General features: G+C 67.5%; 44 protein-coding genes (1 of these 44 only partly in view). 19 read left to right on the plus strand and 25 right to left on the minus strand.

All coding sequences use genetic code 11. The features are described 5' to 3' along the window. Both AC5P5S_RS09640 and AC5P5S_RS09645 read left to right on the plus strand, forming a co-directional pair. Nucleotides 1–769: the 3' portion of a LysR substrate-binding domain-containing protein gene (locus tag AC5P5S_RS09640; protein WP_005408722.1), read on the plus strand. Its footprint begins 176 nt before the window's first position; 769 of the gene's 945 nt are visible here — the last part of the coding sequence; its start codon lies off the left edge, out of view; it ends in the stop codon at nucleotides 767–769. Between the two features lie 68 nt (nucleotides 770–837). Beyond that, on the plus strand, nucleotides 838–1,131 hold the full coding sequence (locus AC5P5S_RS09645; RefSeq protein WP_005408721.1) for a hypothetical protein: 294 nt from the start codon (nucleotides 838–840) through the stop codon (nucleotides 1,129–1,131). A 31-nt stretch (nucleotides 1,132–1,162) separates the two neighbouring features. Here the strand turns inward: AC5P5S_RS09645 and AC5P5S_RS09650 are convergent, their stop codons facing one another. Further along, nucleotides 1,163–1,951 (minus strand): DUF4349 domain-containing protein, encoded by a 789-nt coding sequence (locus AC5P5S_RS09650; protein ID WP_060380984.1) that lies wholly within the window; start codon nucleotides 1,949–1,951, stop codon nucleotides 1,163–1,165. 23 nt (nucleotides 1,952–1,974) lie between these two features. After that, entirely contained in the window at nucleotides 1,975–2,331 is a 357-nt protein-coding gene (locus AC5P5S_RS09655; protein WP_012479600.1) for a GFA family protein, read from the minus strand. 112 nt (nucleotides 2,332–2,443) lie between these two features. On the opposite strand from AC5P5S_RS09655, the gene AC5P5S_RS09660 reads away from it, so the two are divergent. Next, nucleotides 2,444–4,252, plus strand: a complete 1,809-nt coding sequence (locus tag AC5P5S_RS09660; RefSeq protein WP_049397495.1) for a DUF885 domain-containing protein — start codon at nucleotides 2,444–2,446, stop codon at nucleotides 4,250–4,252. 145 nt (nucleotides 4,253–4,397) lie between these two features. After that, nucleotides 4,398–5,393 (plus strand): polysaccharide lyase, encoded by a 996-nt coding sequence (locus AC5P5S_RS09665; RefSeq protein WP_005408717.1) that lies wholly within the window; start codon nucleotides 4,398–4,400, stop codon nucleotides 5,391–5,393. A 9-nt stretch (nucleotides 5,394–5,402) separates the two neighbouring features. Here AC5P5S_RS09665 and agp read toward each other — a convergent pair whose 3' ends face one another. The 3 genes from agp to AC5P5S_RS09680 all read right to left on the minus strand — a co-directional run bounded on the left by agp (nucleotide 5,403) and on the right by AC5P5S_RS09680 (nucleotide 10,291). Further along, nucleotides 5,403–6,626: a bifunctional glucose-1-phosphatase/inositol phosphatase gene (gene agp / locus AC5P5S_RS09670; protein WP_043034841.1), complete on the minus strand. Its 1,224-nt coding sequence runs from the start codon at nucleotides 6,624–6,626 to the stop codon at nucleotides 5,403–5,405. A 67-nt stretch (nucleotides 6,627–6,693) separates the two neighbouring features. Then, nucleotides 6,694–8,526, minus strand: coding sequence for a multidrug efflux ABC transporter SmrA (smrA, locus tag AC5P5S_RS09675; RefSeq protein ID WP_012479597.1), 1,833 nt, complete (start codon nucleotides 8,524–8,526; stop codon nucleotides 6,694–6,696). Between the two features lie 205 nt (nucleotides 8,527–8,731). Then, a complete protein-coding gene (locus AC5P5S_RS09680; RefSeq protein WP_231336786.1) occupies nucleotides 8,732–10,291 on the minus strand; it encodes a serine hydrolase in 1,560 nt (519 codons plus the stop codon). Nucleotides 10,292–10,401: 110 nt separating this feature from the next. Between AC5P5S_RS09680 and AC5P5S_RS09685 the strand changes: the two genes are divergently transcribed. From AC5P5S_RS09685 to AC5P5S_RS09695, 3 genes are read left to right on the plus strand one after another with little or no spacing between them, the layout of a single operon-like run. Beyond that, nucleotides 10,402–10,845 (plus strand): VOC family protein, encoded by a 444-nt coding sequence (locus AC5P5S_RS09685; RefSeq protein WP_005408713.1) that lies wholly within the window; start codon nucleotides 10,402–10,404, stop codon nucleotides 10,843–10,845. Beyond that, the gene (locus AC5P5S_RS09690) at nucleotides 10,842–11,660 is read left to right on the plus strand and encodes a DUF72 domain-containing protein (RefSeq protein WP_062607480.1); all 819 of its coding nucleotides are present in this window, start codon (nucleotides 10,842–10,844) and stop codon (nucleotides 11,658–11,660) included. The genes AC5P5S_RS09685 and AC5P5S_RS09690 overlap by 4 nt, the downstream gene beginning before the upstream one ends. Before the next feature lie 34 nt (nucleotides 11,661–11,694). Next, entirely contained in the window at nucleotides 11,695–12,642 is a 948-nt protein-coding gene (locus tag AC5P5S_RS09695) for a DMT family transporter (protein WP_012479593.1), read from the plus strand. Between the two features lie 45 nt (nucleotides 12,643–12,687). Here AC5P5S_RS09695 and AC5P5S_RS09700 read toward each other — a convergent pair whose 3' ends face one another. The 6 genes from AC5P5S_RS09700 to AC5P5S_RS09725 form a co-directional block, all read right to left on the minus strand. Next, nucleotides 12,688–13,848 (minus strand): AAA family ATPase, encoded by a 1,161-nt coding sequence (locus AC5P5S_RS09700; RefSeq protein ID WP_495276311.1) that lies wholly within the window; start codon nucleotides 13,846–13,848, stop codon nucleotides 12,688–12,690. Between the two features lie 163 nt (nucleotides 13,849–14,011). Continuing rightward, complete coding sequence (locus tag AC5P5S_RS09705) at nucleotides 14,012–15,082, minus strand: sensor domain-containing diguanylate cyclase (protein ID WP_012479591.1); 1,071 nt, start codon at nucleotides 15,080–15,082, stop codon at nucleotides 14,012–14,014. Between the two features lie 144 nt (nucleotides 15,083–15,226). Then, the gene (locus AC5P5S_RS09710; protein WP_005408708.1) at nucleotides 15,227–15,949 is read right to left on the minus strand and encodes a pseudouridine synthase; all 723 of its coding nucleotides are present in this window, start codon (nucleotides 15,947–15,949) and stop codon (nucleotides 15,227–15,229) included. Between the two features lie 34 nt (nucleotides 15,950–15,983). Beyond that, entirely contained in the window at nucleotides 15,984–17,648 is a 1,665-nt protein-coding gene (locus AC5P5S_RS09715) for a sensor domain-containing diguanylate cyclase (protein WP_012479590.1), read from the minus strand. A gap of 109 nt (nucleotides 17,649–17,757) precedes the next feature. Continuing rightward, nucleotides 17,758–20,181, minus strand: coding sequence for a putative bifunctional diguanylate cyclase/phosphodiesterase (locus AC5P5S_RS09720; protein ID WP_005412713.1), 2,424 nt, complete (start codon nucleotides 20,179–20,181; stop codon nucleotides 17,758–17,760). A gap of 218 nt (nucleotides 20,182–20,399) precedes the next feature. Next, nucleotides 20,400–22,364: a DEAD/DEAH box helicase gene (locus AC5P5S_RS09725; RefSeq protein ID WP_012479589.1), complete on the minus strand. Its 1,965-nt coding sequence runs from the start codon at nucleotides 22,362–22,364 to the stop codon at nucleotides 20,400–20,402. A gap of 267 nt (nucleotides 22,365–22,631) precedes the next feature. Here AC5P5S_RS09725 and AC5P5S_RS09730 point away from each other — a divergent pair, with 267 nt between their 5' ends. After that, nucleotides 22,632–22,853 carry an RNA-binding S4 domain-containing protein gene (locus AC5P5S_RS09730; protein WP_012479588.1) on the plus strand — a complete coding sequence of 74 codons (222 nt, stop codon included), beginning with the start codon at nucleotides 22,632–22,634 and terminating at the stop codon, nucleotides 22,851–22,853. An 11-nt stretch (nucleotides 22,854–22,864) separates the two neighbouring features. Here AC5P5S_RS09730 and ubiM read toward each other — a convergent pair whose 3' ends face one another. The 4 genes from ubiM to AC5P5S_RS09750 all read right to left on the minus strand — a co-directional run bounded on the left by ubiM (nucleotide 22,865) and on the right by AC5P5S_RS09750 (nucleotide 26,291). Beyond that, on the minus strand, nucleotides 22,865–24,043 hold the full coding sequence (gene ubiM, locus AC5P5S_RS09735; RefSeq protein ID WP_012479587.1) for a 5-demethoxyubiquinol-8 5-hydroxylase UbiM: 1,179 nt from the start codon (nucleotides 24,041–24,043) through the stop codon (nucleotides 22,865–22,867). Between the two features lie 79 nt (nucleotides 24,044–24,122). Next, the gene (locus AC5P5S_RS09740) at nucleotides 24,123–24,512 is read right to left on the minus strand and encodes an MAPEG family protein (protein WP_005412709.1); all 390 of its coding nucleotides are present in this window, start codon (nucleotides 24,510–24,512) and stop codon (nucleotides 24,123–24,125) included. A gap of 11 nt (nucleotides 24,513–24,523) precedes the next feature. Continuing rightward, nucleotides 24,524–25,069: a DUF4019 domain-containing protein gene (locus AC5P5S_RS09745; protein WP_005408699.1), complete on the minus strand. Its 546-nt coding sequence runs from the start codon at nucleotides 25,067–25,069 to the stop codon at nucleotides 24,524–24,526. Nucleotides 25,070–25,127: 58 nt separating this feature from the next. Then, entirely contained in the window at nucleotides 25,128–26,291 is a 1,164-nt protein-coding gene (locus AC5P5S_RS09750) for a COG3904 family protein (RefSeq protein WP_049454703.1), read from the minus strand. 502 nt (nucleotides 26,292–26,793) lie between these two features. On the opposite strand from AC5P5S_RS09750, the gene AC5P5S_RS09755 reads away from it, so the two are divergent. The 3 genes from AC5P5S_RS09755 to AC5P5S_RS09765 all read left to right on the plus strand — a co-directional run bounded on the left by AC5P5S_RS09755 (nucleotide 26,794) and on the right by AC5P5S_RS09765 (nucleotide 30,433). Then, nucleotides 26,794–28,272, plus strand: coding sequence for a DNA-3-methyladenine glycosylase 2 family protein (locus tag AC5P5S_RS09755; RefSeq protein WP_062607478.1), 1,479 nt, complete (start codon nucleotides 26,794–26,796; stop codon nucleotides 28,270–28,272). After that, a complete protein-coding gene (locus AC5P5S_RS09760; protein ID WP_005408696.1) occupies nucleotides 28,269–28,760 on the plus strand; it encodes a methylated-DNA--[protein]-cysteine S-methyltransferase in 492 nt (163 codons plus the stop codon). Before AC5P5S_RS09755 ends, AC5P5S_RS09760 begins: the two co-directional genes overlap by 4 nt. A gap of 422 nt (nucleotides 28,761–29,182) precedes the next feature. Next, nucleotides 29,183–30,433 carry an alkaline phosphatase family protein gene (locus AC5P5S_RS09765; protein ID WP_062607475.1) on the plus strand — a complete coding sequence of 417 codons (1,251 nt, stop codon included), beginning with the start codon at nucleotides 29,183–29,185 and terminating at the stop codon, nucleotides 30,431–30,433. 102 nt (nucleotides 30,434–30,535) lie between these two features. On the opposite strand, the gene AC5P5S_RS09770 is transcribed toward AC5P5S_RS09765, so the two are convergent. Together AC5P5S_RS09770 and AC5P5S_RS09775 are read right to left on the minus strand one after the other, a co-directional pair. Then, on the minus strand, nucleotides 30,536–30,715 hold the full coding sequence (locus tag AC5P5S_RS09770) for a 30S ribosomal protein THX (protein WP_004150462.1): 180 nt from the start codon (nucleotides 30,713–30,715) through the stop codon (nucleotides 30,536–30,538). Between the two features lie 110 nt (nucleotides 30,716–30,825). After that, a complete protein-coding gene (locus tag AC5P5S_RS09775; protein ID WP_008264835.1) occupies nucleotides 30,826–31,239 on the minus strand; it encodes a MerC domain-containing protein in 414 nt (137 codons plus the stop codon). A 135-nt stretch (nucleotides 31,240–31,374) separates the two neighbouring features. Here AC5P5S_RS09775 and AC5P5S_RS09780 point away from each other — a divergent pair, with 135 nt between their 5' ends. From AC5P5S_RS09780 to AC5P5S_RS09795, 4 genes are all read left to right on the plus strand, one after another. Then, a complete protein-coding gene (locus tag AC5P5S_RS09780; protein WP_012479581.1) occupies nucleotides 31,375–33,582 on the plus strand; it encodes a TonB-dependent receptor in 2,208 nt (735 codons plus the stop codon). Nucleotides 33,583–33,782: 200 nt separating this feature from the next. Further along, complete coding sequence (locus tag AC5P5S_RS09785; RefSeq protein WP_062607472.1) at nucleotides 33,783–34,349, plus strand: TetR/AcrR family transcriptional regulator; 567 nt, start codon at nucleotides 33,783–33,785, stop codon at nucleotides 34,347–34,349. Continuing rightward, complete coding sequence (locus tag AC5P5S_RS09790) at nucleotides 34,349–36,022, plus strand: MFS transporter (protein ID WP_062607471.1); 1,674 nt, start codon at nucleotides 34,349–34,351, stop codon at nucleotides 36,020–36,022. The genes AC5P5S_RS09785 and AC5P5S_RS09790 overlap by 1 nt, the downstream gene beginning before the upstream one ends. Nucleotides 36,023–36,032: 10 nt before the next feature. After that, on the plus strand, nucleotides 36,033–37,187 hold the full coding sequence (locus AC5P5S_RS09795) for an HlyD family secretion protein (RefSeq protein ID WP_062607469.1): 1,155 nt from the start codon (nucleotides 36,033–36,035) through the stop codon (nucleotides 37,185–37,187). 111 nt (nucleotides 37,188–37,298) lie between these two features. On the opposite strand, the gene AC5P5S_RS09800 is transcribed toward AC5P5S_RS09795, so the two are convergent. From AC5P5S_RS09800 to creB, 7 genes are all read right to left on the minus strand, one after another. Beyond that, on the minus strand, nucleotides 37,299–37,790 hold the full coding sequence (locus tag AC5P5S_RS09800; protein WP_004150412.1) for a Fur family transcriptional regulator: 492 nt from the start codon (nucleotides 37,788–37,790) through the stop codon (nucleotides 37,299–37,301). 34 nt (nucleotides 37,791–37,824) lie between these two features. After that, nucleotides 37,825–39,228: a glutamate--tRNA ligase gene (gene gltX, locus AC5P5S_RS09805; protein ID WP_024958160.1), complete on the minus strand. Its 1,404-nt coding sequence runs from the start codon at nucleotides 39,226–39,228 to the stop codon at nucleotides 37,825–37,827. 153 nt (nucleotides 39,229–39,381) lie between these two features. After that, a complete protein-coding gene (locus tag AC5P5S_RS09810) occupies nucleotides 39,382–40,959 on the minus strand; it encodes a M20/M25/M40 family metallo-hydrolase (RefSeq protein ID WP_005412699.1) in 1,578 nt (525 codons plus the stop codon). Nucleotides 40,960–41,128: 169 nt separating this feature from the next. Continuing rightward, complete coding sequence (locus AC5P5S_RS09815; protein WP_012479575.1) at nucleotides 41,129–41,539, minus strand: hypothetical protein; 411 nt, start codon at nucleotides 41,537–41,539, stop codon at nucleotides 41,129–41,131. Nucleotides 41,540–41,549: 10 nt separating this feature from the next. After that, the gene (gene creD / locus AC5P5S_RS09820; RefSeq protein ID WP_049397509.1) at nucleotides 41,550–42,869 is read right to left on the minus strand and encodes a cell envelope integrity protein CreD; all 1,320 of its coding nucleotides are present in this window, start codon (nucleotides 42,867–42,869) and stop codon (nucleotides 41,550–41,552) included. A gap of 81 nt (nucleotides 42,870–42,950) precedes the next feature. Beyond that, on the minus strand, nucleotides 42,951–44,411 hold the full coding sequence (creC, locus tag AC5P5S_RS09825; RefSeq protein ID WP_062607467.1) for a two-component system sensor histidine kinase CreC: 1,461 nt from the start codon (nucleotides 44,409–44,411) through the stop codon (nucleotides 42,951–42,953). Nucleotides 44,412–44,414: 3 nt separating this feature from the next. Next, a complete protein-coding gene (gene creB, locus AC5P5S_RS09830) occupies nucleotides 44,415–45,140 on the minus strand; it encodes a two-component system response regulator CreB (RefSeq protein WP_231336785.1) in 726 nt (241 codons plus the stop codon). Between the two features lie 35 nt (nucleotides 45,141–45,175). On the opposite strand from creB, the gene AC5P5S_RS09835 reads away from it, so the two are divergent. From AC5P5S_RS09835 to AC5P5S_RS09850, 4 genes are all read left to right on the plus strand, one after another. Continuing rightward, complete coding sequence (locus tag AC5P5S_RS09835; protein WP_111197042.1) at nucleotides 45,176–46,033, plus strand: 23S rRNA (adenine(2030)-N(6))-methyltransferase RlmJ; 858 nt, start codon at nucleotides 45,176–45,178, stop codon at nucleotides 46,031–46,033. A gap of 95 nt (nucleotides 46,034–46,128) precedes the next feature. After that, a complete protein-coding gene (locus AC5P5S_RS09840; RefSeq protein WP_004150340.1) occupies nucleotides 46,129–46,674 on the plus strand; it encodes a GNAT family N-acetyltransferase in 546 nt (181 codons plus the stop codon). Nucleotides 46,675–46,823: 149 nt separating this feature from the next. Further along, nucleotides 46,824–50,288, plus strand: a complete 3,465-nt coding sequence (gene mfd / locus AC5P5S_RS09845; protein WP_005412695.1) for a transcription-repair coupling factor — start codon at nucleotides 46,824–46,826, stop codon at nucleotides 50,286–50,288. 44 nt (nucleotides 50,289–50,332) lie between these two features. Then, the gene (locus tag AC5P5S_RS09850; protein ID WP_062607463.1) at nucleotides 50,333–50,950 is read left to right on the plus strand and encodes an HD-GYP domain-containing protein; all 618 of its coding nucleotides are present in this window, start codon (nucleotides 50,333–50,335) and stop codon (nucleotides 50,948–50,950) included. Nucleotides 50,951–50,992: 42 nt separating this feature from the next. On the opposite strand, the gene AC5P5S_RS09855 is transcribed toward AC5P5S_RS09850, so the two are convergent. Then, nucleotides 50,993–51,119: integrase core domain-containing protein (locus AC5P5S_RS09855; protein WP_146257439.1), on the minus strand; the 127-nt coding region annotated here is incomplete at its 5' end.

Here is a 51,119-nt window from a genome sequence, read left to right on the forward strand (position 1 = left end):
AGTGCGCCTGACTGCCGAGGGCAGGCAACTGGCCGACGCCGCCAGCGCCGCCTTCACCGATGTCGCGGCCGTCGCCCATCACCTGCAGCCGGATGCCGACAGCGTGCCGCTGCGGATCACCACGCTGCGCTCGCTGTCCTACTGCTGGCTGCTGCCACGGCTGCCGCGCTTCACCCAGGCCTACCCGCACATCCGCATCGAACTGCATACCGGCAGCGGGCTGGATCGCTATGACGACAACGGCCCGGAAGTGGGCATCCGCTACGGCCTGGGCCAATGGCCCGGCCTGCGTGCGCAGCACCTGATGGATGACTACCTGTTCCCGGTCGCCTCACCGGCACTGGCCGGCGTCGAAACGCTGGTCGATCCGGCGCGCATCGCCGACCTGCCGCTGCTCACCGACCTGTCGCCGCAGGGCTGGCGCGACTGGTTCCGCCACGCCGGCGTGCGCACGCCGTCGCCGCTGCCACCCATGCACACCTTCGCCGACAGCACCGATGCGATGCGTGCAGCGGTGTATGGCATGGGCGCGGTGCTGGCGCGAACCCACATCGCCCAGCCCTATCTGCAGCGCTACGAGGTGGTGCGCCTGCCCGGCCCGGCGCTGAAGGCGCGCTATGCGTATCACGTAGTGCATGCCGAAGGACAACCGCCCAGCCCGGCCGCACGCCTGTTCATCGACTGGCTGCTGGAGCAGGCGCAGGACGAACGCACACCGATTCCCGCATTGCCGGACAGCCTGCTCGGGCGCCCGGCCACACGCGCCTGACTGCACCCTCACCCGTTCTTTGCCCGGCGCTGGCTAGGCTGCAGGCAACTCCACAACGTACCTACGCCATGGCCATGCTGCGACTGCGCATCACCGGAACTGAAGACGACGCCCGTGCCATCAGCGACCTGCTGCTCGGCCTGGAGGGCATCGAGCATGTCGAGGAAACCGACGATCTGATGCCGCACATGGACGACGACGATTCCAGCTCGGCCGGGCTGTCCGACGACATCGGCCCGGGCATCCATGAGCTGGAAGTGGAAGTCGGCAATGAAAGCACCGCGCAGAAGGTGCGCGACGCAGTGCAGGAACTGGCGCTGGAGCTGGATGTGTTCGTCGAGTACGAGACCGACGAGGGCTGATGCCGGCGGGCTGCCGGCATCAGCCTCCACCTCAGAGGCTGGGCGGCAGCTTGCGACGGCGGCGGCGCCACCATGCACGCACACCCCAGGCCGCGATCAAGGCCAGCACCGCCACCGGCAGCAGCGCGGCGACGGCGCGGATCAGGAACGCAACGCTGGTGCTGAGGATGCTGCCCGACTCGCTCAGCGCCTCGCCGATCTCGCTGCGGCTGCGCTGGCCGGACGTGGTATCGAAATGGATCGTCACCAGCTGGGTATCGATGCGCCGGCGCTGCTGCGCGGCATCCTTGCTGGCCTGCTCGACACCCGCCTCGATCTCGGACAGCCGCGTGGTGATCGCCATCAGGTCCTCGATCTTCAGGTCCTTGCGGTCCTGGTAGGCCAGCAGCCGCGCGTGTTCCTTCTCCAGCCGCGCCTTGGTCAGCGCGGTGTCGGCCACGGCCTGCGCGAGGTCCTCGGCACGCGTGTTGCGCGACTGCAGCGTGCCGCCCTCACCGGCCAACGCGATCAACGGCTCGGTGCCCTTCGGTGCAATCCGCACCTTGACCTCGCCGCTGGGCTGCTCGCCGCTGCGCTGGTCTACCTGCAGCACCGCGCAGTCACCGAACTTCGCGCTCTGGCAGGCCTGTGCCACATGCTGGATGCGCGGTGCGATCTGCGCCGCTTCCAGTTGCACCTGCACGTCGTGTTCGTAGGCGAGGAATGCGCCTTCCGGTGAAGCGATGGCAGCCTCGGCCGCCGTGGCGCCCGCATCCGCCGCCATGTCGCCCTGCTTGGCGCAGGCGCCCAGCGCCAGCAGCAGCACCGGCATTGCTGCCATGCACGTCCACGCGCGCACCGGCCTCACAGTGCGGCCCCGTCGTAGGAGGTCACCGCCAGCGTGGCCAGATCCACTGCAGGCACGCAGCGCACGTTCACCGCCACCATCGGCATACCGCTGCGCGGATCCACCGCCTCGCTGTAGGGGGCAATGCCGCATTCGCGGCAATGGTGATGGTCGATGTGGGCCTTGTTGAAGTGGTAGGTGGCCACGTCCGCCGGATCGGTGCTCAGCTGGAACGCTTCGCGCGGGGCGAACCACAGCAGGCTGCCACGGCGGCGGCACATCGAGCAGTTGCAGTCGATGACGTCGCTGATCGGCGCCCCGGCCTGTACGGTGAATGCGATCCTGCCGCAATGGCAGCTTCCCTGGTATTCCATGTTCTGCGCTCCTTTGGAGGGTCCTTGTCTGCGCCCATGGTAATCCTATGGCACGGGGACAAAGCAGCCACGCGGCCCTATGCTCAGGGTTCGACCCCGTACAGGAACGCCGATGCGCCCGCATCTTCTTGCCCTCGCCCTGGTCGCCGCGCTGGCCGGTTGCCAGCCGGCCGACGCCCCGACCAACGCTTCCACCCCGGCCACCAGCCAGCAGGCCGGTGACGCGGCGGTCGATGCCGCCTTCGCCGACCTGTCCAAGCGCGCCCTGGACACCTGGATGCAGCTGTCGCCGGTCAGCGCTACCCAGATCGGTGACCACCGCTACGACAGCGAGCTGGACGACCTCAGTGCCGCCGGCCAGCAGAAGACCCTGGCAGCCTACAAGGCGCTGCTGGGCGAGCTGGACAAGATCGAGGTGGCCAAGCTGGGCCGCGAGAACCAGGTGGACGCAGCGATCCTGCGCAACCAGCTGCAGTCGGAAATCTGGAACGCCGAAGTGCTGCAGTCCGGCAAGTGGGACCCGCAGCTGTACAACGGCATCGCCGGCAGCGCGATCTACGGCCTGATGGCGCGCGAGTTCGCGCCGCTGCCGGAGCGCCTGAAGTCGGCCACCGCGCGCATGGAAAAGCTGCCGGCGATCTTCGCCCAGGCCCGCGAGAACCTGGATCCGGCGCGCGTGCCGAAGATCCATGCCGAGACGGTGGCCAAGCAGAACAAGGGCATCCTCAGCATCGTCGATACCTTCATCACCCCGCACATCGGTGAACTGCCGCAGGCCGACCAGCAGCGCCTGCAGGCCGCCATCGACGGCCTGAAGAAGGCGGTGGACGAGCAGCAGACCTGGCTGGACAAGACCCTGGTGCCGAATGCCAAGGGCGACTTCCGCATCGGTGCGGAAAAGTACGACCAGAAGCTGAAGTTCGCGCTGAGCTCCTCGCTGTCGCGCCAGGAGATCGGTGAGCGTGCACGCGCCGAACTCAAGCGCGTGCGCGAAGACATGTACGGCATCGCGCAGACCGTGCTGAAGGACAAGCCGGGTGCGCCGGAGATGCCGGCCCAGCCGACCGACGAGCAGCAGCAGAAGGCCATTGAAGCTGCGCTGGAGCTGGCCTACGCCGACAAGCCGGCACGCGACAAGGTCGTCGACGATGCCAAGGCCGCACTGGAGCAGTCCACCGCGTTCGTGCGCGAGCACGATCTGATGACGCTGCCCGACGCGCCGGTGGACATCATCCTGATGCCGGAATTCCAGCGTGGCGTGGCCGTGGCCTACTGTGATTCACCGGGTCCGCTGGACAAGAACCTGAAGACCTTCTACGCCGTGTCGCCGATTCCGGACGACTGGAACGACAAGCAGGTCGACTCGTTCCTGCGTGAGTACAACTCGCGCATGATCCACCTGCTGAGCATCCACGAAGGCACCCCGGGCCACTACCTGGAAGGCTGGCATTCGGCCAAGTTCCCCTCCACCCTGCGTGCGGTGCTGCGTTCAGGCCTGTTCGCCGAAGGCTGGGCGGTCTACACCGAGCGCATGATGCAGGAGCAGGGTTACCTCAACAACGACCCGCTGTTCCACCTGGTGCAGCTGAAGTTCTACCTGCGCACGATCTCCAACGCGATCCTCGACCAGGGCGTGCACGTGGACAACTGGGATCGCGAGAAGGCAATGCACCTGATGACCCACGACGCGTTCCAGCAGGAAAGCGAAGCGGCGGGCAAGTGGGTGCGTGCACAGCTGACCTCGGCACAGCTACCGACCTACTTCGTCGGTGCGCAGGAACACTTCGACACCCGCAAGGCGGTGCAGGAGAAGCTGGGCGACAAGTTCAACCTGAAGGCGTACCACGACCAGATGCTGTCCTACGGCGCACCCCCGGTGCGTTTCGCACGCCAGCTGATGCTGGACCAGCCGATCGAGTGATCGGGGTGGTGTAAGTTGAAGCGGAGCGGCCCGGGGAAACCCGGGCCGATCTGTATGTGGGGGATCGCCAAGCCATCTCCGCATCACATGCCGGCAACATGGCCAGGCGCATCGTTCGCCGGATTCCCCCTTCCGCCGGTTTCCAATGTCTCTCCCCTTGCGCCTCGCCCTGCTGCCCACGCTGCTGGCCAGTGCGAGTGCCTTCGCCGCCTGCCCCGCGCCGCCGCCCGGCCAGCCGGACATCCGCGCGATTGGCTACTACACCGACAAGGTCGGCTCGGTGATCGACCCGGCACTGCAGCAGCAGAACAAGGACGCCACTGCACCGCTGGACCGCTATGCCGCCGACGTGGCGCGCATGAGCGATGACTACCTGCGCAACGGTGACCCGGCAGCGGCACAGTGCACGCTGAGCTGGTTGGGTGCGTGGGCCGACGACGGCGCCATGCTCGGGCAGATGATCCGGGTCAATAACGATCAGTCGTTCTACATGCGGCAGTGGATGCTCGATGCGGTAGCCATGGCCTACCTGAAAGTGCATGACCAGGCCAACCCGCAGCAGCGTGCGCGTATCGATCCGTGGCTGCAGAAGCTGGCACGGGCCAATCTGGCGTACTGGGACAATCCGAAACGGCGCCGCAACAACCACTACTACTGGGGCGGGCTGGGCGTGCTGGCCACCGGCCTGACCACCGACGACGATGCCCTGTGGCAGGCCGGCCACGCCGCGTTCCAGAAGGGCATCGATGACATCCAGGACGATGGCAGCCTGCCGCTGGAGATGGCCCGCGGACAACGGGCCCTGCACTACCACGACTACGCATTGGCGCCACTGGTGATGATGGCCGAGCTGGCGCGTCTGCGCGGCCAGGACTGGTATGCCAGCAGGAACCACGCGATCGACCGCCTGGCGCGGCGGGTCATCGAAGGCAGCAGGGACCCTGCATGGTTCAACCAGCACACCGGCGTTGCCCAGTTGCCCCTGCAGGCCAGCGGCTGGGTCGAGTTCTACCGCCTGCGCTCACCTGACGGCGGCGTGTTCGACGCCGCGCATGCGCGCGGACCGTTCCACTCGCCACGGCTGGGCGGCGACCTTACGCTGATGGCCACGCATGGCATCGTGCGCACGCCGCTGCGTTAGCAGCGCGCCTCAGCGGGCTTTCGGATGCAGCAGGCGCTGGAACTCGGCGACGGTGCACCCCTGAGCCGCGCACCCCGGCACACGCAGCACGACGCGGCCCGGCGGCTGCGCGTTGGCCAGCGGCAGCGCATCGCGCAGCTGCGCGGTGGTCGGGTAGACGTAGGCCAGGCGGATCCGTTCCACCCCGCTGTGGCGATCACGCCAGCGTTCGAACTGCAGCAGGCCACCGATCGGTGTCTTCTCGTACTGCCCCGGCAGGCTGTAGTCGCTGATTCCCAACGCCGCCAGCACCGAGCCGATGTTGGAATCGTGACCGACCAGCAGGGTCACCTTCGGCGACGCCGGGTCGTCGAACAACGCATTCACTCTTGTCAGCAGCGGAGCGGCCACATCCCGCGCCACCTCGGGCGTTCCGAACAGGATGTCCTGGTAGCGGTTGCGGATCTGCGCCAACGCCTGCCACTGCGCCTCGGTGGTCAACCGGCCCCAGCCTTCGCGGGGGATGCCACTGCCCTGGTAGTGCTCCATCAACAAGGCATCGACCAGCCCGCTGGCCAGCGCCAGTGATCCGGACGCGCGGGGCTCCTTGCCCGGTTCCGTACTGAAGGTGGTATCGGCCAGTGCCAGATGGCAGTCGCTGTGCCCCTTGCATGCCGCCGACTGCGGATAGCGGGTGATCTCTTCCACCACGGACAGAGCCGGTGCCAGGTTCGCTGCGGCCAGCGCTCGCTGCATTGATTCCAGCGCGCGCGTGCGGAAGGTCGTGTCACCGTTGTGGATCACCGGATCGAACAACGGATCCATCGAGCCCAGCGGCATGCGCTGTTCGACCGAAACATGGCAGCCCGGGAAAGCACCGGCAACGAAGAACTGCGCGGTGGCCTGGGTGCGCTGCAGGCTGTTGGCGTACGCGTGGAAGTCATCCTCGTGCGGGCAACCCGACAGCGGCAACAACTGCGCCTGGCGCAGCCACTGGGCGATGTAGCGGCCCATGTAGACCTCCAGCACGCCTCCCTTGGTAGTCAGCTCGCCCGGTGCCACCTCCCAGCGCGGCCAAGTCTCAGGCGTCGCATTGGCCAGCGCGCCGGAGGCCACCACCGGCGCGCGCAGGTTGTGACGGCTGAGCAGGACGACCTGCTCGAGCTGGTCGCCGTCCATGGGTGCCGGCGCAGCCGTGGCAACCGTGGCAACCAGGCTGAGTGCCAGCAACAGGGAGCGCAGGGGGCGGATCATGCAGGTCTCCGGAAACACGCTGGGGTCAGAGCCCTTTCCTGCGGAAAGGGATCCGACCCCGAAGCGATCATTGATCGGCAGCAACAAATCCACCGGTCTGCCGCGCCCACAACCGTGCGTACAGGCCACCGGCCGCAATCAGCTCGGCATGGGTGCCGGTCTCCACGATGCGTCCCTGGTCCATCACCACCAGCCGGTCCATGCGCGCGATGGTCGACAGCCGGTGCGCGATCGCGATCACCGTCTTGCCGCCCATCAGCTCATCCAGGCTGTCCTGGATCGCCGCTTCCACTTCCGAGTCCAGTGCCGAGGTTGCTTCGTCCAGCACCAGGATCGGTGCGTCCTTCAGCAGCACGCGGGCAATGGCGATGCGCTGGCGCTGGCCACCGGACAGCTTCACGCCGCGCTCGCCGACATGTGCGTCGTAGCCGCGACGCCCCTGACCGTCCACCAGCGTGTCGATGAAGGCTTCGGCACGCGCCTTGGCCACGGCAGCGCGCAACTGCTCATCGGTCGCGTCTGGACGGCCGTACAGCAGGTTGTCGCGGATCGAGCGGTGCAGCAGCGAGGTGTCCTGGGTGACCACACCGATCTGCTGGCGCAGGCTTTCCTGGGTGACGTAGGCAATGTCCTGGCCGTCGATCAGGATGCGGCCGCTTTCCAGGTCGTACAGGCGCAGCAGCACATTGACCAGGGTCGACTTGCCGGCACCCGAAGGACCGACCAGGCCGATCTTCTCGCCCGGCTTCACCACCAGGTCCAGGCCTGCGATCACGCCACCCTTCTTGCCGTAGTGGAAGTGGATGTCCTGGAAATGCACGCCGCCACGGGTCACCTGCAACGGCACTGCATCCTCGCGGTCCTGCACGGTCAGCGGCTGGGCGATGGTCGTGATGCCATCCTGCACCGTGCCGATGTCCTCGAAGATGCCGTTGATGGTCCACATGATCCAGCCGGACATGTTGTGGATGCGGATCACCAGGCCGGTCGCCAGCGTGATCGCACCGACGGTGATGTGGCCGCCATTCCACAGCCACAGCGCCAGCCCACAGGTACCGGCGATCAGGAAACCGTTGACGATGGCGATGGTCAGGTCCATGCCGGTGGTCACCCGGGTCTGCGCGCGGTGCTTGACCGCCAGTTCCTGGATCGACTCGGCCACGTAGGCCTGCTCGCGCCCGCCATGGGCGAACAGCTTCAGCGTGGGAATGTTGGTGTAGCCATCGACGATGCGGCCCATCGCCTTGGAACGCGCTTCGGACGCAATCCAGGCCCGTTCCTTCGCGCGCGGCACGAAGTAGACCATGATCACCGCATAGGCCAGCAGCCACAGGATCAGCGGCACCATCAGCCGCCAGTCGGCCTGCGCGAACAGGTACAGCGCGGTGCCGGTATAGACCACGATGTACCAGAGCGAATCGACCATCTGCACCGCCGACTCGCGCAGCGAGGTACCGGTCTGCATCACCCGGTTGGCGACGCTGCCGGCGAAGTCGTTCTGGAAGAAGCTCAGGCTCTGCCGCACCACATAGTTGTGCATCAACCAGCGCGAGCGGTTGCTCAGGCCGGGCACGATGGCCTGGTTGACCAGCAGGTTGTGCAGGCCGACCAGGATCGGACGCGCGATGACCGTGATGAACAGCATCCAGCCCAGGTCGTTGGCATGGCGCTTGAAGAAGTCGGCACCGGGCTGCTCGGCGACCATGTCGACGATGCGGCCCAGGTAATCGAACATCGCCACTTCCACCAGCGCCAGCAGCAGGCCGGCGATGAGCGTGGCCAGCAGCACCGGCCACACCGGGCGCAGGTAGTGCAGGTAGAACGGCAGCACCTTGCGCGGAGGCATCCGCCCGTCCACGGGCGGGAACACCGGAATCAGGGATTCAAACCAACGGAACATCGCATTCCCTCGCCATCTTTAGCTGGCGGAGTATCCCATGCCGCATGTGTACGCCGGCCGACGATCGCTGCGGCTGCGGCTGCGGTCGTGCCGGCCGCTGGCCGGCACCCTTGCGACGCATCCGGGGATCATGAGGTCGCCGGCCAGCGGCCGGCACTACCCATCGGATTCGTCAAACGTCAGCGCCGGGCCACGCTCGGCGGCGTCATTTCACTGGGGTGAACAGCAGGTCCTGGAAATCGAAACTGAAATCGGTCAGGTCGGAAATCGGCTGCATGCGCACCTCGCGCACCTTGCCATCCGGGTCCAGGCTGAAGTTCACGAACGCGTCGGCGTTGAGCGAACGGTCGTCCCAGCGCACGATGAAGGTGTCGTGCTGCCAGTGCTCCAGGCGTCCGCTCAGCTGCGCGGTCTTGGCAAAGCGCAGGCGCAGTCCCTTGCCCTCGGCACTGACCTGCATGTCGCCATACCAGCGGTCGCGGAACGTGCCTGTGTAGCCGGCCAGCGCCAGCGACGGCCTGCTGCCCTTGTCGCGCGCGCTCTGGTGCTTGGCCCACGCCTCGTCGGCCTTGTCCTGTCCCTTGGCCACGGCCTTGGCATAGGCGTCCACCCAGTCATGCTTTTCACCGCCCAGGTAGGCATCGAGCACACTCAGGGTGATCGCATTGAACGCCGCGCCCACTTCCTGATTGGTCAGCACCACCACGCCCAGTTTCTCGCCCGGTACCAGGGTCAGCCGCGAAACCATGCCCGGCCAGCCACCGGTGTGCCAGACCAGCTTCCGCCCGTGGTAGTCGCTCAGGCTCCAGCCTTCGCCATAGCCGGCGAAGTTGGCCCGCGCCGGTGCCAGCTCCGGCACGCTCGGCGCCGGGATCGACTGCGGCGTGATCATCCGCCACATCTGCTGCTGGCTCTTCTCGGTGAACAACGGCGTGCCGTCGGCCAGTTTGCCTTCGGCCAGCTGCACCTGCATCCAGCGCGCCATGTCGTGCGCGCTGGAATAGATGCCGCCGGCGCCGGCATTGTTCGACCAGGTCAGCGGCGCGACGGTGCGCAGGTCCTTGAAATCGTACTTGGCGTGGCCGACCGCGGCCTTGTCGCCCGGCTTCAGGTGATCGGCGTTGTAGCGCGTGCCGGCCATGCCCACCTTGTCGAAGATGCTGGTCTGCAGGAACTGCTGGTAACTCATGCCGGAAACATGCTCGATCACCTGCTGGGCGACCGCGTACAGGATGTTGTCGTACGCATAGCCCTCGCGGAATCCACCCTTCAGCGGCACCTTGCCCAGCCGTTCCACCACTTCGGCATTGCTGTAGGAGGTGGTCGGCCAGAACAACAGGTCACCGGCGCCCAGGCTCAGTCCGCTGCGATGCGACAGCAGGTCGCGGATCGTCATCTGGCCGGTCACGAACGGATCGGACATGCGGAACGACGGCAGGTGGTCGATCACCTTGTCGTCCATCTTCAGCTTGCCGTCCTCGGCCAGCAGGTTCAGCGAGGTGGCGGTGAACGCCTTGGTGTTGGACGCAATGGCAAACAGCGTATCGGCCTGCACCGGTTCCGGCTTGCCCTGCTCGCGCACGCCCCAGCCGCGCTCCAGCACCACCTCGCCATCCTTGACCACCGCCACCGCAATACCGGGCACGTCGAACTGCGCGCGCACGCGCTCGACGGTTGCATCCAGCTCCTGCAGCTGCGCCGGGGTGGCAGCGCTCGCCATGGTCGTGCACGCCAGCAGCACGGCTCCTCCAATCCAGGGTTTCATCCAGCACGATCTCCGAACAGGGGTGGCGGCCATGTGCAGGCCGTCACCGGGGTTTCGCGGGATGGTAACGTTCTGCGTTGCACCCTGCCCTGTGCCATAGGAGGGGTGTCATGGGCGAGAACGGCCAACCGAGCAGCGGCTCCACCATCATTCCGTGCCTGCGCTACCGCGATGCGCAGGCTGCCATCGACTGGCTGCAGCGCGCCTTCGGCTTCCATGCCCAGGCCGTCTACGCCGATGGCGATACGGTGTTCCATGCGCAGCTGACCTTCGGCACCGGCATGATCATGCTGGGCTCGGCCAGCAACCAGAGCGCGTGGAGCGAGCATGCGGCGATGCCTGATGAGGTCGGCGGCCGCCAGACGCAGAGTGCCTGCGTGATCGTCACCGATGCCGACGCGCACTACGCCCGGGCCAAGGCCGCCGGTGCCCGAATCGTCATCGACATCGCCGACCAGGACTACGGCGGCCGTGGCTATGCCTGCGCCGACCCGGAAGGCTACCTGTGGTGGTTCGGCAGCTACGACCCGTGGCGCGCGGACCACGGCCAGTGACCGCCGGAGCGATCCGCTGCGGCATCGGTGGCTGGGTGTTTCCCGAATGGCGCGGCGGCGTTTTCTACCCCGTAGGCCTGCCGCAGCGTGAAGAACTGGCCCACGCCAGCCGTGCCCTGCGTTGCATCGAAATCAACGGCACCTTCTACCGCACGCCCACCGCCGCGCAGTGCGCGCAGTGGGCCGCACAAACGCCGGAAGGCTTCCGGTTTTCGATGAAGGCGCCACGCTACCTGGTGCAGCGCCGCGACCTGTCCAGCACGGTCGAGGCGGCCGCGCCCTTCCTGCAGGCGGCGACCGCGCTCGGTGACCGGCTGGGCCCGCTGCTGTGGCAGTTCGATCCACGGCATCCGGCCGACGCCGAAGCACTGGAACGGCTGATGGCACAGCTGCCGAAGCATCTGGACGGGGTGCCGCTGCAGCATGCGCTGGAGGTCCGCAACGCCGAGGCACATGGCCCGGCACTGGTCGACGCCGCCCGCCGCCACGGCGTGGCGCTGGTGATCGAGGACAGCGACGAGGCGCCATTGCACGGCGATGTCAGTGCCGGCTTCGTCTATGCGCGGATCAAGCGCAGCCAGGCCCGCTTGAACGAGGGCCTGCCGGCGCCCGTGCAACAGCGCTGGGCCGAACGCGCACGCCGCTGGTCACGCGGCGAACCGGTGGATGACCTGCCCTGCCTGGCCGCGCCAGCGCCGGAAACCCCGCGCGAGGTCTACCTGCTGTGCATCGGCGCGGGCAAGGCACGCAACCCGGCGGCGGCGATGGCACTGCAGCGGCGGGTTGACCAGGGCAGCGATCCCACACGCGGGTAGCGCTGCGACGTTCGCCTTGCCTCACAATAGGCGGATGAGCACACCCGACACCCGCAAAGCGCTGTGGCAGATCCACTTCTGTGTCCTGCTGTGGGGCGTCACCGCCATCCTCGGCAAGCTGATCACCCTGCCCGCATTGCCGCTGGTGTGGTGGCGCATGCTGCTGGTGACGGCGATGCTGGCCCTGCTGCCGCGGGTCTGGCGCGGGCTGCGCACCCTGCCCCTGCGGCTGGTGGCCGGTTACGCCGGCATCGGTGCGCTGGTCGCCCTGCACTGGCTGACCTTCTACGGCGCGGTGAAACTGGCCAATGCCTCGGTGGCCGCCACCTGCATTGCACTGGCCCCGGTGTTCACCTCGATCATCGAACCCTGGGTCGCCAAGCGGCCGTTCCAGCTACGTGAACTGGCGTTCGGCCTGGCGGTGCTGCCGGGTGTTGCGCTGGTGGTCGGTGGCGTGCCCGATGGCATGCGCCTGGGTGTCTTGATCGGCGCGATATCGGCGCTGCTGGTGGCGGTGTTCGGCTCGCTCAACAAGCGCATGGTCAGCCACGCCGATCCGCTCACGGTCACCGCCCTGGAGCTGGGTGCCGGCACCCTCACCCTGACCCTGCTGGCACCGCTGATGCCCTACCTGCTGCCAGCACTGGCCAGCCCGCTGTGGGTGGTCCCGAATCTGCACGACGGCATCCTGCTGCTGGTGCTGGCCGGGTTCTGCACGCTGCTGCCGTTCGCCCTGGCCCTGGTCGCGCTGCGCCACCTGAGCGCCTATACGGTGCAGTTGGTGACCAACCTGGAGCCGGTCTATGCGGTGGTGCTGGCGGTGGTGCTGCTGCGCGAGCAGCACGAGGTCACCCCGTGGTTCTACCTGGGCGTGGCGATCATTGTCGGCGCGGTGTTCCTGCATCCGCTGCTGAACCGCCGCAAGCCGGTGCAGCACCCGGAAATCCTTGGCACGGCCGAAGCACGCAACATCGCCGATTGAGTGCATCCGCGCATGGCGTAGATCTGCCGGATCCGGATCGATGTGTCAACGCTGCGGCCAATGCCAGGCCGGCGCATCCAGCAGGCCCTGCCCGCTCAGCAGCGTGCGGCCCTGTTCCTTGTGCAGATGCAGCGAGTGGCAGCCCGGCGCCTGCTCCAACGCCGCGATCAGCCGGCTGGCGTGTGACACCACCCACACCTGGCTGCGCGCACTGGCGGCGATGATCAGCCGCGCCAGCGCCGGCAGCAGGTCCGGATGCAGGCTGGTCTCCGGCTCGTTCAGCACCAGCAGCGGCGGTGGTCGCGGCGTGTGCAGTGCCGCGGCCAGCAGCAGGAATCGCAGGGTACCGTCAGACAATTCGGCCATCGACAACGGCCGCAGCAGCCCGGGCTGGTGGAATCGCAGGGCCAGTCGACCGTCCAGCTCTTCGAAGCCGACCGTGGCGCCGGGGAAGGCATCATCGACACTGCGTGCCAACGCAACCGGATCTCCGATCTCGAGAATGGTCACCCAGGCCGCCGCCAGATCCCGTCCGTCGTGATGCAGCACCGGCGTGCGCGTTGCCATCGCCGGTTGTCGCGCCGGGGCATCGGCGTCGCTGCGGAAATGATCGTAGAAGCGCCAGCGACGGATGTACTCACGCAGGGCGATGGTTTCCGGCATGCGCTGCGGATCGCCGACCTGGGTGAACAGGCTGTCGAACAGCGACAACCGGTCATCCACGAGATCCCAGCCGTGCGCATGGCGTTGCCGCACCATTGCCCCACGGCGATCGACCAGCAGGTTGGCGCTGCGCAGGAACGGCCCGGCCCAGATCGCCTCCGCCTTGATCTGCGGATCCAGCGCAAACGCGGAACGGCTGGGTGGCGGGTAGCCCAGGTCGATGGCATAGCCGAACTCGTCGGTGGTGAATCCCAGCTTCAGCCCCACTGACGCCTGCCGGGGTCCGCCCTGCAGCGGGATCTCGCCGGCCGCAACCCGGCGATCGATGGATTCGGGGCCGGCCCACAGCGCCGAACCAAGCCCGCCTTCGCGGGCCAGCACCGCCGCGACGCCGCCCTGGGCGGTTTCCGCCAGCAGGCGCAGCGCGCGGTACAGGCTGGATTTGCCACTGCCGTTGTCACCGGTGACCACGTTCAACGGCTGCAGCGGCAGTACCAGCCGGTGCAGCGAGCGATAGTGGGCGATGGCCAGGGTCTGCAGCATGGCTGGTGTCCGTGGAAACAGGGACGTCATGCTGGCCGGTTCTGATCGCAGGAGCTGCGACGCCAAGTGAAACGGGAAGAGCATCCACGCATGGCGTGGATCTACTGGAGCGGCATCGAATCATCCACGCGTCGCATGCGTTCAGCGCGCGAACCGCCGTGTTTCAGCCCGCCAGCTCCACCCGGTTGCGACCGTTGCCCTTGGCCCGGTACAGCGCCTTGTCGGCGCGCGCCAGCATCTCATCCACGCTTTCACCGGGCTGGTGCTGGGCCACACCAATGCTGATCGTGACCGGGAATCCCAGCGGCAGATCCGCCACGGCCAGGCGCAGGAACTCGCATTGCAGTTCGGCCGTGCGCAGATCAGTGCCCGGCATCACCGCCACGAACTCCTCCCCGCCATAGCGCGCGGCCATGCCACGGCCGGCAAAATGCGAACGCAGCAGCACACCCAGCTCAGCCAGTACCCGGTCGCCGGTGGCGTGGCCCTGGAAGTCATTGATGTGCTTGAAATGATCGATGTCCAGCAGGGCCACGCAGGCTACTCCCGGCTGCCCATCGATCTCCGCCACCGCCTCTTCCAGTGCCGCTGCCATCGCGCGGCGGTTGGGCAGGCCGGTCAGCGCATCGGTTCGGCTCTGTTCGGCCAGGTCGGCATTCTGCGCCAGCAGCACGTCCTGGTACTCCGACAGCAGGCGCTCGTAGTCATCGCGTTCCAGCATGTGCTTCTGGATGTCGAGCGCGAAACGACGCAGCTCCATCACCAGCATCACCTGCCGTGACAGCGCGGCCAGCGCCTCGGCCTTGTCGCTGGGCAGGTGCTGCGGCTGTGCATCGAACACGCACAGCGTACCCAGCGGCAGGCCATCGGAACTGATCAGCGGCGCACCGGCGTAGAAGCGGATGTGCGGGTCGCCGGTCACCACCGGGTTGTCGTGGAAGCGGATGTCCTGCAACGCATCCTCGACCACCATGATTTGGTGCGGCTGCAGGATGGCGTGGCCACACATCGATTCGCTGCGCAGGTTTTCCGCCGCGTCGATGCCCTGGATCGACTTGAACCATTGCCGTTCGACGTCAATCAGGGTCACCGCCGCCATCGAGGTACCGCAGACCGCCTTGGCGATCGCCACCAGGTCGTCGAATGACTTCTCGCGCTGCGAATCAAGGATCCGGTAGCGGTACAGCGCCTGGAGCCGAAGGGCTTCGTTGGCAGGCTTGTCGGGCTTGATCATGCAGCGTCACGTTCCGGCAGGTCACTGCAAAGTCTAGCTGATGCCGGCGCGTAAACCGCACAACGGGTAGTGCCGGCCGCTGGCCGGCATCCCGCGCTCTCTCGATGCCTGGAGCAGCCGGCCAGCGGCCGGCACTACCGCGCGTTACCAGTCCAGCTGCTTCGGCAGCAGGCCCTGCAGTTCCTGCTCGGTCAGGTTGCGCCACTGGCCCGGCTTCAGCGCGCCGATCTTGATGTTGTCGATGCGCACGCGGCGCAGCTGGGTCACGCGATAGCCGAATTCGGCGGCCATCAGGCGGATCTGCCGGTTCAGGCCCTGCTGCAGGGTGATACGGAAGCCGAACTTGGCGATGCGCGAGGTCTTGCACGGCAGCGTCATCTGGTCGTGGATGCGCACGCCGCGCGCCATGCCGCGCAGGAACTCATCGGTGACCGGCTTGTTCACCGCCACCAGATATTCCTTCTGGTGGCCGTTTTCGGCGCGCAGGATCTGGTTGACGATGTCGCCGTTGCTGGTCATCAGGATCAACCCCTCGGATTCCTTGTCCAGGCGGCCGATCGGGAAGATGCGCTGTTCGTGGCCGACGAAGTCGACGATGTTGCCCTTGACCGAAGTTTCGGTCGTGCAGGTGACGCCTACCGGCTTGTTCAGTGCGATGTAGACGTGGCGGCGGGCGCCGGGCTTGCGTGCCACGCGGGCGCGCAGCGGCTGGCCGTCGACCAGCACCTGGTCTTCCTCGCCCACCACCGCGCCGGTACCGGCCGGATGGCCGTTGACGGTAACGCGGCGCGCGGCGATCAGGCGATCGGCCTCGCGGCGGGAGCAGAAGCCGGTGTCGGCGATATGTTTGTTGAGTCGGGTGGTCATCGGCCCATTATCCGGCATCGCCGCCCGCTGCGCTTCATGCCAGGGCGGGCGGATCGAGCTCCTCGCCGTCGAAGACCCGGTTGCGGCCCGCCCGCTTTGCCACGTACATGGCATGGTCGGCGCGCCGCAGCAGCCCGGCCAGATCGTCTTCGCCCGGTCGCCACTGCGCCAGGCCGATGCTGGCGGTCACCTCCAGCCCCGGCACCTGCAGGGCCTGGCCAGCCTCGGTGATGCGCTGGCGCAGGCGGTCCAGCCGTGCCGACGCCGCCTCGCGCGGCATGCCGGGCATCAGCAGCAGGAACTCTTCGCCGCCCATCCGCACCACTTCGTCCTGGCTGCGCACCGCCGCGCGCAGGGCACGCGCCACCGCCACCAGCACCTGGTCGCCCACTGCGTGGCCGTGGCGGTCGTTGATGTCCTTGAACAGGTCGATGTCGAGGAAGCCGATCACCAACGGGCCGCGCTCACGGTCCACCCGTTCCAGATGGCGGGCCAGCTGCTGCAGTCCGGCGCGACGGTTGGGAAGCCCGGTCAGGCCATCGGTCTCGGCCAGCTGGCGAAGTTCATCACGCTGCTGGCGCAGCCGGCCCAGCCGCTGGTTCAACGCATACGCGGCCATCATCAACAGCCAGGTCACCGCCAGCTGCAGCGCCTCCACCCGGTATTCCAGCAGCCACGCCGCACCACAGGCATCGGCGATGATCAGTACCAGCATCGGTGCCAGCGCGGCCAGACCCGCCTGTGCCCAACGGTCGCCGCGCCAGCGTGCCCAGACGCCGACCATCAGTGCCAGGCCACATCCAGACAGATAGGACACCTGCAAGCCCTTCGCGACCCAGGCCAGATGCTCCCAGCGCAGCCACGGCACCAGCACGGCCAGCGCCATCAGGGTCCACAACACCGCCAGCTGGGCCGGGCGCGATCGAGGCAGCACGCGGTCGCCTCCGTTCAGCCGCCACAGCGCCGGCAGCACCAGTGCCTGGGTCGCAGCGGTCAGCGCCAGCAGCCACCAGGCGCCGTGCTCGCCCACCGGCAGCCAGGGTTCCGGATAACCGCTGAGCCCGCCGAGGATGGCCTGCCACAGCACCATCACGGTGGTGCCGGCGATGTAGACCAGGAAACTGCGGTCCCGGGTGGTCAGGAAGGCCATCAACGCCGACAGCGCCAGCGCGATCGCCACCGCGATGCAGGCCGCGCGCACCAGCAGGCGGGCGGTGTCGTTCTGCTGCACCGGGCTGGGCGCGCCCAGCCGCAGGGTCGGCACCCAACGTGCCTTCAGCGGTGTCTGCCAGGAGACCAGGAACGGCTCATGGCTGCCGGCCGGCGGCACGGCCACCAGGCCGATGCCAGCCCGGAAACGTGAATCGCGGGTGCGCGCATCGTGCATGTTGCCGCAGATCTCGCGGTCGCCATGCTGGACGCGCACTTCACCGGCAAAGACGTTGAACACGTCCAGCGCCTGCGGTTGGCCTGACCAGCCCTGCGGCGGAGCCGGTACCAGCACCTGCTGGCGGGCGCCGGACAGCATCTGCGGCGTGCATGCGCGGTGCGGCGTCGGCTCGTCGGTAGCGCCGCCGACCAGGAGATAATCATGGCCCGACACGGCCTCTGCAGCCTGAAGCGGCCACGGCAACGCCAACCACACCATCAGGACGGCCAGCACCGATCCTGTTCCATACCGCCACTGCCTGCCGCCCACGCCACGTCCTGTTCCTGCTTACGTCCGCGCCCACTGCGCGCCGCCCCTGGCGCGCATTATCGCAGCCGGGCACGCCACGCATGTGTAGACCAAAGTCGGCGCCCGCGGTTCAGCCAGCCGCCGGCGGCCCCTTCACCGCGACCAGCCGTACCGGGCGCAGATCGACCAGGGTCAGCCGCTCCAGCGGCTGCGGCCGTTCGATGGCATAGCCCTGCAGCCCCTGCACGCCAAGCCGGGTCAGCGCACCGGCAACCTCGGCGGTCTCCACCCACTCGGCCACCACTTCCATCTGCAGCTCGCGCCCGAGCTCGCTGATCGCGCGCACCGTGGCGTGGCTGACCGGGTCGGTATCCATGTCGCGCACGAAGGCGCCGTCGATCTTCAGGATGTCCGCCGGCAACTGGCGCAGGTAGCCGAAGGAAGACAGGCCGGAGCCGAAGTCATCCAGCGCCATCCGGCACCCCCGTGCCTTCACCGCATCGATGAAGGCGCGGGCCTGGCTGAGGTTGCTGATCGCCGCGGTCTCGGTGATCTCGAAGCACAACTTGGAGGCCAGCGCGCGGTTGCGCTCGAGCAGGTCGCAGACGAAGGCGAGGAATCCCGGCTCGGCGATCGACTGCGCGGACACGTTGACGTTGCACAGGCCCAGCTGTCGCACGTGCGCCGGGCACACCTGCAGGTGGCGGAACAGCAGCCCGAGCACGTGCCGGTCCAGCGCCACTGCCATGCCATAGCGCTCCACCGCCGGCATGAACTGGCCGGGCAGATGCAGGCTGCCATCGGTACCACGCATGCGCACCAGCACCTCGTAGTGCAGGTAGGACGGATCGCCCACGCGGGCGATGCGCTGTGCATACAGCAGCATGCGATTCTCGGCCATCGCCAGGCTGACGCCCTGCAGGCGCTCGGCCTCCTGCCGCCGCTCCTCCAGCGCCATGCGGTTCTCATTGAAGCAGTGCACGCGGTTGCGCCCGGCCTGCTTGGCGGCATAGCAGGCGCTGTCGGCGGCACTCATCAACCAGTTCACGTCCGGCGCATCTGCACTGACCTCGACCACGCCGATGCTGCAGCTCAGCTGCGGGCTGCCCTCGCTGATCGGAAACGTGGCCTGGCCCAGGTTGCGGATCACCCGCTGCAGCACCCGCTTGGCTTCGTCCTGCCCGGCATGGGCGAGGAACACGGCGAACTCGTCGGCGCCCAGGCGGCCGACCCAGTCACCGTCACGCACGGCCGCCACCAGATAGTCGGCGAAACTGCGCAGCATCTGGTCACCGGCGGCATGGCCGAAGCTGTCGTTGACCAGCTTGAAGTGGTCCAGGTTGATGTAGCACAGCGCATGCGTACCGCCATCACTGCGTACCTGCAGCAGCGCACGCTCCAGCAGCCGCTCGATCTCGCGGCGGTTGATCAGGCCGGTCAGCGGATCGTGGCTGGCGTGATGCTCGATCTCACGTGCCAATGCATGGTTCTGGCTGACATCCTCGATGATCGCAAACACCGACAGGCCGCCTCCCGCGCTGCGCACGCCGGTGCCACTCCAGCGCCCCCACACCAGGCTGCCATCGCGGCGGCAGAAGCGCAGTTCACTCGGCCGCAGCTGCCGGTCCCAGTCGATGCGGCCGACGCCATCGATGACCAGTTCGCCTTCCATCAACAGATCGCCGAGCGACATCTGCAGCAGCACGTCGCGTCGGTAGTCGAGGATGTCGGCCATCGCCTGGTTGGCTTCGATCACCTTGCCGTCGGTGTCGAGCTTGAGCATGCCGACATTGGCCTGGTAGAAGGCCGCACGGAAGCGGCTTTCATGCTCGGTCAGGTCCTTGCCGACGCGGCGCGCGAGGGCCACCGCCATCAGGCTGATCGCCAGCACCGACAACCCGCCGACCACAAGCGTGGCGATCCGTACCATCGTGGCCATGCGCAGCAACGCTTGCGAAAATGCCTGCGCCTGCACCTGCAGCCGCCGGTCCAGATCACGCAGTTGTTGCAGGTACCGATCGCGGTCCGCCGCTGGCAGCACGCCTTGGGCGTGCCCCGACTGCAGCTCGGCAACCAGCCGCTGCACGGCCAACAGATCATCGTCGGTCTGTCGCCACAGCGTGGTTGCTTCCCGGAATGCACCGATGTCGCGTGCATAGCGGAACGAGAACACCAGGCGCGGGATATCGGCGCGCGCGTTGCCACCCTGCAGGAAGCCCTGCCTGGCCTTTTCCTCGTCCGGTACCGCCTGTTCCAGCGCCAGCCGGGCCTGCAGATCGCCCAATGGAATCCGCAGCGCCTGGCGCGCGTCATCCAGGTCCTGGGCATGGCCACGCGCCAGGTAGCGGCTCAGCGCAGCGGTTGCATCCTGCTGCCCTCGTGACCAGTACCCCTGGCCGGCAATCCAGGCCGTCGAGGCTGCCTGCAGTTCCTGGATCAACGCGGACAACGCGACCAACCCGATCGCCATGCCCGTCAACAACGCAAAGCGCAATCCCAGCCCACGGGTCATCGGCACCCGCCGGCTCTGCTGGTCCGTGCCACTTCTACCCATCCCGGATCCCCCCGAATGTGCTGCGGTGACAACCTGCCTTGGAACCGGCCCAGCCTATGACCGGCAATGTGTGGGCCATGCGAAAAAGGGGACGGAGGGGATTAAGTCGTTTTCGGCATAAGCGCATGGCCTGCCATTTACGACTTAATCCCCTCCGTCCCCTTTTCCTGTACGCCAGCCCGGGGGCTGGCGTTGTTATGGACGGCTGCGGGTGCGGCTTAGAAGCTGCGCGGGCCGCGCGGCTTGAAGCCGTCACGACGCGGCGGCCGGCTGTCGCGGTCACCGCCGCGGTCGCCACCATGGCCACCATGGCCACCCGGACCACCCGGGCCACCACGACGCGGACCACCCGGGCCGCCCGGGCCGCCCGGGCCACGCTTGTCGAAGCGCGGCTTGAACGGACGCGGGGCCGGGTTGGTGTCTTCACCCGGAGCCAGCGCACGCATCTGCAGCTGCTGGCCGGACACCCACACCTTCTGCAGGTGCGACAGCACGTCCGGCGGCATCTGTGCCGGCAGGTCCAGCAGCGAGAAGTCGTCGTGGATGTCGATGCGGCCGATGAAGCGGCTTTCCAGGCCCGCTTCGTTGGCGATGGCGCCGACGATGTTGGCCGGCTTCACGCCATGCTGGTGGCCCACCGAAATGCGGTAGGTCTCCATACCCTGCTCCGGTGCTCCACGCGGCGGAACCTCACGGCGCGGACGCTGCTCGAAACCACCTTCGGCGTCGTCGCGACGCGGGCCACGCTCGAAGCGCGGACCACGCTCGTTGCGGTCGAAGCGATCGCCACGCTCCGGACGGTCGCCACGGTCGAAACGCTCGCGCGGGGCGCGCTCTTCACGCGGGGCACGCACCGGCGGCTGCAGCAGGAACGGGGTGTCACCCTGCAGCATCTTGGCCAGCGCGGCGGCGATCTCGATGGCCGGCACGTTCTGCTCGTTCTCGAAGCGCTCCAGCAGCTGGCGGTAGAAGTCCAGGCCGCCGGCACCGAGGGTTTCGGTGATGCGCGTGGTGAACTTGTTGATGCGGTTGTCGTTGACCGCTTCCACGCTCGGCAGCTGCATCTCTTCGATCGGCTGGCGGGTGGCGCGCTCGATCTGGCGCAGCATGCCCTTCTCGCGCGGGGTGGCGAACAGGATCGCCTCGCCGCTGCGGCCGGCACGGCCGGTACGGCCGATGCGGTGCACGTAGCTTTCGGTGTCGTACGGAATGTCGTAGTTCAGCACGTGGCTGATGCGCTCCACGTCCAGGCCGCGCGCAGCCACGTCGGTGGCAACCAGGATGTCCAGCTTGCCTTCCTTCAGCATGGCGATGGTGCGCTCACGCTGGGCCTGCTGCATGTCGCCGTTGATGGCGGCAGCGGCCAGGCCACGGGCCTGCAGCTTGCTGGCCAGTTCTTCGGTGCCGGCCTTGGTGCGCGCGAAGATGATCATCGCGTCGAACGGCTCGACTTCCAGGATGCGGGTCAGCGCATCCAGCTTGTGCATGCCGCTCACCCACCAGTAACGCTGGCGGATGTTGGCCGAGGTGGTGGTCTTGGCCGCGATGGTCACTTCCACCGGGTCCTGCAGGTAGGTCTGCGCGATGCGGCGGATCTGCGGCGGCATGGTGGCCGAGAACAGGGCCACCTGGCGCTGCTCCGGCAGCTTCTTCAGCACCGCTTCGACGTCGTCGATGAAGCCCATGCGCAGCATTTCATCGGCTTCGTCCAGCACCAGGGTCTTCAGCTCGGACAGGTCCAGAGTGCTGCGGTCGAGGTGGTCGATCACGCGACCGGGGGTACCGACCACGATATGCACGCCACGGCGCAGCGCCGACAGCTGCTGCCCGTAAGGCTGGCCGCCGTACACCGGCAGCACGCGGAAGCCCGGGATCTTGGACGAGTAGGACTGGAACGCCTCGGCGACCTGGATGGCCAGTTCGCGGGTCGGCGCCAGAATCAGGGCCTGCGGCTTGATCTGCTGCAGGTCGATGTTGGACAGTACCGGCAGCGCGAACGCGGCGGTCTTGCCGGTACCGGTCTGGGCCTGGCCCAGCACGTCGCGGCCTTCCAGCATCGCCGGGATGGTGGCGGCCTGGATCGGCGACGGGGTTTCGTAGCCGATGGCGGTGACCGCCTGCATCACGGGCTCGGACAGGCCGAGCTGCGCGAACTGCAGCGGCGCTTGGGAATCTTGGGACATGGGGAACTCCGAAGGCACTGCCGTCTTCCTGGCAGTGCGATAAAAAAGGGATGGTCCGCGCTTTGGGCGCCCTTCTTATCGCGTGCCCTGGCGCTGCTCGGTCGGAGGAGATTTCACTCGCTCAGAGCGGGATGATACCGCATTGATGCTGAACGAGGCGTACAGCTTTCCGTGCGCGTGCCGTCATGCCCCGTGCTGGCGCACAATACGCGCCCTCTTCCCGGCCCGGCCGCTGGCCTGCGCCCCTCTTCCCAGGAACCCCGCTCCATGCAGATTCTCGAATTCGACCTCGACGGTGACTACGTCGAACTCAAGCAGCTGCTCAAGCTGGCCGACCTGGTCACCAGTGGCGGCGAGGCCAAGATGGTCATCAGTGACGGCCAGGTGCGGGTCGATGGCGAAGTCGAACTGCGCAAGGCCTGCAAGATCCGCGCAGGCCAGGTGGTCGAGTTCGCCGACAGCCAGATCCGGGTGCTGGCCGCCGGCTGATGTGAGGCTGTTCAGGCTACGCGCTGGGTCAGGTGCGAGGCAATCAGCTGCCTGAACGGTGCCACGCCCTGCGCCAGGCGCAGGCCGGCCGCCCGCAGCAGTCGCGCCGGGCGGCGATCGTCGGTGTACAGGCTGGCGATCGCATTGGTGGCCTCGTACAGCGGCCGCGACGCCAGCCGGTGACCCCGTTGGTAGCTGGCCAGCATGCCGGCGGCGGCAATGTCGGCACCGCGACGCTGCTGCGCGACGATGCCCTGCGCCAGCCGCTGTGCGCTGGCCAGGCCCAGGTTGAAGCCATGCGCGGTGACCGGGTGCATGCCGACGGCGGCATCGCCGATCAGCGCCGAACGCTCGCCAACAAAACGGTGCGCGTACACACCTACCAGCGGATACGCCTGCGGCGTGGCCACCGGCTGCATCCGACCCAGCCGATGTTCGAAGCAAGCACTGATGGCCTCGCCGAAGGCCACCTCGTCCATCGCCAGCAGCGCGTCGATCTGCCGCGGCGGCAGCGTGATCACCGCCGAGGCCTGGCCCTCGTTGAGCGGCAGCAGCGCCATCGTGCGGCCGTAGCCGAACCATTCCCAGGCAGTGTGGCGATGGTCGCGCTCGACCTGCATGCGGCACACCAGCATCGACTTGCCGAAGTCGCGCATCTGCGCACCGATGCCGAGCATGCGGCGGGTGGCGGAGAAGCGGCTGTCAGCGGCCGCCAGCAGCCGCGCATGCAGTTGGCTGCCGTCATCGAGTTTGACCACATGGCCCTGTGCATCGGCTTGCACGCCTTGCACCTTGCGCCCGTCGAACAGTTCCACGCCGTCCTGGCCCTGCACCGCATCCCATGCGGCACGGCGGATCAGATGGTTGGGTACCAGCCAGCCCAGCGGTTGGCCGTCGACCTGGGTGCTGGCGAAGGTCAGCGCGAACGGCGAGCCGCCGTTCATCACCTTGGCATCGCGCAGTTCAGCGACTTCGGCCTGCGGCAGGCGCTGCCACAGCCCCAGCTGCTCCATGCTCTGCCGCGAGGCATGGGTCAACGCGATCTCCCTGCCATCGAAGGCGGCCTCGGCCAGGGCCTGGCGCGGCTGCACTTCGACCAGCCCGACCTGCAGCCCGCTGCCGGCCAGCGCGCGCGCGAAGCACAGACCTGCCGGTCCGGCGCCGACCACCACCACGTCCATCCTGCGCATGCGCGCCTCCTGCCGTTGATTCAGTCCGCGCCAGCATAGCGCCGCGCACCTGAGCGGCCTTGATCTGGATCAGGCCGACTTACAGAAGTGCGAACACCAGCGCCAGGATCGACAGCAGCGACACCAGCCACACCAGGCTGCGCACGTAGGGCACGCCTGCGGCGTACAGGGGCAGATAGACCACACGCGCCCAGAAGTAGGCCTGCGCCGCCAGTGCAGTGGTGTCGTTGCCGCGACCGGCCACGACCACCGCGATGGCGGCGGCGGCGAAGAACGGGAACGTCTCCAGGAAATTGGCCTGCGCACGCTGCAGGCGCCCGGCCAGTGGGCTGACCGGCTTTGCGTCGCCATCGCGTGCCGAGGCATTCCACTTCATCCCGCGCTCGCGGGTGACCACGGTGGAGGTGGCGAAGATGTAAACGAAGCCGAGCAGGACCGACCAGGCCAGCATCGTCAATTCAGTTGCCATCATTCATCTCCTCAGGGTGCCGACGCACGCAGGCTGTAACCGGCCAGGCGCCACACCTGGTCCTCGTCGAAACGGAACGAGACCAGCTCGCGCACCGGCTGCGCGCTGTTGGCGAAACGGGTCGGGAAACTGACGTTGATGTACAGCCCTTCCGGCACCGCGGCACCTGCGCTGTACTTGACCCGGGTGATGGTGGGCTGGCCACGCCCGGCCAGCGCACCCAGGCGCGTGCGCTCGGTGGTCAACTGGCTGACGAATGCGGCCTTCGGCACCGCACGACGCGCGACGGCGGAGGCGCCATCCCACAGTTCGCCGGCGCGGTTGGCATCGACCAGCTGTGCGGCTTTCAGTGCAGCAGCGCCCATCTCGGCATCCTGTTTCTGCACCTGGGCCTGCTGTGCAGCGGTCAACGCCGGGGCACCGGCGGTGGCTGGCTTCGCAGCCGCTGGCGAGGCCGGGGCCGGGCGTGCCGGAGCCGGTGCCGGCGTGGCCGGCGCAGGTGCCTGCGCCAATGCGGTCAGGGGCAGCAGGGACAGCAGCAGGAGCACGCGCTTCATGGACACCGCCGGTTTTCTGGAGAGAACCGCAGTCTACGCCAGCGCGGTGACTATGCCGTCAGCGTGCCGGGGCGTTGCCCTCCACCGCTGCCGCATCAGCCTGCGCGGCGGGCGCGGCGGTGTTCACTGGCGCCTGTTCGGCCACCGGTGGCGGCTCCGACGGTGCCGGTGGCAGCGTTGCCACATCGATCTCCGACAGTGGGCTTTCTTCCGGGCACACCGCATCCGGGAAACCGAAGCGCTGCTTCAGTGCCTGGCCGCAGCTGTTGATCGATTCCATGTCGGCGCCTTCGCGCTTGCACTGCTGGTCGAAGGCAATCAGGAACGCGTCCTTGCGTTGCACGAAGTCGTCACCACAGGCCCGCATCTGCTTGATCCGTTCCAGATCGTCCTGCACCGCGTTGGTGCCGTCCAGGCCGTACTGGCGCAGCTCATCCTGCGTCAGCAGGCGCAGGCTGCGGTTGGGCACGGTCATCATCAGATCGGCCACACCCACCGCCACGCCGTTGCGCTGCAGGTAGTCCTTCACGTTGTCGTAGACCTCGTGCAGCTCGCGATTGAGTTCCGCGCGCGAGGTGGCCTTCGAGCTGATCCGCATCATGCGGTGGATGCCGACCTTGCCCGACAGCAGGCGGTTGTCACCGGCAGCCAGCACGAACACGCAGGCACTGTGGCAGATCGAGCCCTCGCGCACCCAGATCGTCCAGCCCGATTCACCGATGCTGTCGCCGGCGACAATCGCCGATTCCACCTGGCCTCCGCTGGAATCCAGGTCGAGGATGCGCTTGTGGATCTTCTGTTCGTCAGCGACCACGGCCAGTCGCCACATCATCTCGGCAAAGCCCGGATTGATCTTGCCGGCGTAACGCACGCGCATCAGGCCACGTTCGGCGCACGGCGTCAGCGCCTGGGTGATCTGTTCGCGCTGCAGGCCCTCCAGCTCGACGCCATCGCCCGCCTCACCGGCGTACTCGGTACTGCAGCTGACCCAGGCGCGGCCATTCTCCAACTGCGCCTGCGGCCACGGCCGATCCGCCCGGCTGCGCGGCGGCGCCGGCGGTGGCGGTGCGTCAGCCGCATTGATCGACACCATGTTCTCGCCATCGCTGGCCGGCGCGCGCGCGGCCTTGTCGGCGGCGGTGACATTGCCCGGATTCTCCAGCTGGCTGCAGCCCGCCAGGGCCAGGCACAACAGGGGCAACCAGCGGAGTTTGGCGGACATCGGGCAACCAGTCTTCACGTGAGCAAGAGCCACAGTCTACCCGTCCGGGACGCGCATTCAGCGCGTGGCACTGAACCCCTTCTGACCCTTGGGAAAAGCGTGTCGACCAAGGTCGACACCTACCAACAGCCGCGCAGAACGCCGTCCCGACAGGTCGCAGGAACCTGTCGAAGGCGGGGTGGGTCCGGTTGCAGGGGCGTGAGCGCCATGGATGGCGCGACCGAGCTTACATGGGTGAGGGCGCTTTGCTTGCGAAGCACTGCTTCGCAAGCGCCCGAACGCACAGCCGCCAGCGGCGGCCGGGCCCCGGAGGGGTACTTGCAGCGTCCCCTGCAACCGGACCCACCCCGCCTCCCCACAGGAAACCAGCTTCTGCCGTTGCCGTTGCCGGCCAGCGGCCTGCACTACCGCGGGTGCCGGGCGCAGCCCTGCCAGATCCCCCTTCAGCATCCATGTCCGAATGTGGCGAGTATCGCCGTCGCCAGAGGCCTAGACTGGCGCCATGGACACCGCCCTCGCCCTCGACACCGCCGCCTGCGACCGCGCCCGCCTGGCCCGTGACGCACGCTTCGACGGCGTTTTCTTCACCGCCGTGCGCAGCACCGGCATCTATTGCCGCCCCGTCTGCCCGGCGCCGCCGCCGAAGCCACGCAACATCACCTACTATCCGACCGCTGCCGCGGCCGCTGCTGCCGGCTACAGGCCGTGCCTGCGCTGCCGCCCCGAACTGGCACCGCAGGCCCAGCAGGCACTGGCCGGGCAAACCGTGCAGCGCGCCCTCGCCATCATCCACGGCGGCTTCCTGCAGGAGCAGCCCGTTGCAGACCTCGCGCAGAAGATCGGCCTCAGCGCGCGCCAGCTGCAGCGCCTGTTCGTCGAACATCTCGGCGCAACACCCGGACAGATCCATGCCACCCACCGCCTGCTGCTGGCCAAGCAACTGCTGACCGAAACCACGCTGCCGGTGACCGATGTTGCGCTGGCCGCCGGCTACAACAGTCTGCGCCGCTTCAATACCGCCTTCCTGCAGGGCTGCGGCATGGCACCGACGGCGCTGCGTCGCCAGCACCAGCCGCTGGCCGCCGATGACGGCGGCCTGGTACTGCGGCTCGTGTACCGCCCACCGTTGGACTTCCCGCGAATGCTGGCCTTCCTGCGCAAGCGCAGCCTGCCTGGCATCGAACTGATCGGCGAAGACAGCTACCAGCGCCTGCTCGGCACACCCGAGCGCCCCACCCTGCTGCGCGTCACCGCCGACCCGAAGCGCCCGGAACTGCGTCTGCAGCTGAGCGCGGTCGACCCGCGCCTGATCCCCGACATCGTGCGCCGTGTGCGTCGTGTGTTCGATCTGGACGCCGACCTGCAGCAGGTCCATGCCGCCCTGGGCGAGGAACCGCTGCTGGCACGCGGCATCGCCGAACGCCCGGGGCTGCGCGTTCCGGGCGGCTGGGATGGCTTCGAGGTCGGCGTACGCGCCGTGCTCGGCCAGCAGGTCAGCGTCGCCGCCGCCACCACCTTTGCGCGGCGTCTGGTGGATGCGTATGGGGCGCATCTGCCGGGCATGCCGTCCGAGTTCAATCGCCAGTTCCCAGCGCCCGAGGTGCTGGCCGAGGCGCCGCTGGAATCGATCGGCCTGCCGCGCAGCCGCGCCGCCACGGTGCGTGCGCTGGCCGCTGCATGTGCCAGCGGCCAGCTCGACTTCGGACCCGGGCAGGCCCTGGAAGAATTTGTTGCGCGCTGCGTGGCATTGCCCGGCATCGGCCCGTGGACCGCGCAGTACATCGCCCTGCGCGGGCTCGGCCAGCCCGATGCCTTCCCCGCCGGCGACCTGGTGCTGCAGCAGGTGCTCGGCCACGCACAGGGCCAGCGCCTGAGCGAACGTGCAACTGAAGCGCGCTCGCAACCGTGGCGCCCGTGGCGCGCCTACGCCGTGCTGCACCTGTGGCACCTGTCCGGCACGTTCGTTGGAGAACCGACATGACCCTGTTGTTTGATCGCTTCGACAGCCCCATCGGCGTGCTGACCATCGCCGGTGATGAGCGTGGCCTGTCACATGTGCTGTTCCCGGAAAACCGCCATCCGGCACGCGGACGCGACGACTGGCACTACGCACCGGATGCCCTGCCGGAAGCACGCGAACAGCTGCTGCAGTTCCTGCACGGCGAGCGCAACAGCTTCGACCTTGTGCTGGCGCCACGTGGCACGCCGTTCCAGCTGCGCGTATGGCAGGCGCTGGCACTGATTCCGTTCGGCCAGACCTGGAGTTACCTGCAGCTGGCGCAGCACCTCGGCCAGCCCAGTGCGACCCGCGCGGTCGGCGCGGCCAACGGGCGCAATCCGCTGCCGATCATCCTGCCCTGCCATCGCGTGATCGGCAGCAACGGCGCATTGACCGGTTTCGGCGGCGGGCTGGAAACCAAGGCGGCACTGCTGCGGCTGGAACAACGCCAGGCCCCGCTGTTCGCCTGAGAGGGCTGGCCGGGCTGCGCCCGGCACCCGCAGAGGCTAGAGCAACAGCAACAGCGGGCTTCCTGCGGGGAGGCAGGGTGGGTCCAGTTGCAGGGGACGCTGCAAGTACGTCCCTGTAAGCTCGGTCGCGCCATCCATGGCGCTCACGCCCCTGCAACCGGACCCACCCAGCCTTCGACAGGTTCCGGCGATCTGTCCGGACGTCATTGTGCGCAACTGTTGGTAGGTGTCGACCTTGGTCGACACGGTAGATCCACGCCATGCGTGGATGGAATCATCAGGGACATGTCTGGAGAAAAGCCCCCCCTTCCTTTTGAATGGGGCGCGCCGACAGGCGCGGGGATAAGGAAAAATGCGCGGACACGGCGCGCGATAGCGCGCCGTGTCTTGGGCGCGTCATTGCGCGGGCTTATCATGCGTGGATGACTTCCGTACGCCTGACCTGCGCGCTGGCGCTGCTGCTGCCATTGGCGGCCTGCACCACCGCGCCCGCCCCTTCCGCCTCCGTTCCCGGTTCCGCCGCTGCGGCTTCGCCTCCGAAGCTGCTGCTGATCTCCATCGACGGCCTGCGCGCCGATGCGCTGGACCGTGGGCTCACTCCGAACCTGCAGCGACTGATCGACGGCGGCGTGCGTGCACGCTGGATGACGCCGTCCTATCCGTCGCTGACCTTCCCCAACCACTACACCATCGTCACCGGCCTGCGGCCGGACCACCACGGCATCGTCAACAACAGCATGGACGATGCAACCCTGGGCCGTTTCGAACTGAGCAACCGCGACGCGGTCACCACCAGCGGCTGGTGGGGTGGCGAACCGATCTGGGTCAGTGCCGAGAACGCTGGCGTACGTTCGGCCACCACGGCGTGGCCGGGCAGTGAGTCTGAAATCCGCGGCGTGCGCCCCAGCAAGTGGCGCGTATACGACGGCAAGGAACCGCTGGAGCAGCGGGCCGGCATCGTGCTCGACTGGCTGGCACAGACCGATGCTGATGCACCGCGCCTCACCACGCTGTACATGGAACACGTGGACAAGGCCGGCCACAACTACGGCCCCGGGTCGAAGGAGTACGCCGACGCCATCGTGCGCGCCGACCAGATCGTCGGCCAGGTGCTCGACGGGCTGCAGCAGCGCGATCTAGCCAAGACCACCAACGTGATCGTCGTCTCCGACCACGGCATGGCCAGCGTCGCCGACGGCAACGTGATCGCCACCGAGTCGATGGCCGACCCGGCCATCGCACGCAATATCAGCCAAGGCCAGTCAGTGGGTTTTGCGCCGGTCGCCGGCCGCGAAGCGGAAGCCGAACGCGCCCTGCTCGGACGCCACGCGCACTACGAATGCTGGAAGAAGGAGAACCTGCCGGCACGCTGGCACTACGGCACGCATCCGCGGGTTCCGGCCATCGTCTGTGTCATGGATGAAGGCTGGGATGCCCTGCACCAGGAGAAGATCGCCAAGCGTGCGAAGCAGGATCGAGGTTCGCATGGCTACGACAACGCACTGCCTTCCATGCGCGCAGTGTTCGTGGCCGGCGGTCCGTCGTTCCGCCAGGGCCTGGTGATCGATGGCTTCGACAACGTCGATGTCTATCCGCTGCTGGCCCACCTGCTGCAGGTACCGGCCGCGCCGAACGATGGCAATCCGGAAACGCTGAAGAAGACACTGCGCTGATGCGGTTGTAGAGCCGAACCCACGCTCGGCTCACCGGACAGGCATAAAAAAAAACGCGGCGCCAGGCGCCGCGTTTTTCATTGAACCGGTCGTTCGACCGGATCAGGCCTTGGCGACGGCCTTCTTCGCCACAGCCTTCTTCGCCGGAGCCTTGGCCACGGTCTTCTTGGCAACCGGAGCGGCGGCGCCTACGGCGACCTTGCTGGCGGTGTGCGAACGGGCGTTGCCATAGCTGGCGTTGTAGCGCTTGCCCTTGGCGGTCTTGCGGTCACCCTTACCCATGTCTTCAACTCCTCAAATGTGAAATCTGGTTACCCCGTACTGACACGGGTTCGGCGGGGCCGCCTTGCTGGGCGCCCCCGCGCACGATCGAAAATCCTATCACGGAGCGCCTAGTGCGCGCAGCTGGCGTCGTGCACGTGACCGTGGTTGAGGCGCAGGTTGACCAGATGGGCCACACCCACCAGCAGGCCACCGATGGTCATCACCACCGCGTGCGGCACCGCATTGTGGTGCAGCGGGTCATACAGCACGCCGGCCCACAATGCGACCAGGCCGGGAATCAGGAAGCCCAGCGCACGCAGCGCACCGTGCCGGCGGTAGCCCCAGACCAGGCTGAACAACCCCAGCAGGGTCACGAACACCACCAGCGCCTGTTCCACGCCGTCGCTCAGCCAGAACGACAGCCCCAATGAAGGCGCTGCGGCCAGCAGCACCGGGATCACCGCGCAGTGCACCGCGCACAGCATCGAACCAGTGGCGCCGAAACGATCGAGCAGGTGGCGCAGGCGTGAGGACAGGGACATGACTTCCAGCAGGGTCGGCGAATCGTTATGGAATAATATAACATCCCTCTCCGACCCGCACGGTTTCCCTCCCCCTGTCCCATCGACGGGATTCGTGCGCCCCGCGATTGATACATTGTAACAAAGGACCCGTCCATGCCCGCCCATACCCCACGGCTCAAGCCGCATTCCCTGGCCCTGGCCCTCGCCGCCCTGCTGCCGTCCGTCGCCTTTGCAGCCGGCCAGGACACCGCCCATCGTGACCGCCACCTGACCGAGCTGTCGTCGGTGCAGGTCACCGCGTCGCCGCTGCAGGGTGACGCCGAATCGCTGGCACGCCCGGTGGAGGTTCTGGCCGGTGAACGCCTGGACGAGCAGAAGGCCGGCACCCTCGGCGATACCGTGGCCAAGCTGCCCGGCGTGCAGAGCACCTTCTTCGGCCCCGGCGTCGGCCGCCCGATCATCCGTGGCCAGGAAGGCCCGCGCGTGGCCGTGCTGTCCAACGGCATGGGCAACATGGATGCGTCCACGGTCAGCGCCGACCACGCCACCAGCATCGAACCGTTCCTGGCCGACCAGATCGAAGTACTGAAGGGCCCGGCCACGCTGCTGTTCGGCAGCGGCGCCATTGGTGGTGCGGTCAATGTGGTCGACGGGCGCATCGCGCGCGAGCTGCCTGAGCGGCCGCTCAGCGGTCGTGCCGAACTGCGCGGCAATTCGGTGAACAACGAGCGCAGCGGCATGTTCCGCCTCGATGGCGTCAGCGGCAACGTCGTGCTCCATGTGGATGGCCTGGTGCGCAATGGCGACGACTACCGCATTCCCGGCTACGCGGTAATCGACAGCCTGGAAGACCACCACGACGACCACGACCATGACCACGCGGGCGAGGAAGGCGAAGAACCGCGCCGCGGCCGCCTCGACAACAGTTCGATCCGCACCCGCGCCGGTGGCGTCGGCGCAACGTGGCTGGGCGACGGTGGCTACTTCGGCGTGTCGGCCAGCACCTACCGCACCAACTATGGCATTCCCAATGGCGCGCACGTGCACGCCGACGGTGATGATCATGGCCATGACCACGGTCACGACCATGGCGACGAAGAGGAAGGCGGCGACGAGCACGACGTTCGCATCGACATGGTGCAGAACCGCTTCGAGACCAAGGCCGGCATCTACAACCCGGTCTCGTTCCTGAAGAACATCAACGCACGCGTGGCCTACACCGACTACGAGCACGTAGAGCTGGAGGCCGGTACGCCGTCGACCCGCTTCACCAACCGCGGCATCGAAGCGCGCCTGGAAGCGGTGCAGCAGCAGATCGGCGGCTGGGACGGCGCCTTCGGCCTGCAGTTCGGCAACAGTGATTTCGGTGCCAAGGGCGAAGAGGCGTTCGTTCCGGATACCGGCACGAAGAACATCGGCCTGTTCGTACTGCAGGAAAAGCAGTTCGGCCCGTTCAAGTTGGAACTGGGCGGCCGCCACGACCAGGTCAAGCTGGACCCGACCGGTGACTACCGCCGCCGCACCTTCGGTGCCACCAACCTGTCTGCCGCTGGTATCTGGAAGCTCAACGATGCCGTTGACCTGCGCATCGGCGTGGACAGCTCCGAGCGTGCACCGACCAACGAAGAGCTGTATGCCGCCGGCGCGCACATCGCCACCCGTTCGCTGGAAATCGGCGACGCCAACCTGAAGACCGAGCGCGGCCAGCGCGTGGAACTGGGTATCCACACCCACAGCGAGCGCCTGGACTTCTCCGCGTCGGTCTACCAGACCAGGTTCAAGGACTTCATCTACCTGGCCGACACCGGCATCACCGAGGGCCTGCCGGTGCGCACCTGGACGCAGCAGGACGCGGTGTTCCGCGGTGCCGAGGCCGAAGCGCTGGTGCACTTGTTCGAGGGCGGCGCCGGTGACTGGGATCTGCGCCTGTTCGGCGACTACGTGAAGGCCAAGCTGGATGGCAGCGGCAGCCGCAACCTGGACATCGCCGTGCCGCATGGCGACCACAACCACAACTACACGGTGGAACTGGCCAACACTGGCTATCTGCCGCGTATCGCACCGGCCCGCGTCGGCGCCGACCTGCGCTGGTCGAAGGACGGCTGGCGCGCTTCGGTCGGTGCGGTCCGCTACAGCCGCCAGAAGGACGTCGCCCAGAACGAAGCCCCGAGCGACGGCTACACCCTGGTCGACGCGCACCTGGCCTACCGCTGGGATCGCAACGCCAGCAACAGCTACGAGGTGTTCCTGGATGGCAGCAACCTGACCAACCGCGAAGTGCGCCCGCATACCTCGCTGCTGCGCGACTACTCGCCGCTGCCAGGCCGTGGTGTCGCATTCGGCATCCGCGCGTTCTTCTGATCGCGCACGGCGGGGTCGGAGTCCTTTTCGAAGGAAAGGGCTCTGACCCCCACGCCATTCCGCGGGGGCCTTCGGGCCCCCGTTTTCATTTCGACCCACTCCATCACGCATCCGTCACAAAGATGTGCGTACCACAACAAGCGGACAATCCCGTCACCCAATGTCTCGCCAATCGGACACTTCTGTCCGAAAATAATTCCATGACTGCCCAACGTGCCGATGCCGCCGCCCGCCGTGCCCTCATCCTCGACGCCGCCGATCATGTGTTCGGCCAACACGGTGTCACCGCCCCGCTGGACCTGGTGGTCGAACGCGCCCAGGTAGGCCGCGCCACCCTGTACCGCAACTTCCCCGACCGCACCGCGCTGATCCAGGCGCTGCTGCAGCGCACGGTCGACCGCATCCGGCGCCAGGTCGAACAGCTCGGTGACCGCGACGACGCCCTGTTCGAGGTGTTCGAAGGCATGGCCCAGCGCATCATTGATTCGCCGGCATTGGCCGATTACTGGCGTGCGGTCGATTCGGACGTGCCGTCCATGCGCGCCGCGCGCGAGACCGTGCGCGACCTGCTGGAGGAACCGATCGCGCGCGCCAAGGCCGCCGGGCTGTGCCGTGCCGACCTGGAAAAGACGGATATTTCACTGATCTCGGGCATGCTGGGTGCGGCCCTGCGCGGCAAGACCCGCGACGAGCGTGCTCAGTTGGCCGGGCGCGCCCTGCAGCTGCTGCGTGGGGGTCTCCAGGGAGCTGCCAACGAGGCCCGTTGATGGTCCAGCCGTATCTGAAGCCGGTTCCGGATTGGGAGGAGCACGAAAAGCCGACCATGCCCGGTTCGGCATCGATGCCCTGGCACCCGCCGTATCGGCGCGCGGCCTATGCGCTGGTATCACTGCTGGTGGCGATCACCGGCGGCCTCGGCAATGCGCTGGTCACCGCCAACCTGCCGTTCCTGCAGGGCCAGCTGGCGCTGACCCCGACCCAGGGCAGCTGGCTGGTGGCCGCCTATGCCATGGTGAATGTCACCGCCAACCTGCTGGCCTTCAAGTTCCGCCAGCAGTACGGCATCCGCCTGTTCGCAGAGATCGGGCTGGGCCTGTACGCGGCACTGGCGGTGCTGCACCTGTTCGTCGGCAGCTTCGAGACCACGATGCTGACCCGCGCCGCCAGCGGCTTCGCGGGTGCGGCCTGTTCGACACTGGGCACGCTGTACATGCTGCAGGCGCTGCCGCGCCGCTTTACCGGCAATCTGCTGGTGGTCGGCGTCGGCCTCTCGCAGCTGGCGGTGCCGATCGCCTGGATCGTCTCGCCAGGCCTGGTCGATACCGGCCAGTGGCACCAGCTGTATTCCTTCGAAGCCGGGTTGGCGCTGTGCGCGTTTGCCGCCGTGGTGGTGCTGAAGCTGCCGCCCGGCATCCAGGTGAAGGCCTTCGAACCGCTGGACTTCCTCACGTTCGCCCTGCTTGCACCGGCCGTCGCGCTGCTGGTGATCGTGCTGGCGCAGGGCTACACCCGCTGGTGGCTCAACACGCCGTGGCTGGGCTGGGCCCTGGTCGCCTCGATCGTGCTGTCCACCACCGCCTTCATCATCGAGCACTACCGGCGCAATCCGCTGCTGCAGACACGCTGGCTGGCCAGCCTGCCCGTACTGCATTTCATCGTCGGCGCCTTCCTGATCCGCTTTCTGACCACCGAGCAGTCCTACGGCGTGGTCAACCTAATGCGCACGCTCGGCATGGGCCCTGATCAGTTGCGGCCGCTGTTCGTGGTGATTCTCGCCGGCGTGGTCACCGGTATCGCCGGCACTGCACTGACTTTCGGGCCCAAACGGCTGATCCCGCAGCTGCTGATGGCGATCCTGCTGCTGGGCGCCGCCGCGTTCTTCGACCAGCACCGCACCAGCATGGATCGGCCGCACGACTTCTACGCCAGCCAGTTCCTGGCCTCGGTCGGTGCCGGCATGTTCATGGGCCCGTTGATCATGCTCGGCATTTCCGCCGCGCTGAAACAGGGCGTGGACCACATGATCACCTTCCTGGTGACGCTGTCGATCACGCAGACGCTGGGCGGCCTGGCCGGCTCGGCGGTGCTGGGCACCTTCCAGCTGCATCGCGAGCAGTTGTATTCCAGCGCGCTGACCAGCCAGCTCGACCCAGCCGACCCGGTGGTGGCACAGCGCCTGCGCATCCAACAGCAGCTGTACGTCGCCCAGATCACCGATCCGGTGCTGCGCAGCGCGCAGGGCAGCGCGCAGTTGGCGCAGACGACGCGCCGCGAAGCCAACGTACGCGGCTTCAATGATGTGTTCACGCTGAGCGGTTGGTTGGCCATCGGCTTCCTGTGCTGGTTGCTGCTGCTGTCGCTGCGCACCGCCGTGCTCAAGCAATGGCGCAAGCGCCACCCCACTTCCCCCGCTGTGGCCACGCCGGCCGCGCCCCGCTGAGTTCTCGACCATGCCTCCCGTCCCGCCCCGACCCGACGACGCCGACAACGTAACCCCACCGCCGCCGACCGACGCGGCGCCTGCCCCTACGCCGGTAGAACCCGCTGTCGCGCCGAAGTACCTCAAGCCCAGCGCGCGCAGCGTGGTGGTGATGGTGGTGGTGGCCCTGCTGGGCATTGCGCTGATCCTGCGCGCCTGGCACCTGTGGCCGTTCACCAGCAGCGTGATGGTGACCGACAACGCGTATGTACGCGGACAGATCACGGTGATGGCGCCACAGGTCAACGGCTATGTGACCGAGGTGCTGGTGAAGGACTTCCAGCACGTGAAGGAAGGCGAGCCGCTGCTGCGCATCGATGACCGCATCTATGCGCAGCGGGTCGCCCAGGCGCAGGCGGCGCTGGACAGCGCACGCGCGGCCCTGGCCAACTCAGACCAGTCCCAGGCGCAGAACCGTGCGCAGATTGCCTCCGCCCGCGCCACGTTGTCGGCTGGGCAGGCGGAGCTGCAACGCTCACGCAACGAGACCAAGCGCTACGAGGAACTGGCCGCGCAGCAGCTGGTGTCGATCAACGATCGCGACAAGTTCCGCACCGCGCAGGCCTCGGCGCAGGCCAGCGTGCAGCAGTCGCAGGCGCAGATCCGCATCGCCGAGGAGACCCTGGTATCGACCCAGGTAGCGCGCAAGAGCCTGGAGGCCCAGGTGGAGAGCGCGCAGGCGCAGCTGGAACTGGCGCGCATCGATCTGGCCAACACGGTGATCCACGCGCCGCGCGACGGCCAGATCAGCGAAGCCAGCGTACGCGTGGGCCAGTACGTCGCCGCCGGTTCGCAGCTGCTGTTCCTGGTACCCGACACGCTGTGGGTGGTGGCCAACTACAAGGAAGGCCAGACCTGGGGGATGGCGATCGGCCAGCCGGCCACGTTCTCGGTGGACGCGTTCCAGGGGCAGGTGCTGCGGGGCCGCGTGCAGGAGATCGCGCCCGCCACCGGGTCGGAATTCAGCGTGCTGCGCCCGGACAATGCCAGCGGCAACTTCACCAAGGTGGTGCAGCGGCTGCCGGTGCGGATATCGATCAACAAAGGCCAGAAGCTGGCCGCGCAGCTGCGCCCCGGCATGTCGGTGATCGTGCGGGTGGATACCCGTTCCAAGGCGATGGACTAAGACGCGGGCCCTGTCGTGCCGATATGAAACGGGGTCAGATCCCTTTGCCAATGGCAAAGGAATCTGACCCCAATCCCAGAATGCCGGCCAGCGGCCGGCACTACCATTGCGTTAGCCGGCGCAGCGCGCGCAGAGGCCATGCACTTCCAGGGTCTGCGCCTGCGGTTGGAAACCCAGCTCCTTGGCACGCTTCTCCAGCTGGGTGACGATCTCGCGGTCTTCCAGCTCCACCGCGCTGTGGCAGCTGTTGCAGATCAGGAACGGCACCGAATGCGCGGCGCTGCTGGGATGGTGGCAGGCCACGAAGGCATTCACCGATTCCAGCTTGTGCACGAAGCCATTGGCCATCAGGAAGTCGAGGGCGCGGTACACGGTGGGCGGGGCATCAGCACCCACGCCCTTGCCGTTGCGCACCCACTCCAGCAGCTCGTACGCCTTGACCGGCTTGCCGGCCTCGGCGATCAGCTTCAGCACGTTGGCGCGGATCGGGGTCAGGCGCAGCCCGCGTTCGCGCGAGACGCGCTCGACCACCGCCACGAAGTCCGATGCGTCGTGGACGTGGTGGTGCGGGGCGGTACAGGCAGTGGCGGTCTTGGCGGGCATGCGTGTTCTCCGGTTCGGGCCTGGCAAGGATGCCTCAGGCCGTTGCTACCTTGGTGATGGCCACATCAATGCGTTTCAAGGCCTGCTCGCGGCCGGCCAGGTAAACGGTATGGGAAATGTCAGGGCTGACCTGGGTGCCGGTGATGGCCACGCGCAGCGGCTGGGCGACCTTGCCCATGCCGATTTCCAGCGCTGCGGCCGCCTCGTGCAGGGCGACGCCCACCGACTCGGCGGTCCATTCCGGCAGGGCGGCCAGCAGCTCGCGGGCCTTGCCCAGCGCCACCTCGGCACCGGCCTTGAAGTGCTTGGCCACCGCCGCTTCGTCGTACTCGGTCAGCGGCTGGTACCAGACCACGGCCTTCTCGGCCATTTCCTTCAGGGTCTGCACGCGTTCACGCAGGGCGATCACCACGTCCTCCGGGGCCGGGCCAGCGGCCACGTCCAGGCCCAGCTTCTGCAGCTGGTAGACCAGGTGCGGCACGATCGCGGACACGTCCTCGGTCTTCAGGAAGTGCTGGTTGACCCAGCCCAGCTTGGCCATGTCCAGGCGCGAGGCCTTGGAATTGCAGTCCTTCACGTCGAACAGATCGATCAGTTCCTGGCGGCTGAACAGCTCCTGGTCACCGTGCGACCAGCCCAGGCGGGCCAGGTAGCTCAGCAGCGCGTCCGGCAGGTAGCCGGCGTCCTTGTACTGCATCACGTCGGCCGCGCCGGTGCGCTTGGACAGCTTGGCGCCCTGCTCGTCCAGGATCATCGGCATGTGGCCGAACTTCGGCACCGGGGCCCCGATGCCTTCGTACAGGTTGATCTGGCGCGGGGTGTTGTTGATGTGGTCGTCGCCGCGGATGACCTCGGTGATGCCCATGTCCCAGTCGTCCACCACCACCGCGAAGTTGTAGGTGGGGTAGCCGTCCGGGCGGAAGATGACCATGTCATCCAGCTCGCTGTTGGCGATCTCGATACGGCCCTTGATCAGGTCGTCGAACACCACCGTGCCTTCCAGCGGGTTCTTGAAGCGGATGACGCGGTTCGGATCATCCCTGCGCGGCAGGCCCAGGTCACGCGCGGCACCGTTGTAGCGCGGCTTCTCCTGCCTGGCCATGGCGGCCTCGCGCATCGCGTCAAGCTCTTCGCGGGTCTCGTATGCGTAATACGCCTTGCCGTCGGCCACCAGCTGTTCGGCCACTTCCAGGTAACGGGCGACGCGGTCGGTCTGGTAGATCGGGCCTTCGTCATAGTCCAGGCCCAGCCACTCCATCGCCTCTAGGATCGCGTCGATCGCGCCCTGGGTGCTGCGTTCACGGTCGGTGTCCTCGATGCGCAGCACGAACTCGCCGCCACGGTGGCGGGCCTCCAGCCAGCAGTACAGCGCAGTGCGGGCACCACCGATGTGCAGGTAGCCGGTGGGACTGGGGGCGAAGCGGGTGCGGCAGGTCATGGACGGCTCGAGGAACGGGAATCCCCCGATTTTACCAGCCCTCCGCCCCCGACGGAAAAAGGGGACGGAGGGGATTAAGTCGCGATTGCCCAGCCTGGGGCGCTGCAACCGGGAAACGGAGGGGAGAAACGACTTAATCCCCTCCGTCCCCTTTTACGGTTCCACCTTGCGCGGGAACGGCTGCTCGCGCATCGCGGCGTTGTAGGCGAACGAGGCGACGATGGCTGCGGCCTGCTTCAGGTCTTCCGGTTCGGCGTGGTCCCAGGTGTCCAGGTGGCTGTGGTGGACATTGGTGAAGTAGTCCAGCCGGTCCTGGATGAACTGGAAGCCCGGCAGGCCGATGCGGTCGAAGCTGATGTGGTCGGTGCTGCCGGTGTTGCGGGTGGCCACGGTGGTGGCACCCACGTCATGGAACGGCGCCAGCCAGGCTTCGAAGATCGGCATCGCCGCAAGGTTTTCCTGCGCATAGATGCCGCGGAAGCGGCCCGAGCCGTTGTCCATGTTGAAGTAGACCTGGAACTTGCCGTAATCGCGGGTCTTCTGCAGCGCGCCGGTGGGCTCGCGCAGCGAGGCCGGCAGCGCCTTCTGCGCCGGGTCGGTGGGTTCCGGGAAACGACCGAAGTGCTTGGCCACATAAGCCTGCGAGCCGATCAGGCCCTGTTCCTCACCGCTCCACAGCGCCACGCGGATGGTGCGCCTGGGCTTGGCGCCGGTGGCCTTGAGGATGCGCATCGCCTCCATCATCACCGCCACGCCAGCCGCGTTGTCGGCCGCACCGGTACCGCTGTGCCAGGAATCCAGGTGCGCGCCGATCATCACCACTTCATCGGGCTTGCTGCTGCCACGGATCTCGGCCAGCGTGTTGTAACCGGGCTGGTCGGCCTCATCGGTGAAGCGTGCTGCCACATCCACGCGCAGGCGCACCGTCTGCTTGGCCTCCAGCGCGCGCACCAGCGGATTGAAGTGCTCGCTGATCATCGCCAGCTCGGGGATGCCCACCGACTCGCCGGCCTTGCGCGAACCACCACCGGCAACGCGGATGATGCCGTTGTCCCAGCTGCTGATGCTGATCGAGGCCAGCGCGCCTTCTTCCACGAAGAACGCATTGACCTTGGTCGCCAGCTGCTGGCGTTCCTGGTACTCCTTGACCCGCTTGGCGCGCTCGGCGGTGGCGTCCTTGTCCTTGGGCAGGGTGAATTCCTGCAGGCCTTCCAGCGAGGTGGCGTCGTGGCGATGCGAATCCGCCTCGGTGCCGCGCTTGTACTCGCGCGCCTCGCCCAGCAGCAGGATCTTGCCGCGCAGCTTGCCGCGGTACTTCTCGATGTCTTCGGGCTTCTTGATCTCGACCTGGACCAGCTCGCCTTCAACCGGCCCCTTGGTGCCCGGCGTCCAGGCCTTGGGCAATGCATGCAGCGGCTGCACGCGGTCGCCCAGCATCTCCACGCTCGCCGAAGTGAACTCCCAGCCGCGCCCGAAGTCGTCGAAGGCCTCGTCGTGGACGTTGTCCAGCTTCCATTCGTTGAACTTGCCGCGGGTCCAGGCGTTGGCGCGACCCATCGCCGGCGAGTTGGTCAGGCGCGGGCCGATGCGCTCGGTGAGATAGCTGAAGGTGTCCATCACCTGCGAGCGGTGGAAGGCCTCCTGGCGGATGCGGCTGACCATGTCCAGGTCCACCGTCTCGCGCTGCTGCGCTGCTGCATTGCCACCCATCGCCAGCGCTGCGGCCAGCATGCCCCACTTCAACACATCGCACCCCTGCCCTTCGGCTCGATCATCAACTCGTCGAGTCTAGCCAGCGGGGGCGCGGGGATACCGTCCCATCGGTCATGGGCGGGAGCGTGCGAACCAAGGTTCGCACTCACACCAGTAGATCCACGCCATGTGTGGATGAACAGCCCAATCACCCGCTCCACCCCAGCCACAACTGTGCCCGTTCCGGCAGCAGCAGCAACCAGTGCCGCCGGTCGATGCTGCTGCAGCCGTACACCGCCGCGTGTGCCGGCCAGTCATCCGGAAGGCCGCCGATACCGATCTCGGCCAGCGCCTCCGCCCCGGCCTTCCATGGCCGGTAGCGCGGCACCCGGCCAGCCACCGCGCCGCGTCCCTGCCGAGCGCCCTGCAGCCAGCGCAATCCCTGCCCCTGCAATCCTTCGCAGGTCACCGCCGCCAGCTGGAAGCGGACCAGGCCGGGGGCGATCCGCGCCCCCGGCAGGGCCGCCAGCACGCCATGTGCCTGCAGCAGCGCATCCACTTCCAGCAGGGCCGGAATGCCCTGCCGTGCCCGTTGCCGCAATCCCTGGCGCCAGCCCATGGCCTGCTCCTTACTTCAGTTCCGCGCCGAGCGCGTACCAGTCGACCCGGCGGGTCACCCACATCGCCAGCGCCAGGATCACGAACAGCAGCAGCGAACCCATCAACAGCGCGTTGTTCTCCGACACCAGCAGGCCATACAGCGCGCCGTACAGCACGGTCAGCAGCGCAGCGAAGCCGAGGCCGCGCTTCCAGTGGCCCAGCACATTGGCCAGGTACACCGCCTGCAGGCCAATACAGGCCACGGCCGATACCAGGTAGGCCTTCCAGAACGCGATGTGCTCGGACAGGCTGATCAGCAGCAGGAAGAAGATCGCCAGCGCCAGGCCCACCATCAGGTACTGCAACGGGTGGATGCGCAGCGACTTGATCAGCTCGAACAGGATGAAGCCGACGAAGGTGAGCAGCACGAACAGCACGCCGTATTTCGAGGCACGGTCGGCCTGGGTGTAGGTATCGACCGGATCGACCAGCGACACCGTCACCGCCTGCGATTCGACCGCACCATCATTGCGCAGCTGGCGCTGGGCATCGGAGGCCAGCGAGGACACCGCCCAGCGTGCATCGAAGCCCTGCGCATCGACGCGTCGCTCATTGGGCAGGAACGCACCGCTGAACGACGGATGCGGCCAGCTCGAACGCAGCGCGATGTGGGTGTCATCGCCCACCGGCACCACCGACAGCATGCGGCTGCCATCCAGGCGCAGCTCCAGTTCAACCGTGCTGGCAGCCAGCGTGCCGCCCTGATCCGCAGCGAAACCGGCCACCGGTGCGTGCAGGCCTCGCCCCACCTCGCTGGCCGCGCCAACGCCCGGCAGCAACCGCAGCTGCTTGCCATCCACGCGCAGGTTCGGCGTACCCACCAGGCCCCGCACATCGGATACACCAACCGCGACATACGGCTGGCCGTAACTGCGGCCGGCCTTCACCGGATAGTCGTCTGCGGCGAAGGTCGCCTTCATCTGGCCGTTCCAGCTGTACACCGGTACCTTGAACAGGCCGACTTCGCGCTGGCTCGGCAGCATCTCGCCGCCGACCTCCAGCGACGCCGGCATCTGCAGCCAGTGCCCCTCGGTGACCTGTATCTCGGTCTTCTTGACGCCCAGCGGGTCGACCAGTTCAACCTGCTTGCGTTCCACCCATGGCACCACCCGCACCGGGCCCACCAGCTGCTGTGCACCGGCGCGGCTGTCGGCCACCCGCGAGAACGCCTCGTCGCGGTATGCGCTGCGTTCGTTGATGACCCCGCGGATCATGGTCAGCGGCACCAGCAGCAGCAGGATCAGCCCGCCGACAATGGCGAACCTCAGCAGCATCTTCAGGGATTTCATGGTCCATCCTCGTTGGAGAGGGCTGCAGGATGGACCGCTGGGGTGAGCAGGGTTTGTGGCGAATTTGAAGCGAGTGTGAAGTCAGCGGCGCGGGCGCTGGCCCGGCGCACCCGATGGCAGCCACAGGCTGGCCACGGTGCCGCCGCCCTCGCGGACGTCGACACTGGCGCGTCCATCGTGGAGGCGCGCGACTTCCTGCACGAATGGCAGGCCCAGGCCGGAACTGCGCCGCCCGCTGCCGGGCCGCGCCAGCGAATAGAAGCGTTCGAACACCCGTTCGCGCGCATAGTCCGGGATGCCGGTGCCGCGGTCGGCCACCTGCAGGCGCACGCCCTGTCCATCCACCTCGGCCTGCAGCGCGATCTCCGCGCCGGACGGCGAGAAGGCAATCGCGTTGTCGATCAGGTTGTGCAGCGCCTGCCGCAGCAGGTAGCCGTCGCCCTGCACCCGCAGGTCGGGCACGTTGCCGATGTGGACCCGCACACCGGCCGCCTGTGCACGCACCTGCGCGGCCGCGGCCGCATCGGCCAGCAATGCCGGCAATGCAATCGGGTCGCGGGTCTGCAGCCAGCCGTGCTGTTCCACTTCGGCCAGCGCCAGCAGCTTGTCGATGGTCTCGGTCAGCCGCTCCTGCTGATCGACAATGCTGCGCGCGAAATGCACGCGGTCCGCTTCGGGCAACGGCTCCTGCAGCAGTTCGGCGGCACCGCGGATCGCCGCCAGCGGGCTCTTCATCTCGTGCGTCAGCGACTGCACGTACTGCTCGACGTAGGCCTTGCCTTCGAGCTTGCGGCGCATCGTTTCCAGCGCCTGGCCGAGATCGCCGATCTCGTCGCGACGGCGCCGTGGTGGTGGCACCGGTTCGCCCGCGCTGACCGCGCGTGCATAGCGGCTGAGCTGGCCGAGGCCAGTGGTCAGCCACATCGTCACCAGCACGCCGACCAGCGCCGACAATCCGATGAGCCAGGCACCGCGCTCGATGATGGCGCGCTGGCTGGCGGCGATGAACGGATCGATGCTGCGGTTGGGCTGGGCCAGGCTGAGCACGCCGATCAGGGTGCGGCCATCGGCCGGGTCGTATACCGGCGCCGCCACATGCATCACCGTATCGCCTTCCTCGCCCGGAATCTCGGGGCTGGAACGGGCACCGTATTCGCCACGCAGGGTGCGGTAGACATCATTCCAGCGCGAATTGTCGCGGCCAAGGTCACGGCCCAGCGAGTCGTAGATGACGATGCCTTTGGCATCGGTGATGGTCACCCGGTAATCCAGCGAGCGCTTCGGGAACCGCCAGACCATTGCCTTCAGGTCGCGCTGCCGTGCCTTGGCCAGGTTGCGGGTGAAACTGCCGCTGCGGATGGTGCCGTCCTTGACGTCGGCGGCGGCCATCTCGGCCAGCACGTTGGCCGCATCGACCAGGGTCGATTCCATCGCCTGGCGCACACCCGGCTTCACTTCGTTGACGAACACGCGCATCACGAAGAAGGCCGCGATGCCGGTGATCAGGAAGAAGCCCAGGAACAGCTTCAGCACCAGGCGCATCGGCTAGACCTCCAGCGCGTAGCCAAGGCCACGGTGGGTGCGGATCGGGTCGTCGCTGGCACCGGCCGCGCGCAGCTTGGCACGCAGCGTCTTTACATGGGTATCGACGGTGCGGTCGGCACTGTCGGCGCTGCTGTCCCAGCCACGGTCCATCAGCTGGGCACGGCTGAGGATGGCACCGGGTCGCTGCAGCAGCGCCTCCAGCAGCGCGTACTCGTAGCGGGTCAGGTCCAGTGCCTGGCCACGGAAGCGGATGCGCCGGCCTTCGCGGTCGATGGCGAACGCGCCATGTTCCTGCCAGCCTGCATCGGCGCTGGGCGCTGCGATGACCGGCGCCGCACGGCGCAGGCGCGCACGCACCCGCGCCACCAGCTCGCGCGGCGAGAACGGCTTGGTCATGTAGTCGTCGGCGCCCAGCTCCAGGCCGAGCACCCGGTCCACTTCATCATTGCGGGCGGTCAGGAAGATCACCGGCAGCTGCGCCGCCGGCCCGGGCTGCGCGCGCAGCCGCCGGCACACCTCGAATCCGCCCAGGTCGGGCAGGCCCACGTCCAGCACCACCACGTCGATATCCCCGGCCTGCAGCCGCTGCAGCGCCTCCCCGCCCAACAGGCAGTGGCTGGCGGCATAGCCATCGCTGCGCAGCGCATAGAGCACGGTTTCGGCGATGGCGGCTTCGTCCTCGACTACCAGGACATGGGCAACGGGAGCTGTCATGGCGCGCAGCATAGCCGCTGCGGCCGCCGCCCCGTACACTGCCGCCCATGAACTATCGCCACGCCTTCCATGCCGGCAACCACGCCGATGTGCTCAAGCACATCGTGCAGCTGGCCCTGATCGACAGCTTCAAGCGCAAGGACAGCCCGTTCTTCGTGCTCGACACCCACGGCGGTGCCGGCCGCTACCTGCTGGCCAGCGAAGAGAGCCGCAAGACCCTGGAGGCCGAATCCGGGATCATGCGGCTGATGGCCCAGCCCAAGCTGCCGGAGGTGGTCGAGCGCTACCTGAAGGCGGTCCAGGCCGACAACCCGGTCGGCGCGCTGACCAACTACCCGGGCTCGCCGCTGCTGAGCGCACAGGCGATGCGTGCCCAGGACCGCATGGCGGTCTGCGAGCTGCAGGAAGCCGAAACGGCCATGCTGAAGGCCCTGTTTGCCCATGACAGCCGCGTCGATGTGCGCGCTGGCGATGGCTATGCACTGCTGCGCTCGCTGCTGCCGCCGAAGTTCAACGGCAGCAAGATCGGTCGTGGCCTGGTGCTGATCGATCCGCCGTACGAGGCGCAGGACGCCGAATACCAGAACATCCTGGCAGCCCTGGCCGAGACCCTGGCACGCTGGCCGCAGGCCACGTGTGCCGTCTGGTTCCCGATCAAGCAGCGCCGCACCATCCTGCATTTCCTGCGCAAGGCCACTGCCCTGCCGGTCAAGTCGGCGATGACGATCGAGTTCCTGGTGCGCCCGGACGACTCGCCGCTGCGCCTCAACGGCAGCGGCATGCTGTTGCTCAACCCGCCGTGGCAGTTCGACCGGGTGGTCGGCCCGGCCCTGCCGGCGCTGCGCCAGCACCTGGGCGAACCGGGGGCCAGCACCCGCCTGGATTGGCTCAAAGCCCCCGAATAACGGCCTTCACGAGGCTGTACCGCCGTGAGCCTTTCGTTCACGGAATGCAGCCCCGGTGATGCCACAATCGATGGACCACCAAGGAATCACCCGGTATGGCCACTCGCAACCGCATGCCGCCCTGGCATGAGATCTTCAAGGCTCCCAGCGGCCACGAGCTGCTGATCCGCCCCATCCGCCCGGAAGACGGCGCACCGCTGCAAGCGGCGTTCAGCCTGTTCGGGCCGGAAGAAATCCGTGATCGTTTCCTGCAGGCGGTGACCGAGCTGTCACCGGAAACCACCCAGCGCCTGACCCACCCCAATCCCAAGACCGAGATCACCCTGGTCGCAGCCGAGTCCCTGCCCGCTGGCGAAGCGGTGGTCGGCGCGGTCGCCCGGGCCTCGATCATCCCCGGTACCCGTGAAGCCGAGTACGCGATCCTGATCAGCCGCTTCCTCATTGGCCAGGGCCTGGGCCGGCAGCTGATGCGCAAGCTGGTGAAGTGGGGCCGCGGCAAGTACCTCGACCGCCTGTATGGCGACGTTGCCGCCGAGAACGAGCCGATGAAGCAGCTGGCCGCCTCGCTGGGCTTCAAGCCGGTGCCGCACCCGACCGGTGCCGAAGGCCTGGTGCGGATGGTGCTGGAGCTGGACAACTGACGGATGCGCCGGGCCCTGCCCGGCCATGCCTCCCGGTAGTGCCGGCCGCTGGCCGGCATTGTGTTCCCCCAACGGCACGTGAGGCCGTCGGCAAACGGCCGGCACGACCCACCGGGCTTCGATCGGGCTTCTGCTAAAATCCGGGGTCCATGTCGCGTACCTCATACCCCGCCCCGCCGCTGCCGCGCGCCGGCCAGCTCCGCGCCTGGTGGCGCGCCCCCGCCTCGCCGACCGCCCTGGCCTGGTACCTGGCCCAGGCCGCGCGTGCGCATGACGCCCCGCTGCTGGTGATCGCCCGTGACAACCACGGTGCCAACCAGCTCGAAGCCGACCTGCAGACCCTGCTTGGCGGTGACCCGGCCCTGCCGGTGGTCGCCTTCCCGGACTGGGAAACCCTGCCGTACGACCGCTTCAGCCCGCATCCGGACATCATCTCGCAGCGCTTGTCCGCCCTGCACCGCCTGCCGGCGCTGAAGCGCGGCCTGGTGATCGTGCCGGTGCAGACCCTGCTGCAGCAGCTGGCCCCGCGCAGCTATGTGATCGGTGGCAGCTTTGACCTGAAAGTCGGCCAGCGCCTGGACCTGGAAGCCGAGAAGCGTCGCCTGGAAAGCGCCGGCTACCGCAACGTGCCGCAGGTGATGGACCCAGGTGACTTCGCGGTGCGCGGCGGCCTGCTCGACGTGTTCCCGATGGGCGCCGACGAGCCGCTGCGGGTAGAACTACTGGACGAGGACATCGACTCGATCCGTGCCTTCGATCCGGAAAGCCAGCGTTCGCTGGACAAGGTCGAGGCGGTGCACATGCTGCCCGGCCGCGAAGTGCCGATGGACGAGGCCAGCATCGCACGCGTGCTGGCCACGCTGCGCGAGCGTTTCGATGTGGATACCCGGCGCAGTTCGCTGTACCAGGATCTGAAGTCCGGGCTGGCCCCGGCCGGCGTCGAGTACTACCTGCCGCTGTTCTTCGAACGCACCGCAACCCTGTTCGACTACCTGCCCGACGGCAGCCTGCCGGTGGTCTGTACCGGTGCGTATGAAGCGTCCGTCGCGTTCTGGGCGCAGACCGCGGACCGCTATGAGCAGCGCCGCCATGATGTGGAGCGCCCGCTGCTGCCGCCTTCGGCGTTGTACCTGTCGCCGGAGCTGCTGCGCGAGCGCCTGAACGATGCCCCGCGCATCGAGGTGTGGTCGGCTGACCACGCGCGCATCGCCGATGCCCACGCGCTGGGTGACCAGCCGCTGCCGCCGCTGCCGGTGGCCGCGCGCGAGGCCCCCGCTGGCGACGCGCTGAAATCCTTCCTCGGCCACTATCCGGGCCGGGTACTGATCGCCGCCGATTCGCCCGGGCGTCGCGAGGCCCTGCTGGAAGTGCTGCAGGCCGCCGAGCTGAAGCCGCCGGTGGTGGCCGACCTGCCCAGCTTCCTCGCCGACGATGCGCGCTTCGCGATCGCGGTGGCACCGCTGGAAGATGGCTTCGCACTGGACGATCCGCGCATCGCGGTGCTGACCGAGCGCCAGCTGTTCCCCGAGCGCGCCGGCAGCACCCGCCGCACGCGCCGTGCCGGCCGCGAGCCGGAAGCGATCATCCGCGACCTCGGCGAACTGACCGAGGGTGCACCGATCGTGCACGAGGACCATGGTGTCGGCCGCTACCGTGGCCTGATCGCGATGGACGTCGGCGGCATGCCCGGCGAGTTCCTCGAAATCGAATACGCCAAGGGCGACCGCCTGTATGTGCCGGTCGCCCAGCTGCACCTGATCAGCCGCTACTCCGGCGCTTCAGCGGAAACCGCGCCGCTGCATTCGCTCGGTGGCGAGCAGTGGAGCAAGGCCAAGCGCAAGGCCGCCGAAAAGGTTCGCGACGTCGCTGCCGAACTGCTGGAGATCCAGGCCCGTCGCCAGGCGCGTGCCGGCCTGGCACTGCAGGTGGACCGTGCGATGTACGAGCCGTTCGCAGCCGGATTCCCGTTCGAGGAAACCCCCGATCAGCTGGCCGCCATCGACGCCACCCTGCGCGACCTCGCCAGCAGCCAGCCGATGGACCGTGTGGTCTGCGGCGACGTCGGTTTCGGCAAGACCGAGGTGGCGGTGCGTGCGGCATTCGCCGCCGCCAGTGCCGGCAAGCAGGTGGCCGTGCTGGTGCCGACTACGCTGCTGGCCGAACAGCATTACCGCAACTTCCGCGACCGCTTCGCCGATTACCCGCTGAAGGTCGAGGTGCTGTCGCGCTTCAAGAGCACCAAGGAGATCAAGGCCGAGCTGGAAAAGGTCGCTGCCGGCACCATCGACGTCATCGTCGGCACCCATCGCCTGCTGCAGCCCGACGTGAAGTTCAAGGACCTGGGCATGGTCATCGTCGACGAAGAGCAGCGTTTCGGCGTGCGCCAGAAGGAAGCCCTGAAGGCGCTGCGCGCCAACGTGCACCTGCTGACCCTGACCGCCACGCCGATCCCGCGCACCTTGAACATGGCCATGGCCGGCCTGCGTGACCTGTCGATCATCGCCACGCCGCCGCCGAACCGGCTGGCGGTGCAGACCTTCATCACCCAGTGGGACAACGCGCTGCTGCGCGAAGCCTTCCAGCGCGAGCTGGCACGTGGCGGCCAGCTGTACTTCCTGCACAACGACGTGGAAAGCATCGGCCGCATGCAGCGCGAGCTGTCCGAGCTGGTGCCGGAAGCGCGCATCGGCATCGCCCACGGGCAGATGCCCGAGCGCGAGCTGGAAAAGGTGATGCTGGACTTCCAGAAGCAGCGCTTCAACGTGCTGCTGTCGACCACGATCATCGAATCGGGCATCGACATCCCCAACGCCAACACCATCATCATCAACCGCGCCGACCGCTTCGGCCTGGCCCAGCTGCACCAGCTGCGTGGCCGCGTGGGCCGTTCGCACCACCGTGCCTACGCCTACCTGATCACCCCCGACCGCCGCGCGATCACCCCCGACGCTGAGAAGCGCCTGGAAGCGATCGCCTCGATGGACGAGTTGGGCGCCGGCTTCACCCTGGCCACGCACGATCTGGAGATCCGCGGTGCCGGCGAACTGCTCGGCGAGGACCAGAGCGGGCAGATGGCCGAGGTCGGCTTCAGCCTGTACACCGAGCTTCTGGAGCGCGCGGTACGCAGCATCAAGCAGGGCAAGCTGCCCGACCTGGATGCCGGCGAGGAAGTGCGTGGTGCCGAGGTCGAGCTGCATGTGCCGGCATTGATCCCGGAAGACTACCTGCCGGACGTGCATACCCGCCTGACCCTGTACAAGCGTATTTCCAGCGCGCGCGACAGCGATGCGCTGCGCGAACTGCAGGTGGAGATGATCGATCGCTTCGGCCTGCTGCCGGATGCGGCCAAGCACCTGTTCGCCATCGCCGAGCTGAAGCTGAAAGCCAACGCGCTGGGCATCCGCAAGCTGGACCTGGGTGAGAACGGTGGCCGCATCGTGTTTGAGTCCAAGCCGAACATCGATCCGATGGCGGTGATCCAGCTGATCCAGAAACAGCCAAACCTCTATGCCATGGAAGGGCCCGACAAGCTTCGCATCAAGCATCCGCTGCCGTTGCCGGAGGACCGCTTCAACGCGGCCCGCGCCCTTCTGACCACCCTCGCCCCGGGTTGATCGCCCCCGAACACCCCGCACCGGTCCCCACCCGGTGCGGGCGGATGACCATGTTTCCTGACGCCGTACCCGCCCCCGACCTGCTGCATGCACAGGCCTGCCTGATCGATGCCCTCTCGATGTCGCTGCAGATGCGCGACGCTTACACCCGCCACCATTGCGACCGCGTTGGCCTGCTCGCGCAGCGCCTGGCCACGCACTGCGATCTCGATGACGATGCCTGTTCGCAGATCGGCCTGGCCGCGCGCTTCCATGACATCGGCAAGATCGGCATTCCCGACGATGTACTGCTGACACCGCGCCGGCATACCGACGAAGAACGCGCGATCATGCGCGAGCATCCGGTGCGCGGTGAACACATCTTCCTGGCCACCGGCCGCAGCGATGCGGCACCGGTTGCGCGGCTGATCCGCGCCCATCACGAGGCGTTCGATGGCAGTGGCTATCCCGATGGGCTGCGCGGCGAGAGCATTCCGTTGGGCTCGCGCATCGTCACCGTTGCGGATGCCTATGACGCGATGACCAGCGTGCGTCCCTACCGTGCCGCGATGGAAAACGAGACGGCACTGCGCATCATCGACGAGCAATCCGGTGGTCTGATCGACCCTTACGTTCTGCAACGCTTCCATCGCCTGCTGGCGCAGGAACCTGAGCTGGCCTGAGATCTTCCCGCACGTGAAACGACCCGGCGGTAGAGTCGACTGTTAGTTGTGTAAACCCACCACGTTGTTCAGCAGGACTCTGGAAATAGGTGGCTGGCCACCGATCCCCATGTGAGGGCGGTGCCAGTTGTAGTGGTGCAGCCATTGGGTCAGCACGGAATTGCGCTGG

This window comes from Stenotrophomonas sp. YJH_SMC_54 (assembly GCF_059368435.1).

Coding starts and splice junctions, on each gene's coding strand:
- AC5P5S_RS09645 (WP_005408721.1), top strand. CDS start 838: ATGGCCATGCTGCGACTGCGCATCACCGGAACTGAAGACGACGCCCGT.
- AC5P5S_RS09650 (WP_060380984.1), bottom strand. CDS start 1,951: ATGGCAGCAATGCCGGTGCTGCTGCTGGCGCTGGGCGCCTGCGCCAAG.
- AC5P5S_RS09655 (WP_012479600.1), bottom strand. CDS start 2,331: ATGGAATACCAGGGAAGCTGCCATTGCGGCAGGATCGCATTCACCGTA.
- AC5P5S_RS09660 (WP_049397495.1), top strand. CDS start 2,444: ATGCGCCCGCATCTTCTTGCCCTCGCCCTGGTCGCCGCGCTGGCCGGT.
- AC5P5S_RS09665 (WP_005408717.1), top strand. CDS start 4,398: ATGTCTCTCCCCTTGCGCCTCGCCCTGCTGCCCACGCTGCTGGCCAGT.
- agp (WP_043034841.1), bottom strand. CDS start 6,626: ATGATCCGCCCCCTGCGCTCCCTGTTGCTGGCACTCAGCCTGGTTGCC.
- smrA (WP_012479597.1), bottom strand. CDS start 8,526: ATGTTCCGTTGGTTTGAATCCCTGATTCCGGTGTTCCCGCCCGTGGAC.
- AC5P5S_RS09680 (WP_231336786.1), bottom strand. CDS start 10,291: ATGAAACCCTGGATTGGAGGAGCCGTGCTGCTGGCGTGCACGACCATG.
- AC5P5S_RS09685 (WP_005408713.1), top strand. CDS start 10,402: ATGGGCGAGAACGGCCAACCGAGCAGCGGCTCCACCATCATTCCGTGC.
- AC5P5S_RS09695 (WP_012479593.1), top strand. CDS start 11,695: ATGAGCACACCCGACACCCGCAAAGCGCTGTGGCAGATCCACTTCTGT.
- AC5P5S_RS09700 (WP_495276311.1), bottom strand. CDS start 13,848: ATGCTGCAGACCCTGGCCATCGCCCACTATCGCTCGCTGCACCGGCTG.
- AC5P5S_RS09705 (WP_012479591.1), bottom strand. CDS start 15,082: ATGATCAAGCCCGACAAGCCTGCCAACGAAGCCCTTCGGCTCCAGGCG.
- AC5P5S_RS09710 (WP_005408708.1), bottom strand. CDS start 15,949: ATGACCACCCGACTCAACAAACATATCGCCGACACCGGCTTCTGCTCC.
- AC5P5S_RS09720 (WP_005412713.1), bottom strand. CDS start 20,181: ATGGGTAGAAGTGGCACGGACCAGCAGAGCCGGCGGGTGCCGATGACC.
- AC5P5S_RS09725 (WP_012479589.1), bottom strand. CDS start 22,364: ATGTCCCAAGATTCCCAAGCGCCGCTGCAGTTCGCGCAGCTCGGCCTG.
- AC5P5S_RS09730 (WP_012479588.1), top strand. CDS start 22,632: ATGCAGATTCTCGAATTCGACCTCGACGGTGACTACGTCGAACTCAAG.
- ubiM (WP_012479587.1), bottom strand. CDS start 24,043: ATGCGCAGGATGGACGTGGTGGTGGTCGGCGCCGGACCGGCAGGTCTG.
- AC5P5S_RS09740 (WP_005412709.1), bottom strand. CDS start 24,512: ATGGCAACTGAATTGACGATGCTGGCCTGGTCGGTCCTGCTCGGCTTC.
- AC5P5S_RS09745 (WP_005408699.1), bottom strand. CDS start 25,069: ATGAAGCGCGTGCTCCTGCTGCTGTCCCTGCTGCCCCTGACCGCATTG.
- AC5P5S_RS09750 (WP_049454703.1), bottom strand. CDS start 26,291: ATGTCCGCCAAACTCCGCTGGTTGCCCCTGTTGTGCCTGGCCCTGGCG.
- AC5P5S_RS09755 (WP_062607478.1), top strand. CDS start 26,794: ATGGACACCGCCCTCGCCCTCGACACCGCCGCCTGCGACCGCGCCCGC.
- AC5P5S_RS09760 (WP_005408696.1), top strand. CDS start 28,269: ATGACCCTGTTGTTTGATCGCTTCGACAGCCCCATCGGCGTGCTGACC.
- AC5P5S_RS09765 (WP_062607475.1), top strand. CDS start 29,183: ATGACTTCCGTACGCCTGACCTGCGCGCTGGCGCTGCTGCTGCCATTG.
- AC5P5S_RS09770 (WP_004150462.1), bottom strand. CDS start 30,715: ATGGGTAAGGGTGACCGCAAGACCGCCAAGGGCAAGCGCTACAACGCC.
- AC5P5S_RS09775 (WP_008264835.1), bottom strand. CDS start 31,239: ATGTCCCTGTCCTCACGCCTGCGCCACCTGCTCGATCGTTTCGGCGCC.
- AC5P5S_RS09780 (WP_012479581.1), top strand. CDS start 31,375: ATGCCCGCCCATACCCCACGGCTCAAGCCGCATTCCCTGGCCCTGGCC.
- AC5P5S_RS09785 (WP_062607472.1), top strand. CDS start 33,783: ATGACTGCCCAACGTGCCGATGCCGCCGCCCGCCGTGCCCTCATCCTC.
- AC5P5S_RS09790 (WP_062607471.1), top strand. CDS start 34,349: ATGGTCCAGCCGTATCTGAAGCCGGTTCCGGATTGGGAGGAGCACGAA.
- AC5P5S_RS09795 (WP_062607469.1), top strand. CDS start 36,033: ATGCCTCCCGTCCCGCCCCGACCCGACGACGCCGACAACGTAACCCCA.
- AC5P5S_RS09800 (WP_004150412.1), bottom strand. CDS start 37,790: ATGCCCGCCAAGACCGCCACTGCCTGTACCGCCCCGCACCACCACGTC.
- gltX (WP_024958160.1), bottom strand. CDS start 39,228: ATGACCTGCCGCACCCGCTTCGCCCCCAGTCCCACCGGCTACCTGCAC.
- AC5P5S_RS09810 (WP_005412699.1), bottom strand. CDS start 40,959: ATGCTGGCCGCAGCGCTGGCGATGGGTGGCAATGCAGCAGCGCAGCAG.
- AC5P5S_RS09815 (WP_012479575.1), bottom strand. CDS start 41,539: ATGGGCTGGCGCCAGGGATTGCGGCAACGGGCACGGCAGGGCATTCCG.
- creD (WP_049397509.1), bottom strand. CDS start 42,869: ATGAAATCCCTGAAGATGCTGCTGAGGTTCGCCATTGTCGGCGGGCTG.
- creC (WP_062607467.1), bottom strand. CDS start 44,411: ATGCGCCTGGTGCTGAAGCTGTTCCTGGGCTTCTTCCTGATCACCGGC.
- creB (WP_231336785.1), bottom strand. CDS start 45,140: ATGCTGCGCGCCATGACAGCTCCCGTTGCCCATGTCCTGGTAGTCGAG.
- AC5P5S_RS09835 (WP_111197042.1), top strand. CDS start 45,176: ATGAACTATCGCCACGCCTTCCATGCCGGCAACCACGCCGATGTGCTC.
- AC5P5S_RS09840 (WP_004150340.1), top strand. CDS start 46,129: ATGGCCACTCGCAACCGCATGCCGCCCTGGCATGAGATCTTCAAGGCT.
- mfd (WP_005412695.1), top strand. CDS start 46,824: ATGTCGCGTACCTCATACCCCGCCCCGCCGCTGCCGCGCGCCGGCCAG.
- AC5P5S_RS09850 (WP_062607463.1), top strand. CDS start 50,333: ATGACCATGTTTCCTGACGCCGTACCCGCCCCCGACCTGCTGCATGCA.